Below are 57,671 nucleotides of genomic sequence, written 5' to 3' on the forward strand. Positions count from 1 at the left end.
TGAACGCTTCTCATCCTGAGCGCCAGGCGATCTCGATGGCGTGAACGGCGGCGACCGTGCGACCGATGCGGTTGGTGCTGCACCGGGCCTTGCGGAGGATCCGCCATTGCTTGAGGCGGGCGAAGGCGCGTTCGCCCGGGGCGCGCAGCCGGGCGTGGTCGCGGTTGTACTGCTGGTAGTGCTCGGGCAGGTCGCGATGACCGTAGTAGGGGGTGCGGACGGTCGCGCCGGCGCCCTGGTAGGCGCGGTCGGCCAGGACGAGGAGCTGACGGGACAGGCAGGCTTGGATCACACCGTGGGCGCGGGCTGCGGTCAGGTCGTGCGTGCGGCCCGGTGTCGCGCGGGAGAACCAGAGCGGGGTGCCGTCCGGGCGGGCGATGACCTGCACGTTCATCCCGTGGCGGCGGTGCTTCTGCGAGTAGTACGGCTCGTCCGCCGCGATGCGGTTGGTAGTGATCAAAGTGCCGTCGAGGATGACGAACCCCTCCGGCGGCAGCTCGCGCAGGGCCTCGTGCAGGCTCGGGGCGCGCTCGGCGAGGAGGTCGACCGTTTCGCTCACGTACCGGCCGGCGGTGGCGGTGGAGATGCCGAACCCCGCTGCGGCCTGGGCCAGGGTCTCGTTCTTGCGCAGGTGCACCAGGACCAGCAGGGCCTGGCGGAAGCAGCCCAGCTTCCGCCAGCGGGAGTTCAGCTCACGCCTTCGGGCGTAGATGAGCCAGGAAACGTGCTCCACGACTTCGTGGGGGACGTCGAGCATGGCACGATACGGGACCAACAGGGCTCCTGTGTCGAGACGTTGGCGAGTGAGATCACCAGCCGCAACGACCAGGAGCCCTGCCGCGTTACGGCCCCCCGACCACCAGCCGCCATCACCCACGAACCACAGGATGAGAAGCGTTCAGTGGTGCAAGGTGTCTGGTTCATGGCGTACGCGGCGTTCATGGGAGCTGTAACGCTGAAGCCTGCGGCCAGTAACGCCACGGCGAACAGGCTCCGGGCGGTCTTCCTGATGGTGGGCACGATGCGATATCTCCTTGAGGATTGGGTCCACGCTGCGTGAGCCGGGTTGCTTCCGAACGATGAGGAAACTGCCAGGTCGGGCGTGACGGTCGACCCTTCTGCGTTTCAACCCCGGTGCGGCGCCGTGTCGGCCGGGAACAGCGCGCGGGGTCTGGTGCCTTCCCGTTGCACGGCCGGTTCTGCCGCGGCTGCCGCACCTACGGCCAACTGCACGCCGTCGGCGAGTGAGTCGGCTGCCGAAGGCAGGTCCCCGTCGATGATAAGCACAGATGAAGCACAGATACCGAGCTCTTTCCGTGCGCCAGCGGAACAGGAGGTGACGCCGCTACGTCACGATGTCACCTCCTGTTCTGCTTGGCGCATGAAACAGGCCCAGTTGCCGCGTGGTCGAGGGCCTTCACGGCGAACGCCTCGGGCGGCGTGTTGCCCAAGAGCACTTCGCTGAGCCACAACCGGCTGCCCTGTGCCCGTGCCGCCGCGCTCCTGTCCGTGTACGCGGGTGAGCGCGTGGCTCTGTGCACTGCCGTCATGCCCGACGATGACGGGGTCCTACGGGCCCGCTGGCGCACCGAGCCGACGCCGGGCGACCGCGACTGGGCACTTCGCCGACCCCAGGGGTGAACGCTTCGGCCGCCCGTCCCGCAGCGGTGGCCGACCGGCCGTCGAGTGGCCGTTGGCCGTGAGATCCGGCCACGCGATCCGAGACCCCGCGCCAAGGGGTACACCTCGTCGTCGGCGGGGGAGCGGTCCGGGATGCGGTGTTGCCGGGGGCGTGCGGGGCGAGGTGGGGGCGCGCGAGGGGCGTGAACGAGTGCGGGACCGCGTACGCGGGGTGAGCGTACGAGCACTTCGGTGGACGGCGCGGGAGGTGTTCCGTCACGCTGAGTGGTGGCCGCGAGTGCTTTCGGTAGTCGTCGCGGTCCGGGTACTCAGCACGGAGCAAGCGGAGAGGGCGGCGGATGGACAACGTCGACAGGGCCGGGGTCGGGGTCGAGGTCGAGGGCGAAGTCGGGGCCGGGGACGAGGCCGACGACGAGGCCAGGATCGGGACCGGGGCCGGTGACGGGGACGAGGCCGCGCGGGAGGCCGCGGACGACGAGGAGCGCTCGGGCCCGGAACGGGAGTGGGACCGGGAGCCGCACCCCTCGGACAGCATGCGCACCTTCGGTGCGGTCGTCCAGGCGCTGCGCGAGCACACGGGCCTCAGCCGCGCCGAACTCGGCACCTGGGTGCGGTACTCCAAGCACACGGTGGCCTCGGTGGAGCTGGGCCGCCGGATGCCGGACCGCGCGTTCGTGGAACGCGCGGAACTCGCCCTCGGCAACACCGGCGCCCTGCGCAAGGCCGCCCGCCACCTCACGCGCGGCGAGGTGGGCCTCGCCGCCTGGTTCCGCCAGTGGGCGAGGCTGGAACGGAAGGCGGCGAGCCTGTCGACCTACGAGTGCCGGCTGGTGCCTGGGCTGTTGCAGTCCGAGGCTTACGCGCGGGCGGTGTTCGACAACAGCATCCCGCTGCTGACCGATGAGCAGGCGGAAGCCCAGGTCGCCGCACGACTGGACCGACAGCGGATGATGCGGGAGCGGCCGACCGTGCCGTTCAGCTTCATCGTGGAGGAGGCGGTCCTCCGGCGAGGGCTGGGCGGACCGCAGGTGCAGGCGAGCATGCTGGACCACGTGCTCGAACTCACCGCACCGCGCAACGTGACGTTCCAGGTCGTGCCGCTGTGGCTGGAGTTCCACGGTTGCCTGGACGGACCTCTGCAGATCCTGGAGACACCGGAGGGGCGGTGGCTCGGGTACTCCGAGGGGCAGCAGAACGGACGGCTGATCTCGGACCGAAAAGAGATGCGGCTGCTCTGCCAGCGCTATGAAACACTGCGCTCGCAGGCCCTCAACCCCATGGAATCCCGGGACCTGCTGGAGCGACTCCGAGGAGAGCTATGAGCAGCGGTACGACGGAACTCGCCTGGTTCAAGTCCAGCTACAGCGGCACCCAGGGCGACAGCTGCGTGGAGGTCGCGATCGCCGAACAGGCCGTCCACGTGCGGGACTCCAAGGACCTGGCCCGCCCCGCCTTCAAGATCGGCCGCGAGGGCTGGACCCGGTTCGTGCGCTTCGCATCGGAGCGCTGAACGACTTCGGGTGTGCTGTCCCCGCCGGGCGTCCCCGGTGGGGACAGCACACCATCTGAGCGGGAAGGCGTCAGGTAAGGGTGTTGCGCAGGTGTGGGCCGAGGTAGCCGACGTACACCTTTCCGGAGCGGGAGCAGTCGTCGTAGAAGTGGAGACGCGGGGCGATGGTGTTGCCCCCGCCGATCTTCAGGTGGGCCTGCATGAAGACTCGGCCATCAGGGTCCACAGCCTTCGGTACGGGGAGCATGCGCTCACCACGCAGTTTCGGCTTGCGGGCGACAGTGTCCGACTCGCGCATGGCCACCTTGGCCGCTGGGAAGGGAAAGACGCTGGAAGCGTCAGATTTGCACCAGTTCAGGAAATCGCCGGAGGTCGCACCGTCAGCGGAGGAACGGGCGAAGTGGTCCAGGGCCAATAGCCCGTCCCAAGCGACGTACAGCCAGTTGTCCACCGACTGGCTGTCGAGGGACCGTGTGATTTTTGGGTTGCCGGTGAACGAGATGCCCGGCAGCTCGTTCAGGCGTTTCAAAAGCTCGGAGAAGGTCGTTGGGTAGGTGATGTCCGCTGCGACAGCCGGGGTGTGGGCTATAGCGAACTGCCCCGCTTCTTGGAGCTGTTCACGCAGGAAGCGTATGAGCCGCTGGGATTCCTGGACCTTGTCGTACAGTTCCTCGTTCTCACCGCGTAGCTCGTTGCTGGCCTGGTCCGCCTTCGCAAGCTCTGCGTACAGGTCGTTGATTTCATTGACCCGGATGGATTCCGCGCGCTCCGCCTCGTCCAACAGCGCTGTCAGTGCCGTGTTTTCAGATCGGAGTTGAACGACATCCGTGCCGTCCGGGGTCGAGCGGGGACGAGTGCGCTGACGCGGAATGGTGAGCAGCGCGGCGGGCAGCGGCTGTCGGGAGGACAGCCGCTGTGGAAGCGCGGCGAGTATGGAGGCGGCGCGGCCGGGGTTGGCCTCGATGGTGCGACGCGACATCACGGGATGGCGTTGTGCGTCCGGTTTCCAGGCCGGGTCTATGCCCGGCAGGTATGTGCGGACGCCGCCCCCGAACACGGGGTGGTACTCCAGCGCGTTGTTGAACTCGATCTGCGCTTCCGGCGTGAGCACGTACAGCACGGCCAGTCCGTGCAGGTAGCGAAAGAGTGGTTCCACGACCGATCGCGACCACTCGTCGGAGTCCTTCCCGTACGGTGCCGTGGCGATGACGACGGGCATGCGACGGTTGCTGTCGCACAACTCCTCGATGACGTCGTCCACGTCATCGGCCTCGATGAAAGCGGGCGCGGCGGCGACGTAGGCGAGTGCGTCTCGTGCCTCCAGCGCTTCAAGGAGGGAGCGGACGATGTTCGGTGTGTTGGCACGCTTGGGAACTTCCCCTTGGCGGGCCGGCTGGTGCTCGATGTCGACCTGCACCCATGTACGGCCCTCGTCCTCCTCAAAACCGGAGCGCACAACGAGCGTGGACTGCCAAGTCCCAGAGGACGAGGAGGGCGTTTCGCGCATACGCCACCTGCTGTACGCGCCCTTCCGGCCGGATTCCGAATCACGGTCGAGGGTGGCGTGAGAGGCTATCTCGGTCCGCCCTTCGTCCAGCCCGGAAGGGTCGTAGCCCTTGCCGCGGATCCAGTCGATCAGTTGCCGCTCTGCGATGCCGCACGCCTGGACATAGTTGAGTTCGGTCGAGACCACCATGCGGTAGCCGCGTGGTTCCATGAGGGCTCCTCACTATTGGTTAGGAGGGGGGTGGCTTCGGCGGGTCCAGCCTTATGAGTCTGGGATACGTCACCAGCAGTGCCGGAAGTGCGGAACGCAGGGCGCGGAAGCATCGGGGCACCGCTACGTGCTCCCACGCGCCTCTTGTCGGAGCGGGGGAAGGCCATCTGATGGAAGCAGTTCATGCTGAACGGTCTTTGCCGCTGTCTCGTTTCCGGTCAACCGGCACGTAGCCGAGTTTCGTGCGGTCTATGAAACGATCGCCGAGGTCGCGAACGGGCGCGGGCTTCGGAACCTGTGCGGCCTTCGCCGCGGACTTCTTCGCAGTGGTCTTCGCGGCCGACTTCTTGCCACCCGCACGTGCGGTGGGCTTCGGCTGCGGCTTCTTGCCGTTCCTCGCGGCCGGCGTGTCACGCGCTGCGTACTTCTTGCGGAGCTGCGAGAGCTGTTCGCGTTCCTGAGTGACCAGGTTGGCGGGAAGAGCGTTGAGGAGGGCCCGCGCCCGGCTGAGCGCGTAACGTGCCTGAGGCCAGCGCTTCTTGTTGATCGCCGTGCGGGCCACCTCGATGGTCTGCTGCAAGGCTTTGATCTTCGCGGGCTGCCGACGGGGCATGGGGGACTCGGCTCCGCTGCTGCGCCGCTGGGACGCGGCGCGGGCACCCCAGTCCGCGCCCGAGGTCAGGACGACGGCTGAGCGCGGGTTGCTGGTCTGGCTTCTGCGTACCACGTGGTGCTGTTCCTTGCGTGAGGTCCGGCCGTTCCCGGGTGGCCGCACCTGCGGCCACCCAGAGACGGCGGATCAACCGTGCCGGGGCCCCTGGCCCGGGGGCGGAGTGAGGGTGGAGCGGTAGGTACCGGACTCGCCCTCGGTGAGCGGGTTCTCCAGCGTCAGGCCGGCGGCGGCCATCCGGTCGTACTCGGCAAGGACCAGCCGTTTGGTGCGGTACCCGCCGAACTTGGCGATCTCGTTGTTCTTCAGGCCGCCCGACTCCGATTGGAAAGACTCCAGGCGGTGCGGGGAGTCCGGGGCGGCGTCGAGGTCCTCGGCCCGGCGCACCTCGCCCATGTTCCCGCGCCCCACGGCCCCCGTGATCCGGAACCGCCCGCCGATCGTCTCCAGGCCCACCGGCCCTCCCCGCCTCACCCGTCGCATGCGTGCTGGGCCGCACCCCGTGGGGAGCGTATCCCTTTGCCCACCGAAGAGGGTCACATACTAACGTTTACTCAGTCAATGCATGGTCGCAGACTTGACTGACTCAGTTGTGTACCGGTGCCGTCGGCGCCGGTGGGTGCTGTGCGGCCCGGCGGCCCGGCGGCCCGGCGGGCCGGTGATCCGGCCCGCCGGGCCGCCGGCCGGAAGCGGGCGCTACGCGGCGGCGCGGCACCGTTCGTCGAGGATGCGCGCCACTGCTTCGGGGTGGGTGAGCTGGGGGTAGTGCCCGGCGCCGGGGACGGTGAGGACCGGGTGGGGCGACGGGTGCGCCAGGGGGTCGGCCTCGCCCGCCACCAGAGTGACGGGTACGGGCATGTCCCGCAGCTCGTGGCACAGCGAGGTCCGGTCGGTTTCGGCGGTGCGCAGCGCCGCGAGGACGCGGGCGGCCCCGCGCGGCCGGTGGAGAGCGGCCGCCGCGCTGTCGATCGCGGGGCCGGGCGGCACGTCCAGGGCCCTGGCGAGGTCCGCGGCCGCGATGCGGCGCAGGGCGAAGGTCCTGAGCCAGAGGTGACTTCGGCGGTCGGACGGTTCCCGCAGGAAGGCCGGCGCGATCAGCACCAGGCCGCGGACGCGGTCGGGGTGGCGCCGGACGTAGCGCAGTGCGGGGCCGCAGGCCAGGGAGTGCGCGGTCAGCAGCGGCCGGGTGGCAAGGGGCCGTATGAGCTCGGCCAGCCAGGCGTCCGTCGCTCCGTCGCTCGCGCTGGAACGACCCAGGCCGGGCAGGTCGGCCGCCAGCGCCGGTCCGCCGAGGCGCCCGGCGACCTCGGTCCAGGAGTCGGCGTCCAGGGGCAGCCCGTGCAGCAGTACGTGGTCCGGCCGGTGGCGCTCCCCCACGAGCCAGGTGCGGCTGTCGGCGACCTGGTGGAAGCCGTGCGGCCGCGCCGGCGCGCCGGTGGCGCCGAAGCGGGTGGCGACCAGGTGGTCGGCCCAGCTCCGCAGCGCCTCGTCCACGGGTGGCATGCGCAGTCCGTGGGCGCGTGCGAACGAGGTGGCGGACCGGGTCGGGTAGCGGTCCGCCGACAGGAACGACAGGGTCTCGGGGTCCGCGCGGGTGATGCGGCGGGGCAGGACCCGCAGCAGGGGAACCGGCACACGGCCCCGGGGCGGCCGTGTGCCGGTGTGCCGGGCCAGGAGCGCGACGAGTTCAGGCAGCTCGGGGGTGTCGTCGTCGAGCACCCAGTAGTCCTGCCCCGCGGCTTCGGGGTCCTCGGGGACGGTGGCGAGGAAACGGGTCAGGTGATCGAGGGCCACCACGGGCAGGAAGGTGCGGGCGTTGCCGGGGACGGCTCGCAGGCTCCCGCGCCACAGGTCGCCGACCATCGAGGCGAGGCCGATGAACTGGCCCGGCCCGATGACGGTGGCGGGGTTGGCGATGGTCAGGGGCACGCCGAGTTCGGCGGCCCGGCCGCGCACGGCGGTGTCGCCCTCGCGCTTGGAGGACTCGTAGGCGCCGAGCCGGCCGGGGCTGTCGGTGTTCTTTCCGGCGCCGTCCTTTCCGGCGTTGTCCTTCCCGGCGCTGACGCGGTAGCCGCTCAGGTGGACGAGGCGGCGCACGGAGTCCCTCGACGCGGTCCAGTCCAGGACGTTCAGCGCTCCGGTGACGTTGACGGCCCGCGCCTCGTCCGGGTCGAGCCCGAAGGCGAAGCGGGCCGCGCAGTTGTAGACGTCCCGGACATCGCGCAGACCGTCCGGGGGCAGGCCGAGACCGGGGCGGGTGATGTCGGCGGTCACGACGGTCAGCCGGCCGGTGTCGGTACCCGAGGCGCGCAGCCACGACAGCAGAGGGCCCGCGGAGCCCCGTACCGCCGCGGCCACATGGCGGCCCCGGCCGAGCAGTTCGGCCACGAGCGCCCGCCCGATGAAGCCGGCGGCGCCGAAGACGATGGAATCGGTCAACGCAACTCCCTTAATAGACTGGTCTACATATTTTTTGCGCAGCGGAGGCCGCCGGCCCGCACCCGTGCGGGCCGGCGGGGAAGTGGTGTTCTTCTGCGGTCCTTCCGCTCAGGTCACAGCAGGGACGCGATCGAGTGCGCCGCCCGGTCCAGGGGCTCGCGGCTGCGGTGCGCCTTGGCGAGTACCAGCGCGCCCTCGATCAGGCACAGCACGGTGGTCGCGGCCCGGCCGGGCGCCGGATGGCCGTCCGCGGCCAGGTGCTCGGCCAGGGCCGCCTCCCAGGAGCGGTACACCTCCGAACACGCCTTCTGCAGCTCCGGACTGGTGGCGGCCATCTCCAGGGCGACCGTGGCGACCGGGCACCCCTTGCGCCAGCCGGACTCCTCCAGCCTGTCGGCCAGGAGCCCGAGGAGGGCGGTGAGCATCTCGGCCGGACGGCGGTGGGCGGCGTCCTCGCCGAGGTCCGCCATCAACCGCGCGATCTCCCGGCCGCCCTGCCGTACGGACTCCTCGACGAGCTGCTCCTTGCCGCCCGGGAAGTGGAAGTACAGCGATCCCTTCGGGGCGCCGCTCGCGGCCACCACCTGGTTGAGGCCCGCACTGAAGTAACCGCCCGACTCGATGAGCCGCTGCGTCGCGTCCAGAAGCCGGCCGCGCGTCTCCTCGCCCTTCTGACCCATGCGGAGAAAGTAGACCGGTCTTCTTATTTTTTCAAGCGGTGGCCGGGGTGTCCGGCCGCAGGGGCGGCCCGCACCCGCGTACCGCACGCCCGCGCCCGCGCCCGCGCATCGAGACGATCGCGTATGAACGTGAGCCCGGCAGCCATGGAGCGTCCGCCGGGCGCGGACTTCAATGAAGCCATGAGCACCCAAGTAAGCGACACCGCACCCATCCTCGTCGTCGGAGGCACCGGCAAGACCGGGCGGCGGGTGGCCGACCGCCTCCGGGCGCTCGGCCACCCCGTACGTCCCGTCTCCCGCAGCAGTGAGATCCCCTTCGTCTGGGAGGACGAGAGCACCTGGCCGGCCGCGCTGGACGGGGCCCGCGCCGCCTATGTGACCTACTACCCCGACCTCGCCTTCCCCGGGGCGAAGGAGACCGTCGGTCGGTTCGCGGCCTTCGCCGTCGAGCGGGGAGTACGCCGCCTGGTGCTGCTCTCCGGCCGGGGCGAGGAGGGCGCGGTCGCCGGTGAGGAGGCGCTCAAGGCCTCCGGCTGCGACTGGACCGTCGTGCGGGCCGACTGGTTCAACCAGAACTTCAGCGAGGACTTCTTCCTCGACCCGGTCCGCTCGGGCGAACTGGTACTGCCCGCCGGGGACGCCGTCGAGCCGTTCGTCGACGCCGACGACATCGCCGACGTCGTGGTCGCCGCCCTCACCGACGACCGGCACATCGGCGAGACCTACGAACTGTCCGGCCCCCGCCTGCTGAGCTTCCACGACGTGGCCCGCGAACTGTCGGCGGCCACCGGCCGCACCATCACCTACACCCCGGTCGGCGCCGACGACTACCGTGCGATGCTGCGGGAGGCGGGCGCGCCGGAGGAGTTCGCGGACCTCTTCACGCTCATCACCGACGGCCGCAACGCCAGTGTGGTGCACGGCGTCCGCGAGGTGCTCGGGCGGGAGCCCAGGGACTTCTCGCAGTACGTCGAGGAGACCGCGGCCACCGGGGTCTGGGACGTCTGACCGAGCGGGGGAGACGAGCGCTGTGGGCACGATCGGCGGACTGCTGGGCAGCCCCCGGGCCAGAGGCGCCTTCCTGCTGAAGTCGGTGTTCAACCCGCCGTGGGGGCTGCGCGTCGAGGACCGCGCGCCCCTGTCGCTGGTCACCGTGCTGCACGGCTCGGCGTGGGTGCTGCGCGAGGGCGGCGGGCCGGCGCGGCTGGCGGCCGGGGACGTGGCGGTCCTGCGCGGGCCCGAGCCGTACACGCTCGCCGACGACCCCGCGACGCCGCCGGGCATCACGGTCGGCCCCGGGCAGCGCTGCGGCACCACGGCGGGGGAGGACCTCACCGAGGCGATGTCCCTGGGGGTGCGCACCTGGGGCCAGCCGCACCGCCCGGGGTCGACCGTGATGCTCAGCGGCACCTACCAGGCGCCCGGCGAGGTCGGGCGCCGGCTGCTCGACGGCCTGCCCGCCCTGCTGCTGCGGCCCGCCTCGGCCGTTCGCACCCCGCTGATCGACATGCTGGCCGCCGAGGTGGACAAGGAGGAGATCGGCCAGGAGGTGGTCCTGGACCGGCTGCTCGACCTGCTGCTCATCGACGTCCTGCGCTCCTGGCTCGCGGAGCCCGGCACCGGCGCGCCGCCCTGGTTCCGGGCCCAGGGCGACCCGGTGGTGGGGCAGGCCCTGAAACTGCTGCACGAGCGGCCCGGCCGGCCGTGGACGGTCGCCTCGCTCGCCTCCTCCGTCGGGGTCTCCCGGGCGGCGCTGGCCCGCCGCTTCACCGAACTCGTCGGCGAGCCGCCGATGTCCTACCTGACCGGGTGGCGGCTGACGCTCGCCGCCGAACTGCTGCGCGACCCCGAACTGTCGGTGGCCGGCATCGCCCGGCGGGTGGGGTACTCGGGCCCGTTCGCGCTGAGCGCCGCGTTCAAGCGGGAACGCGGCGTCAGCCCGCGTGAGTTCCGCCGGGGGGAGCGGCCCGGCGAGAGCGCGGACACCTGCTCCGACGAACGGACCGTCGTCCTCGGAAGCCACTCCCCGACGTGACCTCGCCCCCCGCCGGCCGACCGGTGGGACGCCGGGCGCCGCGGCCTGCCGAGCCGGCCGGGCCGCCTGCACGGAAAGAGGAACACGGCGCCTCTCGCCGCGAGGGCCCTGTCCGCGTCGAGCACGCCTTCGCCCGTATGCCCGTATGCCCGTATGAAGGCCCGGGGGATCCTCTGTGAATTTCACCTGAAAAGCGATGTCGTCGACCATGTCGTGCTCGGCTTCACGGCTTCACGGCTTCGCTCCCGCCGGGTGAGTGGAGAAACAAAACGCCCAAAAGGTGAGTGACAGGGAAATATGCCCGCGATAGCGAAATGGCCTGACTTTCCAAAAACGGCATCAGGATGCGCGGTGCTAAGATCGACGCGCTTGCTCACCAGCACCTTGATCGCCGGACCCAGGCCGCCAAGTGGGCCGTGGGAGGAAGTTCCTGACGGTGCGGAACGACAGCGTCCGCAGCGGCTACGCTTGGCGACGCCGAGCACGCAGCGGGCGCGGCGGGGGGATCGCGGCGTGCCGGTGCGCTTCTGCTTTTCCTGCGGCACAAGCGAAGTGCGGTCTTATTCATGACCCCTCGTTAAACAGAGAGAGCTCATGGCACATTACTTCACGGACCCAGTCTTCTGGGGTCTGGCTGCTGTGGCGCTTGTCGCCACAGCCGTACTCCTCCTGAGCAGACGGCGCGCCCGGCAGTTGGTCAGCGATTTAACGCTGAAGAACAACCGTATTGGAGAACTGGAGAGGGACCTGGCGGAAACCCGGAAACGACTGGCCGGGGCCGAGGAGAACGCCGAGGAGGCCGCCAGGGAGGTCAGGGAGATCACCGACGGAAAGATCTCCGCGGTCCTCAAGTCCGCCATGCAGACCCTCCGTCTCCTCGCCGGCGAGCAGCAGCTCATGCTGGACCGGCTGGAACAGGAGTACGGCGGCCACAAGATCCTGCAGTCACTGCTGGAGGTGGACCGTGCCAACGCCCAGTTCGCCCGTCGCGCCCTGGGCATCACGATCCTGTGCGGCGGGTTCCCCGGGCGGCGCAGGGAGCCCGCGTCGGTCCATGACGTGATCCGCAGCGCCCAGGGCCAGATCGGTCCCTTCGACCGGGTCCAGATCCGCTCCCAGAGCAACTTCGCCATCGTCCCCGCCGCGGTGGACGGTGTCGCCCTGGCCGTCGCCGAGCTGCTCGCCAACGCCGCGAGCTACTCGCGCCCCGAGAGCACGATCGAGGTGAACCTCCAGCCCGTCCACCAGGGGCTGTGCATCGTCATCGACGACGCCGGCCCGGGCCTGAGCCCGGAGAGGAAGCAGAAGGCCGCGGAACTCTTCTCGGGCGAATACCGGCCCGGTCTGTCCGAACTCGGCAACCCTCCGCAGTTCGGGTTCCCCGTGGTGGCCGAACTGGCGCGCCGCTTCGGCTTCGCCGTGGACGTCAGCACCACCTCACCCTTCGGCGGTGCACGGGCGATCGTGCGCGTTCCCGAGGGGCTCCTGACGACGGAGTACACCGAGCGGAGGAGCGCACCCGCCATGGCAGCCACCCCGCAGAACGCCCCTGCCCCGCAGAACGCCCCTGCCCCGCAGAACCCCTCCGGCGACCGCACCGCCAACGGCCTGCCCAAGCGGGGCGAACGCAAGGCTCCCATCGCCCTGGTGCACACCACCTCCGCGGAGGGCGGCAGGCAGCCCGGGCAGAACGTGGAGTCCGCCGCCGCCAGGATGGCGGCGCTGCAGAGAGGCACGCGGACGGGCCGACAGCTCCCCGTGACGAATCAGGAAGGGCAGGAGTCTTGATGCAGGAAGACCTGTCATGGATGCTCGCGAACATCCTGAAGGTGCCCGGCGCGCGGCACGCGCTGCTCGTCTCGGCCGACGGACTCAAGCGAGGCATGACCGAGGCCCTTCACCCCGATCTGGCCGACAGGACGGCCGCGGCGATGAGCGCCCTGCAGTCGATCAGCCGCTCCACGGCGGGCTTCGTGGGTTCCGAGGGGGAGTCGCAGTGGCGCCAGACGGTGGTCGAGTTCGACCACGGATGGCTTTTCCTCGTGGCGGCCGGCAGCGGGGCGTACCTGGCCGTCTCGGCCTCGACGGACGTCGACATGGAAGGGATCACCTTCCGCATGCACCAGCTCGTGCAGAGCCTCGGTGAAGAGATGACCGCCCCGCCTCGCGAGATGGCTGATGGAACGTGAGCACTGAAGACCCGGCCTTCGAGCTGACCGGAAGATTAGTACGTCCCTATGTCATCACGGGCGGCCGTGAGATTCCCTCCGAACGGGAGTTCTCGGTGACGACACTGATCACGGCCGCCGATGACGCCTCCGACAGATGGGTGATATCCCCGGAGAGCCGCCGAGTGCTGGAACTGTGCATGGGCGGCTACCTCTCGGTCGTCGAGATCGCCGGGTACCTCGGCCTCCCCCTGGGGATCGTCCGCGGGCTGCTCGCCGAACTGGCCGAAAAGGGAATGATCCTGACCCGTGCTCCGGTGCCGAGCGCCGAGCGTGTCCCCAGACAACTTCTCGAGGATGTACTGCATGGCCTCCGTGCTCGATTCGCCTGACCGTGGGCCGGTCCACCTGGGCCGGTCCGTCCGGACGACGGTGAAGATCCTGGTCGTCGGTCACTTCGGTGTCGGCAAGACCACCTTCGTCGGCAGCATCTCCGAGATCGAGCCGCTGCGCACCGAGGAACTGATCACGGAGGCCAGCGCCGGCGTGGACGACCTCGCCGGCACGCCGGACAAGACGACGACCACGGTCGCCCTGGACTTCGGCCGCCTCACCCTCAGTGAGGAACTGGTCCTGTACCTGTTCGGGACCCCCGGACAGCAGCGCTTCCAGCAACTGTGGGAGGACCTCTCGATCGGGGCCCTGGGCGCGCTGCTGCTGGTCGACCCGGAGCGGCTGGGCGAGTCCTTCCCCGTCCTGGACCTCGTGGAGCAGTACGGACTCCCGTGCGCGGTCGGGGTGAACCGCTTCGACGGATCCCCCTCCTACGCCGCCGAAGAGGTCCGCGAGGCGCTCAACCTGCCCGACGACGTGCCCGTGGTCTCCTGCGACGTCCGGGACCAGGCATCCTCGGCCAACACTCTGATCACCTTCGTGGAGTATCTCCTCTCCCGCACCGACTAGGAGCACCCCGTGCAGCACCAATCGGACTACCGGCAGCCCCCGCCCGGCTGCCCCGCCCACGGCAGAGTCCCCCTGTACACACCCGAGTTCGGGGCCGACCCCGACAGCTACTACAACCATCTGAGGCAGTTCGGGGCCAGCGCGCCCGTGGAGATGGCGCCCGGCGTCGAAGCGGAACTGGTGACGAGTTACGCTGCCGCGCTGCACATCCTGCAGCACCCCGACACGTTCGTCCGGGACGCACGCCGCTGGCGTGCCCTCAACGAGGGCCGCATACCGGCCGACAGCCCGGCCCTGCCCATGATGGGTTACCGGCCCAACGCCCTGTTCTCCGACGGAGCCGACCACGCGCGGCTGCGGCAGGTGGCGACCGACGGCCTGGACACCGTGGACCCCCATCAGCTGGGGCGCCACGTGGAACAGGTCGCCGACTACCTCATCGACCAGATCAGCAGCCGCGGCCGCAGGGCCGACCTCGTGACCGACTACGCCCAGCAGCTGCCCCTGCTGGTCTTCAGCGAACTCTTCGGGTGTCCGCCCGACATCGGCGACGACATCGTCTTCGGCGTCTCCGGCATCTTCGAGGGCGGATCCGACGCCGAGCAGGCCAATCAGATCCTCGGGCAGGCCCTGCACCGGCTCGTCACCCTCAAGCGGCGGTCACCGGGCGCCGACGTGACCTCCCAGATGCTCAAGCACCCCGCGGGCCTCAACGACGACGAGATGGTCAACCAGCTCGTCACGCTGCTGTCGGGAGGCACCGCACCGCTGACCTCCCTCATCAGCACGGGCATCGCCCTGATGCTCGGCGACGACCGATACACGGGCACCCAGGTGCTGGTCGAGGACGCCGTCAACGAAGTGCTGTGGAAGTACGCCCCCATCGCCAACTACGCCGTGCACTACCCCGTACAGGACGTGGAACTCGACGGCAGGGTCCTGCGGGCCGACGATCCCGTGGTGATCAGCTTCGCGGCCGCCAACACCGACCCCGCCGTGACCGAGAGCCGCTACGCCCTCAGGGGGCGGGCCTACCTCGCGTTCGGCGCGGGCCCCCACGTGTGCCCCGCCAAGGACCCCGCCAACCTGATCGGGACCAGGGCGATCGAGAGGGTGCTCACCCGTCTGCCCGACATCTCCCTGGGCATCGACTTCGACCGCCTGACCTGGCAGCCGACACCCTGGAGCAGGACACTCACCACCCTGCCCGTCCACTTCACCCCCGCCCCGCCGTCGGCCCGGCAGTCCCAGACCCATGCGCGGCAGGCCTCGGCGTCGGCCGCGGAGCCCGCCCACCACGCCGCGCCCCCCGTGTCGCAGTCCCATGCGAAGGCCACGCGGTGGAGTTCCTTCCTCAAGTGGCTCACTGGAGCGTGATCTACATAACAGCATGTGACGGAGGGATATTCGCATAGTCATCACGCCGCACGGGTAGGGACGGCAGGTCATTCCGACCGCTTGTCCCGAAGGAGCCCTCAGCGTGGAACCCGCGATAGCCCCATCCGTCGACCGGCGTTCCGCCGCAGCCCTCATATCCCGCCTGCGGACCGCCGTCGGCCAGCGGAACCCCTACCCCTACTACGCGGAACTCCGGGCGATGGGGGACATCGTCCCGGCCCCGTGGGGAGGGCACCTGATCACCTCTTTCGGCCTGGCCGACCAGGTACTGCGCAGCAGAGACTGGCACGTCCCCGACGCCCGGTGGCGTGCCAGTCAGGGGGAAGCGACACGGTGGAGCGCGGTGTCCTCCCAGGAGATGAGCAAGACCCTGCCCGCGCTCAACCCGCCCGACCACACCCGGGTACGCCGGGTGACCAGCAGCAGGCTCGACCGCAGATCGCTGGAGGAACTGCGGCACCCGGTCGCCGGGATCACCGATGGTCTCCTCGACCGGTTCGCCGAACATCTCACCGGCGGAGAGGCGGACTTCGTGCCCCTGGTCGCCGAGGAACTGCCCGTCATGACCATCGGCCGGTGGCTCGGCCTGCCGGCCGCGGACTACCCGCTGCTGCGCGACCTCACCCACGATCAGGTCTTCGCCCAGGAGCTCCTCCCCTCCGCCAGCCAGCTCGCGCTGTCCGACGCGGCGACGGCGCAGCTGCGCGGCTACTTCACCGCCCTGGTCCGCGAGCGCCGCTCCAGACCCGGCTCCGACCCGGTCTCGGCCTGGATCCGGGCCTGGGACGAGATCGAGCCCGACCGGGAGGCCGCCGACGAAGCCGTCTACCACACCACTTTGTTCGTCCTCCTGGCCGCACTCGAGACGACCTCCACCCTGCTGGCCACCACCGTCCAGCTCCTCCTGGGGCACCCCAGGCAGTGGGGATGGCTGCGCGGTCACCCCGAACAGGTTCCCGCGGCGGTCGAGGAGGCGCTGCGGTACGACGCGCCCACCCACGTCGCCAGCCGCATCGCGCGCAAGGACCTCACCATCGCCGGCGTCGACGTCCGCGCGGACCAGATGGTGCACATCATGATCGGCGTCGCCAACCGTGACCCCGCCCACCACCCCGACCCCGACACCTTCGACGTCCGCCGCAAAGCGGCCCACCTGAGTTTCAGCGGGGGCATCCACTACTGCCTCGGCGCGCCCCTGGCCCGCCTGGAGGCCACGACCCTGCTGACCGCCCTGCTCGAACGTTTCCCCTCCCTCGTCCTCGCCCGCGAGCCCCAGTGGGCCCCGCGGGTCGCCTTCCGCCGCATGCTCACCCTGCCCGTCGCCCTGCCATGAGGTGCCCGTGACCACCCCGACAGACAACCGGTACAAGACGCTCCACGTCAGCCAGGACGGACCCGTTCTGCACGTCCGCCTGGACAGCCCGGAGACCGGCAACACCCTCACCGCCGCCACCCTCGACGAACTCCTCGCCGTCCTCGGCGCGGTCGGCGACCGCCCCGAGATCCGGGTCCTGGTGCTCTCCGGGGCGGGGGAGCACTTCTGCCTGGGCGCCGACCGGGAGGAGTTCGCCACCTCCCTGAAGGCGGACCCCACCGGGGGCGGACTCCGTGTGATCGCCGACAAGGCCCGGCGCGTCTGCGAAGCCCTGGACACCACCACCGCGATCACCATCGCCCAAGTCCACGGCAAGGTCATCGGCGCCGGCCTCGCCCTCACCGTCTTCTGCGACCTGCGGGCCGGGGCGGACACCACCCGGTTCCGGCTGCCCGAGGTCGCCCTGGGCGTGGCACCGGTGTGGGGCGGTGTCCTGCCCCGGCTGCTCAGCGAGGCCGGAACCGCCAGGATCCGCGAACTCCTCCTCACCTGCGCCCCGTTCGGGGCCGAGGAGGCACAGGAGATGTCCATCCTCCACAAGGCGGTGCCGGCCGGTGAGCTCGACGCGGCCGTCGAGGCCTGGGTCAAACCGCTGCTCCGCCGCCCGCCCGAGGCGCTTCCGCTGGCCAAGGCCGTCCTCGGGGCGTACTCCAGGGGCACCCGGCTCGCGGACGCCGGCCTGCTCGACGCCCAGCTGCTGTCCGCGGCCTGCGCCGTCTCCGCCTCCCAGCCCGGCTGAGCCCGGCCGGTCCTGCCGCCGCAGCCCCCTCCGGCCCGCCGCATCACAGCGCATCGCGGGCCGGAGGGGGCGCGGCGGCATTTCGGCCTTCAGATGTCGCGGAAGATGTCGATGCGCGCGCCCACCGAGTTCAGCCGCTCGGCCAGGTCCTCGTAGCCGCGGTTGATGACGTAGACGTTGCGCAGCACCGAGGTGCCCTCGGCCGCCATCATCGCCAGCAGCACGACCACGGCCGGGCGCAGGGCGGGCGGGCACATCATCTCGGCGGCCCGCCAGCGGGTGGGGCCCTCGACCAGGACGCGGTGGGGGTCCAGGAGCTGGAGGCGGCCGCCGAGCCGGTTGAGGTCGGTCAGGTAGATGGCGCGGTTGTCGTAGACCCAGTCGTGGATGAGGGTCTTGCCCTGGGCGCTGGCGGCGATGGCCGCGAAGAAGGGCACGTTGTCGATGTTGATGCCGGGGAACGGCATCGGGTGGATCTTGTCGATCGGCGCCTCCAGCTTGGAGGGCCGCACGGTGAGGTCGACCAGGCGGGTACGGCCGTTGTCGGCGTGGTACTCCGCGCCGCGGTCGTGGTCCAGGCCCATCTCCTCCAGCACGGCCAGCTCGATCTCCAGGAACTCGATCGGCACCCGCCGCACCGTCAGCTCCGACTCGGTGACCACGGCGGCGGCCAGCAGGCTCATCGCCTCCACCGGGTCCTCGGAGGGGGAGTAGTCCACGTCGCGGTCGATGTGGGGGACGCCGTGGACGGTGAGCGTGGTGGTGCCCACCCCCTCCACCCGCACGCCCAGCTGCTCCAGGAAGAAGCACAGGTCCTGGACCATGTAGTTGGAGGAGGCGTTGCGGATGACGGTGGTGCCGTCGTGCCGGGCGGCGGCCAGCAGGGCGTTCTCGGTGACGGTGTCCCCGCGCTCGGTCAGCACGATGGGGCGGGTGGGGCGCACCGAGCGGTCCACCACCGAGTGGTAGGTGCCCTCGGTCGCGGTGACCTCCAGTCCGAAGTGCCGCAGCGCGCTCATGTGCGGCTGCACGGTGCGGGTGCCCAGGTCGCAGCCGCCGGCATACGGGATGCGGAAGTGGTCCATGCGGTGCAGCAGGGGGCCGAGGAACATGATGATGCTGCGGGTGCGGCGGGCGGCGTCGGCGTCGATGCCGTCCAGGTCCAGCTCGGCCGGCGGGACGATCTCCAGGTCGGCGCCGTCGTTGATCCAGCGGGTGCGCACTCCGATGGAGCCGAGCACCTCCAGGATCCGGTAGACCTCCTCGATCCGGGCGACCCGGCGCAGCACGGTGCGGCCGGAGTTCAGCAGGGAGGCGCACAGCAGGGCGACGCAGGCGTTCTTGCTGGTCTTGACGTCGATGGCGCCGGACAGGCGGCGGCCTCCGACGACCCGCAGATGCATCGGGCCGGAGTAGCCCAGTGAGACGATCTCACTGTCCAGGGCTTCACCGATACGGGCGATCATCTCAAGACTGATGTTTTGATTGCCTCGTTCGATGCGGTTGACCGCGCTCTGGCTGGTGGCCAGTGCCTCCGCCAGCTGGGCCTGGGTCCAGCCACGGTGCTGACGGGCGTCACGGATGAGCTTGCCGATGCGCATGAGGTAGTCGTCGGTCATGTGGTGGATGTTATCTCAGATATGAGATGTCAACATCCGGGGCTTGGGTGAGTTTCTGTTTTTCTTCTTACTTTCACCCTTTTATCGGGCAAGCGCATGTTCGCCCTATGCCCGCGCCGGTGCTTGGGCGAGGGTGTGCGGGTACCCGCAGCGAGGCGGGGCATGACCGTGGAGCGGCCATGTACTAGAGTTATCTCGACATCGAGATATCTACCGAGAGACGTACCGCCGCCGCGTCCACCGAGGCTTCGCCGGGCGACCCTCCACTTAGGTCAGCCTGAGCGAAGCGGTCGGGGCCCGGGGCGGCAGGATCGCGGTGGTACGCGCGAACCCATGCACTTGAAGGAGACTGTCGTGTCGGCGAACAGCTTCGACGCCCGCAGCACGCTGCAGGTGGGCGACGAGTCGTACGAGATCTTCCGGCTGGACAAGGTCGAGGGCTCCGCCCGGCTGCCGTACAGCCTGAAGGTCCTCCTGGAGAACCTCCTGCGCACCGAGGACGGCGCGAACATCACCGCCGACCACATCCGGGCGCTGGGCGGCTGGGACGCCAGCGCCCAGCCCAGCCAGGAGATCCAGTTCACCCCGGCCCGCGTGATCATGCAGGACTTCACCGGCGTGCCCTGCGTGGTGGACCTGGCCACCATGCGCGAGGCCGTCAAGGAGCTCGGCGGCGACCCGGCGAAGATCAACCCGCTGGCCCCGGCCGAGCTGGTCATCGACCACTCCGTCATCGCCGACAAGTTCGGCACCCCGGAGTCCTTCGCGCAGAACGTCGAGCTGGAGTACGGCCGCAACCGCGAGCGCTACCAGTTCCTGCGCTGGGGCCAGACCGCCTTCGACGAGTTCAAGGTCGTGCCCCCCGGCACCGGCATCGTCCACCAGGTGAACATCGAGCACCTGGCCCGCACCGTCATGGTCCGGGGCGGCCAGGCCTACCCCGACACCCTGGTCGGCACCGACTCGCACACCACCATGGTCAACGGCCTGGGCGTGCTGGGCTGGGGCGTCGGCGGCATCGAGGCCGAGGCCGCGATGCTCGGCCAGCCGGTCTCCATGCTCATCCCGCGGGTGGTCGGCTTCAAGCTGACCGGCGAGCTGCCCACCGGCACCACCGCCACCGACCTGGTGCTGACCATCACCGAGATGCTGCGCAAGCACGGCGTGGTCGGCAAGTTCGTCGAGTTCTACGGCGAGGGCGTCTCGGCGGTGCCGCTGGCCAACCGCGCCACGATCGGCAACATGTCGCCGGAGTTCGGCTCCACCGCGGCGATGTTCCCCATCGACGGCGAGACCATCAGCTACCTGCGTCTGACCGGCCGCTCCGAGCAGCAGCTCGCGCTGGTCGAGGCGTACGCCAAGGAGCAGGGCCTGTGGCTGGACCCGGCCGCCGAGCCGGACTTCTCCGAGAAGCTGGAGCTCGACCTCTCCACCGTCGTGCCCTCCATCGCCGGCCCCAAGCGCCCGCAGGACCGCATCGTCCTGGCCGACGCCAAGAACCAGTTCCTGCAGGACGTGCGGAACTACGTCAAGGACGGCGGCGACGTCGACGAGGCCAGCAAGGAGTCCTTCCCGGCCTCCGACGCCCCGGCCATCTCCAACGGCGCCCCGGCCCAGAAGGTGAAGGTCACCGCCCCCGACGGCACCGAGTACGAGCTGGACCACGGGGCCGTCACCGTCGCCGCCATCACCTCCTGCACCAACACCTCCAACCCCTACGTCATGGTCGCCGCCGCCCTGGTGGCCAAGAAGGCCGTGGAGAAGGGCCTGACCCGCAAGCCGTGGGTCAAGACCACCCTGGCCCCGGGCTCCAAGGTCGTCATGGACTACTACGACCGCGCCGGCCTGACCCCGTACCTCGACAAGATGGGCTTCAACCTCGTCGGCTACGGCTGCACCACCTGCATCGGCAACTCCGGCCCGCTGCCGGAGGAGGTCTCCAAGGCGGTCAACGAGCACGACCTCGCGGTGGTCTCGGTGCTCTCCGGCAACCGCAACTTCGAGGGCCGGATCAACCCCGACGTCAAGATGAACTACCTGGCGTCCCCGCCGCTGGTCGTCGCGTACGCCATCGCCGGCTCGATGAAGACCGACATCACCACCGAGGCGCTGGGCACCGACTCCGACGGCCACCCGGTCTTCCTCAAGGACATCTGGCCCTCCGAGCAGGAGGTCGAGGAGGTCGTCGCCTCCGCGATCGGCCAGGAGATGTTCGGCTCCAGCTACGCGGACGTCTTCGCGGGCGACGCCCAGTGGCAGGCGCTGCCGGTGCCCACCGGCGACACCTTCGAGTGGGACCCGCAGTCCACCTACGTGCGCAAGCCCCCGTACTTCGAGGGCATGGGCATGGACCCGGAGCCGGTGCAGGACATCTCCGGCGCCCGCGTCCTGGCCAAGCTGGGCGACTCGGTCACCACCGACCACATCTCCCCGGCCGGAGCCATCAAGGCCGACACCCCGGCCGGCAAGTACCTCACCGAGCACGGTGTGGAGCGCCGCGACTTCAACTCCTACGGCTCGCGCCGCGGCAACCACGAGGTCATGATCCGCGGCACCTTCGCCAACATCCGCCTGCGCAACCAGATCGCGCCGGGCACCGAGGGCGGCTACACCCGCGACTTCACGGTCGACGGCGGGCCGGTCTCCTTCATCTACGACGCCTCCCAGAACTACCAGGCCGCCGGCATCCCGCTGGTCGTCCTGGCGGGCAAGGAGTACGGTTCGGGCTCCTCGCGCGACTGGGCGGCCAAGGGCACCGCGCTGCTGGGCGTCAAGGCCGTCATCGCCGAGAGCTACGAGCGCATCCACCGCTCGAACCTGATCGGCATGGGCGTGCTGCCGCTGCAGTTCCCCGAGGGGCAGTCGGCCGAGTCGCTGGGCCTGACGGGCGAGGAGACCTTCTCCGTCAGCGGCATCACCGCGCTGAACGAGGGCGGCATCCCCGGCACGGTGAAGGTGACCACCGACACCGGAGTGGAGTTCGACGCCACGGTGCGCATCGACACCCCCGGCGAGGCGGACTACTACCGCAACGGCGGCATCATGCAGTACGTGCTGCGCTCGCTGATCCGCGGGTGACCTGCGGATGATCCGCGGATGACCCGCGAGTGAGGTGCCGCCGTCCGCCGCCCGGGTGACCGGGCGGCGGACAGCGGCCCGGACGGCGGCGTTCAAGCGGTGACGGCGGGGCCGTACCTCCCATGGTGGGAGGTACGGCCCCGCCGCGTTTCCCGGAGGTCTCAACTCGGGAAAGACTGGCACCCGAACGCGCACCGATCTTGCCCCCCGGAAGGAGAGTGGACTATACCTGTCGGCGTCCGAGCGGTCATATGAGAAGACGAAGGCTCGAAAGTCATGGCCCCGGAGGAGGACGGGTCCGGCCAGGGCCCGGCACGGCTTCGCACAACCGGCGTTACATCCCGCACAACTCAGCTTCAACTCACAAGCGGTGTGGGGGAGTTCCGGCATGACGCCGGAGTCCTCCACAGAAGGCGAGGACTTGAGCATGGGATCCACCGATGTCAACCGTCGTGATCTGATCAAGCGGGCCACCGCGGCCGGCCTGATCGCCGTCCCCGCCATGAGCGCGCTCTCCGCCTGTGCCAGCGGTGGTGGCGGCGGCGACACCGAGGTCGCCAAGGGCCAGAAGACCAAGGACAACCCGCTGGGCGTCAACAAGGACGCCGGCCTGGACTTCGTCCTCTTCGACGGCGGCTTCGGCACCCAGTACGGCAAGGACGCCGCGAAGATCTACGAGGAGAGCTACGGCAAGGTCAAGCTCACCGCCACCCAGAAGATCCGCTCGGTCCTCCAGCCCAGAATGGTCGGCGGCAACCCGCCCGACCTCATCGACAACTCCGGCGCCGAGCAGATGGACGCGGCCACCCTGGTCGCCAAGGACCAGCTCGCCGAGCTGAGCCCCCTGCTGGACGCGCCTTCCGTCGACGACCCGGACACCAAGGTCCGCGACACCCTCCTGCCGGGCACCGTCGAGATGGGCCAGTACGGCGACGAGAAGGTCTGGCGCCTGAACTACGCCTACACCGTCTACGGCCAGTGGTACTCGAAGAAGCTGCTGGCCGACAACGACTGGGAGTACCCCAGGACCTGGGACGAGATGCTCGCCCTGTGCGCCAAGGCCAAGAAGAAGGGCATCGCGGGCTGGACGTACGCCGGCCAGCACCCGTACTACATCCCCTTCACCCTCTACCCGTTCATCGGGAAGATCGGCGGCCGGGAGGTCCTGGACGCCATCGACAACCTGGAGCCGGGCGCCTGGAAGCACGGCGCGGTCAAGAGCGCCTTCGAGGCCTACCACGAGCTGTCCGCCAAGGGCTACGTCCTGCGGGGCACCCCCGGCCTGGACCACATCCAGTCCCAGACCCAGTGGACCAAGGGCAAGTGCATCTTCATCCCCAACGGCTCCTGGGTGGAGAACGAGGCCGCCGACACCACGCCCGCCGACTTCGACATGGCCTGCGGCGCGGTCACCGGACTGGACGACTCCGACAAGATGCCCTTCGGCACCCTGTGGGCGCAGGCCGGCGAGCCGTTCATAGTGCCCGCCCAGGCCAAGAACCCGGCCGGCGGCATGGAACTGCTGCGGATCATGCTGAGCAAGAAGTCGGCGCAGAACTTCTCCAAGCTGGTGAAGTCGCTGACCTGCGTGGCCGGCGCCACCGACGGCATGGAGATGTCCCCCGGACTGGCCTCCTCCAGCCAGGCGCTCAAGGACGCCGGGGACAACGTGGTCAACCCGCGCATCTTCGACTGGTACCAGACCCTCCACAAGGAGCAGATCGGCTCGGTGCTCGCCGAACTGCTGGCCGGCCGGATGAAGCCCGCCGAGGCCATGAACAAGTGCCAGGAGTACGCCGACCGGACGGCCAGGGACGACTCCGTCAGGAAGTACAAGCACGCGTGAGCCGGAGCCCCGCCGGGGCCCGGAAGAACCGGAACAGCCGAAGCAGCCGGAGGACGCAGATGGGACGAGGGCGGCATGGCCAGTGACGGTCCGGCGGTTGCCGAGGCCACCGAGGAAGCGGCATCCCCGCCGGGAGGACCCGGCGGGGGCCGCGGGGAGCGGCGCGTCTCCCCCCACTACCGGACCTATCTGAAGTACCGGTTCGTCGCCGGCTTCCTCGCGGTGCCCCTGGTGCTCTACGGAGTGCTGGTCGTGTCGCCCTTCTTCCAGACGTTCTACTACTCGCTGACCGACTGGACGGGCCTGAGCAGCGACTTCGCCTTCGTCGGGCTGGACAACTTCAGCCGTCTGATGGAGGACGAGATCTTCCGCAAGGCGCTGTGGCACAACGTCCTGCTGCTGCTGGTCCTGCCCGTCATCACCCTCGGACTGGGCCTGTTCTTCGCCTTCATGCTCAACGTCGGCGGCCGGCACCGGCGGGGCGAGGCCGTGGCGGGAGTGCGCGGCTCGCACTTCTACAAGATCGTCTACTTCTTCCCGCAGGCGCTGTCGATCGCGATCGTGGTGGTGCTGTGGAAGTACATCTTCAACCCCGCCGGCGGCCTGCTCAACGGCGTACTGTCGGCCGTCGGCCTGGGGGAGTGGCAGCAGAGCTGGCTCGGCGACCCCCGGCTGGCCTTCTGGTGCGTCGTGGTCGTGATGGTGTGGGCGAACGTCGGCTTCTACGTCGTCCTCTTCTCCGCGGCGATGGGCTCCATCCCCCGCGAGATCTACGAGGCGACGCTACTGGACGGCGCCGGCCGGACGACCACGTTCTTCCGCGTCACCCTGCCGCTGATGCGCGACACCGTGCAGACCGGCTGGGTGTACATGGGCATCATGGCGCTCGACGCCTTCGCCGTGGTGCACATCCTGACGGTGAACGCGGGCGGTCCCGCCTACTCGACCATCGTCGCGCCGGTCTACCTGTACAACAAGGCGTTCCAGGACGGACAGGCCGGCTACGCCACCGCCGTCGCCGTCGCCCTGCTGATCGTCACCATGGTCTTCTCCGTGGCGGCGATGGCGTTCGGGCGGAGCAAGGACCGGATCGAGTTCTGACAGGCCAGCGGGAGAACCAGCCATGACCACTGCCGAACCGTCGCCCTCCCTCAGGCCGGGGGACCCCGAGGAGACCGCCGCGGCCCTCACCAAGGGCACAGGCGGCCCGCGGCGGCCCGCGAACGCGCCGGACAAGGACGCCGGGCGGAGTGGGGGCGGCACGGAGGGACGCACCCTCAACGCCTTCTCGCACGCCTTCCTGGTGCTGTGGGCCGTGATGGCCGCCGGGCCCCTGCTGTGGGCGGTGATGAACTCCCTCAAGTCCTCCGGCGCCATCCTGGAGGACCCCTGGTCGCTTCCGACGAGGCTGAACTGGGAGAACTGGTCCTTCGCCTGGAACGAGGCGAACATCGGCCAGTACACGATCAACTCGGTGATCGTGGTGGGCGGTTCGGTGGTCGGCACCATGCTGCTGGGCTCGATGGTGGCCTACGTCCTGGCCCGCTACGACTTCCCCGGCAACCGGCTGGTCTACTTCCTGTTCGTCGGCGGCATGGCCTTCCCGATCATCGTCGCCCTGGTGCCGCTGTTCTTCGTGATGAAGAACTTCGCGCTGCTGGACACCTACCACGGCCTGATCCTGGTCTACATCGCCTACTCGCTGCCGTTCACCGTCTTCTTCATGTCAGCCTTCTTCCGCACCCTGCCCTCCTCCATCGCCGAGGCCGCCGAGATCGACGGCGCCTCGCACAGCCGGATCTTCTTCCAGGTCATGCTGCCGATGGCCAAGCCCGGCCTGATAAGCGTGGGGATCTTCAACTTCCTGGGCCAGTGGAACCAGTACCTCATCCCCCAGGTGGTGCACGTGGGCGACGCCGACAAGTACGTGCTCACCCAGGGCCTGGCCAACCTGGCGGCCCAGACCGGCTACCGCGGCAACTGGGGCGGGCTCTTCGCCGGACTGACCCTGGCCGTGCTGCCCATCCTCGTCGTCTACGTCGTCTTCCAGCGCCAGGTGCAGGCGGGGCTGACCGCGGGCGCGCTGAAGTAGGCCCGGCACGCCCCCCCGGCACCCCGGCACGCTCCGGCACCCCCGTCTTCCCCGCCGCACCCGAGGCGGCCACCGCACACCGGTGGCCGCCTCTTCGCGTCCTCCCTCCGCTCCTCCCTCCGCTCCTCTCTCCGCTCCTCCCAGCGCCCCCTCGCACCCCCTCGCACCCGGGTCGTCACTCTCCGTGCGCGGATAACATCTGAGCGCCCACCCCGCTCAAGGTCTTGACGGGAGAGAACGCTTCAGGCTGTCCTTATGGTTCACGTGTTGGAGACAAGCCGCACCGCGTCGGCGTGGTGCGGCCCACGGGCAGGCCGTCGAGCCGCCCGTCGAGGCGGGAGTGGATGAGTCGTGGAGACTCCGGGGTCGCAGTCCTCTCTGCACCGGGCCAATCTGGAGCGGGTGGTCCGAGCCGTGCGCATCGCGGGCTCGCTCACCCAGGCGGAGATCGCCCGGACCACGGGGCTGTCGGCCGCGACGGTCTCCAACATCGTCCGGGAGCTGAAGGACAACGGCACGGTCGAGGTCACCCCGACCTCCGCCGGAGGGCGCCGGGCCCGCAGCGTCTCGCTGTCGGGGGACGCCGGGATCGTCGTCGGTGTCGACTTCGGCCACTCCCACCTGCGCGTGGCCGTCGGCAACCTGGCCCACCAGGTGCTCGCCGAGGAGTCCGAGCCCATCGACGTGGACGCCTCCGCCTCCCAGGGCTTCGACCGGGCCGAGCGGCTGGTGGAGCGGCTGATCGAGGTGACCGGCTTCCGCCGAGAGAAGGTCATCGGGATGGGCCTGGGCGTCCCCGGCCCGATCGACGTCGAGACCGGTGTGCTGGGTTCCAGCACCATCCTGCCGGGCTGGGCCGGGACCAACCCGCGCGAGGAGCTGGCCTCCCGGCTCGGCGTGGAGGTCCACGTCGACAACGACGCCAACCTCGGCGCGCTGGGCGAACTGGTGTGGGGCAGCGGGCGCGGCGCGCGGGACCTGGCGTACATCAAGGTCGCCAGCGGCGTCGGCGCGGGTCTGGTGATCGACGGCCGGATCTACCGCGGACCGGGCGGCACCGCGGGTGAGATCGGCCACATCACGCTGGACGAGTCCGGTCCGGTGTGCCGGTGCGGCAACCGCGGCTGCCTGGAGACGTTCACCGCGGCCCGCTACGTCCTGCCGCTGCTGCACTCCAGCCACGGACCCGACCTGACCATGCCCGAGATGGTCAGGCTCGCCCGCTCCGGCGATCCGGGCTGCCGCCGGGTGGTGGCCGACGTCGGGCGTCATGTGGGAAGCGGCGTCGCCAACCTGTGCAACCTGCTCAACCCCAGCCGGGTCGTGCTCGGCGGCGATCTGGCCGAGGCCGGCGAGCTGGTGCTCGGCCCGATCCGCGACTCGGTCTCCCGGTACGCCATCCCCAGCGCGGCCCGGCAGCTGACGGTGGTGCCCGGCGCCCTGGGCGGCCGCGCGGAGGTGCTGGGCGCGCTGGCTCTGGTGCTGAGCGAGATGGGCGACTCCACGCTGCTGGACGGTTCGCTGAACGGCTCGGTGAACGGTTCGCCGGACGGGACCGCCGGGCGCGTGCCGGCCGTCGCCGCCTCCGCCGGGGCCTGACGGGTTCCGGGTCCGGCGCCGGGCCTGGGCGCGCGGAAAACAAGCGAAGAGAAGGACGGGGCGAACGGGGACCAAAGGTGCCTTCGTGTCCGCGCCGCGACGGCGAGAGCGCTCTCGCCGCCACTCTGCGTTCACCTTGTTCACACATGGCATCGTTGCTGTCTCGTTAAGAATTTACTTCTTGACGGCAGGTGTTACTACGAGTTGACTTCCTGCCACCTCGGCCGCAGTGACGCGGCCTCGTCAGGGAGGTTCTGTATGAACACGCAACTGCGCCGCACCGCCGTGGCCGTGGCCGCAACCGCCATGGCCGTCTCGCTCGCCGCCTGCGGGAGCGCCAAGGAAGCCGGAGGCAACGGCTCCGGCGGCGACGACAAGAAGAAGGACGGCCCGCTGACCATCGGCCTGCTGCTGCCGGAGGACCAGACGGCCCGCTACGAGAACTTCGACAAGCCCCTCATAGAGAAGAGAATCAAGGAGCTCTGCTCCGACTGCGAGATCAGCTACGTCAACGCCAAGGAGGACGCGTCGACGCAGCAGCAGCAGATGAACTCGATGATCACCAAGAAGGTGGACGCGATCATCCTGGACGCGGTGGACGCCAAGTCCATCGCCGGATCGGTCAACAAGGCGGACCAGGCCGGCATCCCGGTCGTCGCCTACGACCGCCTCGCCGAGGGCCCGATCTCCGCCTACACCTCCTTCGACAACGAGCAGGTCGGCAAGGTCCAGGGCACCGCGCTGCTGGAGGAGCTCGGCGACAAGGCCGGGGACGGCCAGATCGTCATGATGAACGGCTCGCCGACCGACCCCAACGCGGCCATGTTCAAGAAGGGCGCCAAGTCCGTCCTGGACGGCAAGGTCAAGGTGGGCAAGTCCTACGACACCACCGGCTGGAAGCCCGAAGAGGCCAACAAGAACATGAGCGGCGCCATCGCCTCCCTGGGCAAGGAGAACATCGTCGGCGTCTACTCCGCCAACGACGGCATGGCCGGCGGCATCATCACCGCCCTCAAGAGCGCCGGCGTCGACCCGCTGCCCCCGGTCACCGGCCAGGACGCCGAACTGGCGGGCGTTCAGCGCATCATCTCCGGCGACCAGTTCATGACGGTCTACAAGCCCTTCCAGCCCGAGGCCTACGCCGCCGCCGAGATGGCCGTCGCCCTGGCCCGCGGCGAGAAGCCGGAGACCGAGACCACCGTCGACAGCGCGACCACCAAGGACGTGCCCGCGACCCTGATCGAGCCGATCGCGGTGACCGTCGACAACCTCAAGGACACCGTCGTCAAGGACGGCCTCTACACGGTGGAGGAGATCTGCACGGCCAAGTACGCCAAGGCGTGCGAGAAGGCCGGTCTGAAGTAACGGTCCGGCACTTCGCCGGCCCACCGGTGCCCGCGCCCCCCTTCCACCCCGTCGGGCGCGGGCACCGGGCGGTCCCCGCCCCCCGTCCTGTCCTGTTCTAGGAGTTGGTTCACGTGTCCGCTACGCCTGTACTGGCGTTGCGCGGAATCTCCAAGCGCTTCGGTGCCGTTCAGGCGCTCACCGACGTCGAGCTGGAGGTCCACGCCGGCGAGGTGGTCGCCCTGGTGGGCGACAACGGCGCCGGAAAGTCCACGCTCGTGAAGACGATCGCCGGCGTCGGCCCCGCCGACGAGGGCGTCTTCGAGTGGCAGGGCAGAGCCGTCGAGGTCAACCGGCCGCACGACGCCCAGGACCTGGGCATCGCGACCGTCTACCAGGACCTCGCGCTCTGCGACAACCTCGACGTGGTCGGCAACCTGTTCCTCGGGCGCGAGATCCTGCGCTCCGGCGTCCTCGACGAGATCGAGATGGAGCGCCGCGCCCGGGAGCTGCTCGACACCCTGTCGATCCGCATCCCCAGCGTCCGCATCCCCGTCGCCTCCCTCTCCGGCGGCCAGCGGCAGGTCGTCGCCATCGCCCGCTCGATGCTGGGCGAGCCGAAACTCGTCATCCTCGACGAGCCCACCGCCGCCCTCGGCGTCGAGCAGACCGCCCAGGTCCTCGACCTGGTCGAGAGGCTGCGCGAACGCGGCCTGGCCGTCATCCTCATCAGCCACAACATGGCGGACGTCAAGGCGGTCGCCGACAAGGTGGCGGTGCTCCGGCTCGGCCGCAACAACGGCGTCTTCGACGTCGCGAGCACATCCCAGGAAGAGATCATCTCCGCCATCACCGGCGCCACGGAGAACGCCGTGACCCGCCGCAAGGCGCGTACCGCGGGGAGCCGACCGTGAGTGAGACCAAGCTTTCCAAGAACTCCGGGAACTCCGGGAACCCCGGGAAGACAGCCCCCGGCAACGGCGCGGCCGCCCCGGGCGCCGCGCCCGCCGTCGACCCCCGGCTGCTCGTGCGAGAGGAGGGCCTGGCGGGCTACCTGACCGACTTCGCGCGGAAGATGCGCACCGGCGAACTGGGCTCCGTCCCCGTCGTCGTCGGCCTGATCCTCATCTGGGCGATCTTCCAGATCCAGGACTCGGCCTTCCTCTCGGCCGAGAACCTCTCCAACCTGTCGGTCTACATCGTCGGCACCGGCCTGATCTCCGTCGGCATCGTCTTCGTGCTGCTGCTGGGCGAGATCGACCTGTCGGTCGGCTCGGTCAGCGGCCTGGCCTCCGCCGTCTTCGCCGTACTCGCCGTCAACAACGGGATGAACGAGTGGCTGGCGGTCGTCCTGGCGCTGCTCACCGGCGCCGCGGTCGGAGCCTTCCACGGCTACTTCTTCGCGAAGATCGGCGTCCCCGCCTTCGTCGTCACCCTGGCGGGCCTGCTGGCCTGGAACGGCCTGATGCTGAAGGTGCTGGGCACCGACGGCACCATCAACCTGGACCGCGACGGCCTGGTCGGCACCCTGTCCAACCACTACTTCACCGACATCGCCGTCGCCTACGGCACCGCGGCGGTCGCGGTCGGCGTCTTCTTCGCCGTCCAGTTCGCCGGCGCCCGGCGCCGCGCCGCGGCCGGCATCCCCGCCCGCCCGCTCAGCGAGATCATCGTGCGCACCTGGGTGCTGGCCCTGCTGGCCTTCGGCGCCGCCTACATGCTCAACCAGTACCGGGGCATGCCGCTGGCGCTGCTGATCTTCCTGGCCGTGCTGGTGGCGCTGGACTTCGTCCTCAAGCGCACCTCCTACGGCCGCAAGGTCTTCGCGCTCGGCGGCAACACCGAGGCGGCGCGCCGCGCCGGCATCAACGTCGAGCTGGTGCGCATCTCGGTCTTCTCCGTCGCGGGCACCATGGCCGCCTTCGGCGGACTGATGATCGCCTCCCGCATCCTGGCCGCCAACCAGGGCGCGGGCAGCGGCAACCTGCTGATGGAGGCCATCGCCGCGGCCGTCATCGGCGGCACCAGCCTCTTCGGCGGGCGCGGCTCGGTGTGGTCCGCGCTGCTGGGCATGCTGGTGATCGGCTCGATCGCCAACGGCATGGCCCTGCTGGGCATCGCCGCCGCCATCCAGTACATGATCACGGGCGCGGTGCTGCTGGCCGCGGTCGTCATCGACTCGGTCTCCCGGCGCACCCAGCGCTCGGCGGGCCGGAGCTGACCACCCGGCCGCCCGGCCGTCCTCCCGCTCCGCCCGGTGCCGGGCCCCTCACTCAGAGGGGCCCGGCACCGGGCGTGTGCGCGACCGCCCGCAAGGGCCGGGGCCGTCCCGCGACCGTCCCGCGACACACCACGACACACCCGGACGGCCGCAACGCGGTGGCCGCCGCACGGTCGGGCGGCCGGAACATTAGACTCATCGGATCGGCACAAGCCCGTACGGCTCGACCAGCAAGGAGGCACGGGTGGCTCTGCTGACCCGCATCACGGGACCGCGCGATCTCGACCGGCTCAGCCCCGAAGAGCTCGACCAGCTCGCCCGGGAGATCCGGACCTTCCTCGTCGAGGCGGTCTCCAAGACCGGCGGCCACCTCGGACCCAACCTGGGCGTGGTCGAGCTGACCATCGCCCTGCACCGGGTCTTCGAGTCGCCCAGGGACAAGGTCCTCTTCGACACCGGACACCAGAGCTACGTCCACAAGCTGCTCACCGGGCGGCAGGACTTCTCCAGGCTGCGGGCCAGGGGCGGCATCTCCGGCTACCCCTCGCGGGCCGAGTCCGAGCACGACGTCATCGAGAACTCCCACGCCTCCACCGTGCTGGGCTGGGCCGACGGACTGGCCAAGGCCAACCAGGTGCTGGGCCGCGAGGACCACCACGTGGCCGCGGTCATCGGCGACGGCGCGCTCACCGGCGGCATGGCCTGGGAGGCGCTCAACAACATCGCCGCTGCCAAGGACCGCCCCCTGGTCATCGTCGTCAACGACAACGAGCGCTCCTACGCGCCCACCATCGGCGGCCTGGCCGACCACCTGGCCACCCTGCGCACCACCGACGGCTACGAGCGTTTCCTGGCCCGCAGCAAGGACCTGCTCAACCGCACCCCGGTCGTCGGCAGGCCGCTGTACGAGACCCTGCACGGCGCCAAGAAGGGCATCAAGGACGTCATCGCCCCGCAGGGCATGTTCGAGGACCTGGGCCTGAAGTACCTCGGCCCCATCGACGGCCACGACATAGCGGCCCTGGAGTCCGCCCTGACCCGCGCCAAGCGCTTCGGCGGCCCGGTCATCGTCCACTGCCTGACCGAGAAGGGCCGCGGCTACCAGCCCGCCGTCCAGCACGAGGCCGACCGCTTCCACGCCGTCGGCGTCATCCACCCCGACACCGGCCTGCCGGTGGCCGCCTCCGGCGCCGACTGGACCTCGGTCTTCGGCGACGAGATGGTCGAGCTCGGCCGCGAGCGCGCGGACATCGTGGCCATCACCGCCGCGATGCTCCAGCCGGTCGGCCTGCGGAAGTTCGCCGAGACCTTCCCCGACCGCGTCTACGACGTGGGTATCGCCGAGCAGCACGGCGCCGTCTCGGCGGCCGGGCTGGCCACCGGCGGACTGCACCCGGTCTTCGCCGTCTACGCCACCTTCCTCAACCGCGCCTTCGACCAGGTGCTGATGGACGTCGCCCTGCACAGGTGCGGGGTCACCTTCGTCCTGGACCGGGCCGGGGTCACCGGCACCGACGGCGCCTCCCACAACGGCATGTGGGACATGTCGATCCTCCAGGTCGTCCCCGGACTGCGGATCGCCGCCCCGCGCGACGCCGACCAGCTGCGCGCCCAGCTGCGCGAGGCCGTCGAGGTGAAGGACGCCCCGACGGTGGTGCGCTTCTCCAAGGGCGCCGTCGGCCCTTCCGTGCCCGCCGTCTCCGCGATCGGCGGCATGGACGTGCTGCGCGAGGCGCGGACGGAGGAGGGCGAGCGGCCGGACGTGCTGCTGGTCTCGGTCGGCGCGCTGGCCCCGATGTGCCTGGAGGTCGCCGACCTGCTGGAGAAGCAGGGCATCTCCTCCACCGTGGTGGACCCGCGCTGGGTCAAGCCGGTCGACGAGGCGCTGCCGCCGCTGGCGGACCGCCACCGCGTCGTCGTCACCGTGGAGGACAACAGCCGGGCGGGCGGCGTCGGTTCGGCGATCGCGCAGGCGCTGCGCGACGCGGGTGTGGACGTGCCGCTGCGCGACTTCGGCATCCCCGCGAAGTTCCTGGACCACGCCTCCCGCGGCGAGGTGCTCGCCGAGATCGGCCTGACCGCGCCGGACATCGCCCGCCAGGTCACCGGTCTGGTCGCCAAGCTCGGCGGCCGCTACGGCACCGGTGACACCGAGGGCGCCGAGGACACCGAGCGTGCGGAGGCCTCCCGGGACTGACCGCGACCCGGGACTGACCGCGCCCCCTTACCCCGACCGGCCCGTCCGGCACCCCGGACGGGCCGGCGAGCCCGGCTCCCGAGCCCGCCCCGAAGGCGTTCCCGCAGCGCCCCGGCACGCCGCACGGCACGCCGCACCGGTGTGCCCGCCGGGGCGGCGGGGACGGCGGCGGGGACGGATAGGTTGTAGCCCATGCCGACCGCCTCCGACCCACCCCGGTCCGTCCGGCTGCCGAGCGCCCGCACGGCACCGGCCGAGGCCGCACGGGTGCGGGAGCCCGGTGCCCGCCGGCCGTCCGGCGACCCCGCCCCCCGGCCTCAGCCCACACCCGCCGGCCTCCCGCGCCCGCTGTGGCCCCGGCTGCTGCCCGTGCTGGTGCTGCTGGCCGCGCTCACCCGCGTCCCGTCCTTCCTGCGCCCGCTGTGGAACCCCGACGAGGGCTTCCTCGCCACCCAGGCCCGGATGCTCGCGGACGGCGGGACGCTCTACGACACCGTCGTGGACCGCAAACCGCCCCTGGTGCCCTGGCTCTACCAGGGAGCCTTCGCCGTCTTCGGCGACGCCTCGCTGTGGCCGGTCAAGGCCGCGGCGGTGGCGGCGGTGGCGGCCACCGCCGCGCTGCTGGCCTCCCTGGCCCGCCGCCGCTGGGGCGAGCGGGCCGCATGGGCCGCCGGCGTGCTGTTCGTCCTCGCCTCGGTGGGCCTGAACCCCGAGGACGCCCAGGCGGCGAACTTCGAGGTCTTCATGCTGCCGTTCACCGCGGCGGCCGTCTGGTGCGCCGACCGGCGGCACTGGACGGCAGCGGGCCTCGCGGTCGCCGGCGCCTTCCTGGTCAAGCAGACGGGCGGCGCGACCCTGCTGCCGGTGCTGTTCCTGCTGTGGCGTACGGCGCCGCCCGGCGACCCGCGGCGGGCCGCGCTGCTCCGGCTGGGCGCGGGCTGCGTACTGCCGGTGGCGGTGGTGGCGGCTGCCTGCGGCTGGTCCCGCTTCCTGTTCTGGACGGTCACCGGCTCGGGCGCGTACGCCTCCTTCACCGGTTCGGAGCTGCACGTGCTCGGCCGGGGCCTGGGCAACACCGCCATCGCGGCGGCGGGCTTCGCGGGGCTGCTGGTACCGCTGACGGCGGCGCTGCGGCGGCGCCCGCCGCTGCGGCGGCGGATTCTGACCGCGGACCTGTGGATCTGGCTGGCGGCCTCCGCGGTCGCCGTGGTCTCCGGCTTCCACTTCTTCGGCCACTACTACCTGCAGCTGCTGCCGCCGCTGGCCCTGCTGGGGGCGGGCGCCCTGCGTCTGCTGGGCGACGGGTGGACGCGCCGGACCGCGCTGTGCGCGGTGCTGTCGTGCGCGCTGTTCCTGGGCTGGAGCACGGTCGCGGGCAGCGCGGAGCTGGACCACGCCCGGAAGGTGGCCGACGCCGCGCGGCGGCACGCCGGACCGCAGGAGAAGGTGCTGCTGTGGGGCATGCACCCGGAGGGCTACTGGCTGGCCGACCGCCGCCCCGCCAGCCGCTATCTCACCGCCGGCCTGCTCACCAACTTCAGCGGCGGACGGGACGGGCCACGGGTGGGCCAGCGGTACGGCGTCGAGGGCGGCTGGCACACCTTCCGCACCGAGCTGTCCGAGGACCTGCCGAAGGTGATCGTCGACGACTCGCGCGGCAAGCCGTACGCACCCTCCCGGATGCCGACGCTGCGCTATCTGCTCGCGGCGTACTACGAGCGCGCGGAGCGGGTGGACGGTGCGGTGGTGTACGTGCTGCGGCCGGAGCGCGGGGAACGGCGCGGGCAGGGGGAGCGCGAAGAGCCCGAGGAGCGCGGGGGCCGCGGGGGTCGTGAGGGCCGCGAGGGTCGTGAGGGTCGCGGGGGTCGCGGGGAGAGGGGCGCGGCCGGCGCCCGCTGAGCCGGGGGGACGGGGGCGGTGGAGCGGGGATCAGCGCACCGAGCGCGGCCCGGCCGCCCGGGCGCCCAGCGCCGCCACCCGTTCGCGCAGCCCGCGGTCGGCGGTGACCACCGTGCAGGGCCGGCCGCGGCCCTCGGCCGCCACCAGTTCCACGATCCGGTCGTCCCCGCTGCCGGGCGCGTCCACCACCCGTACCCCGGGCACGGAGGTCACTCCGCGTGCGGCGCCCTCCACGACGAGCACGATCTCCTCGCCGTCCTCGCCGTCCTCGCCGTCCTCGCCGTCCGTACAGTCTCCGTCCGCCCGCGCCGCGAGGCGGTCCCGCAGCCGCTCGGCGGCGCCGCGCCGGTCCCGCCACCAGCCGTCCGGCACCGAGCCGACGACGTTGGCGGCGTCCACGACGAGCAGGGGGCGAAGGCGTTCGGACATGGCCCAAGGGTGCCACGGCCACCGCTCAGCCACTGCTCAGCTCAGCCGCCGCTCAGCCACCGCTCCCCGAAGCCCCGCGCACGCGACGGCGCCCGTCCGCACTCGGGGTGCGGACGGGCGCCGTGGACGGGAAGCGGCGGCGGGCCGCCCCGGTGCGTCAGTTCGGGACGCTCGCCACGCCCGGTTCCAGGAACCGCTTGCCGGCCACGCGCTCGGAGACGCCCTCGCGGTCCAGGTACGGCGTGATGCCGCCCAGGTGGAAGGGCCAGCCCGCGCCGGTGATCAGGCACAGGTCGATGTCCTGGGCCTCGGCGACGACGCCCTCGTCGAGCATCAGGCGGATCTCCCCGGCGATCGCGTTCAGCGCGCGCTCGCGGACCTGCTCCTCGGTCAGCACCGTGCCGCCGGTCTCGAACAGGGCGGCGACCTCCGGGTCCAGCTCCGGCTTGCCGGAGTCGTAGACGTAGAGGCCGCGCTTGCCCGCCTTGACGATGCGGCCCAGGTTCTCCGAGACGGCGAAGCGGTCGGGGAACGCGGCGTTCAGGGTGCCGGCCACATGGTGGGCGACGGCCGGGCCGACCAGCTCCAGCAGCACGATCGGCGACATGGGCAGGCCCAGCGGAGCCAGCGCCCGGTCGGCGACCTCCACGGGGGTGCCCTCGTCGATGGAGCGCAGCACCTCGCCCAGGAAACGGGTCAGGATGCGGTTGACGACGAACGCCGGGGCGTCCTTGACCAGCACGGCCGTCTTCTTCAGCGACTTGGCGACCGCGAAGGCCGTCGCCAGCGAGGCGTCGTCGGTCCGCTCGGCGCGGACGATCTCCAGCAGCGGCAGCACGGCGACGGGGTTGAAGAAGTGGAAGCCCACGACCCGCTCGGGGTGCTTGAGCTTGCCCGCCATCTCGGTGACCGACAGCGAGGAGGTGTTGGTGGCCAGGATGGCGTGCTCGGGCACGACCGCCTCGACCTCGGCGAACACCTGCTGCTTGACGCCCATCTCCTCGAAGACGGCCTCGATGACGAAGTCCGCGTCGCCGAAGGCGGCGGCCTTGTCCAGCGAGCCGGTGACCAGGGCCTTGAGGCGGTTGGCCTTGTCCTGGCCCACACGCCCCTTGAGCAGGAGCTTGTCGATCTCCTCGTGGACGTAGCCCACGCCCTTGTCGATGCGCTCCTGGTCGATGTCGGTCAGCACGACCGGCACCTCCAGGCGGCGGGCGAACAGCAGCGCCAGCTGCGAGGCCATCAGACCGGCGCCGACGACGCCGACCTTGGTGACCGGGCGGGCCAGCTTCTTGTCCGGGGCGCCGGCCGGGCGCTTGGCGCGCTTGTTGACCAGGTTGAAGGCGTACAGGCCGCTGCGCAGCTCGTCGCCCATGATCAGGTCGGCCAGGGCGCGGTCCTCGGCGTCGAAGCCCTGCCGCAGATCGCCGTTCTTGGCCGCCGCGATGATGTCCAGCGCGCGGTAGGCGGCCGGGGCCGCGCCGTGCACCTTGGAGTCGGCGACGGAGCGCCCGCGGGCGACGGCCTGGTCCCAGGCCTCGCCGCGGTCGACGTCCGGGCGCTCGACCTCGAGCTCGCCGCGGAGCACCGAGGCGGTCCAGATCAGGGACTGCTCCAGGAAGTCGGCGCCGTCGAAGATCGCGTCGGCGATGCCGAGCTCGAAGACCTGCTGGCCCTTGAGCTGCTTGTTCTGGTTGAGCGAGTTCTCGATGATCACCGAGACCGCGCGGTCGGCGCCGATCAGGTTCGGCAGCAGGGTGCAGCCGCCCCAGCCGGGGACCAGCCCGAGGAAGACCTCGGGGAGGGAGAAGGCCGGGATGGCCCGCGAGACGGTCCGGTAGGAGCAGTGCAGACCCACCTCGACACCGCCGCCCATCGAGGCGCCGTTGTAGTAGGCGAAGGTCGGCACGGCCAGGGAGGACAGTCGCTTGAAGACGTCGTGGCCGCCCTTGCCGATGGCCAGCGCGTCCTCGTGGCGCTTGATGACCTCCACGCCCTTGAGGTCGGCGCCCACGGCGAAGATGAACGGCTTGCCGGTCACGCCGACGCCGGTGATCTCGCCCCTGGCGGCCTCGGCCTCGACCTGGTCGATCGCCTTGTCGAGGTTGACCAGCGACTGCGGGCCGAGCGTGGTGGGCTTGGTGTGGTCCAGGCCGTTGTCCAGGGTGATGAGCGCGAAGCGCCCCGCGCCCTGGGGGAGGTCGAGGTGACGTACGTGGGCGGTGGTGACGACCTCGTCGGGGAAGAGCTCGGCTGCGCCCTTCAGCAGTTCGGCGGTGTTACTCACTTGCCCTCCCAGTGGGGGTTCTCCCAGATCACGGTGCCGCCCATGCCGAAGCCGACGCACATGGTGGTCAGGCCGTAGCGGACGTGCGGCTGCTCCTCGAACTGCCGCGCGAGCTGCGTCATCAGACGCACACCCGAGGAGGCCAGCGGGTGGCCGAACGCGATGGCGCCGCCGTACTGGTTGACGCGCGGGTCGTCGTCGGCGATGCCGTAGTGGTCCAGCAGGGCCAGCACCTGGACGGCGAAGGCCTCGTTGATCTCGAACAGGCCGATGTCGCCGATCGACAGACCGGCCTTGGCCAGCGCCTTCTCGGTGGAGGGGATCGGGCCGACGCCCATGACCTCCGGCTCCACACCGGCGAAGGCGTAGGAGACCAGGCGCATCTTGACCGGCAGTTCCAGCTCGCGGGCCACGTCCTCGGCGGCGAGCAGGGAGGCGGTGGCGCCGTCGTTGAGGCCGGCGGCGTTGCCCGCGGTGACCCGGCCGTGCGCGCGGAAGGGGGTCTTCAGGCCCGCGAGCTGCTCCAGGGTGGTGCCCGGGCGCATCGGCTCGTCGGCGGTGGCCAGGCCCCAGCCGGTTTCCCCCGCCTCCTCGTTGGAGCGGCGCACGGAGATCGGCACCAGGTCGGCCTGGATCCTGCCGTCGGCGTACGCCTTGGCGGCCTTCTCCTGGCTGCGCACGGCGTACTCGTCGGCGCGCTGCTTGGTGATGTGCGGGTAGCGGTCGTGGAGGTTCTCCGCCGTCATGCCCATGAACATGGCGGACTGGTCGACCAGCTTCTCGGAGACGAGGCGCGGGTTGGGGTCCACGCCCTCGCCCATCGGGTGGCGGCCCATGTGCTCGACACCGCCCGCGACCACGACGTCGTACGCGCCGAAGGCGATCGACCCGGAGGTCGTCGTCACGGCGGTCATGGCGCCGGCGCACATGCGGTCGATGGAGTAGCCGGGCACCGTCGTCGGCAGCCCGGCCAGGATGCCGGCGGTGCGGCCCAGGGTCAGGCCCTGGTCGCCGATCTGGGTCGTCGCGGCGATGGCGACCTCGTCGATGCGCTCCGGGGGCAGATCCGGGTTGCGGCGCAGCAGCTCACGGATGCACTTGACGACCAGGTCGTCGGCGCGCGTCTCGTGGTAGATGCCCTTCGGGCCCGCCTTGCCGAACGGGGTCCGGACGCCGTCGACGAAGACGACGTCCCTAGCGGTACGAGGCACGTTGGCTCTCCTCCAGGGGTGCGGTGGTACGCCGTACGGCGCGCTTCCCGGAGCTTATGCTACTTGCCGGTAACCCTCAGGGGGGAAGCCCCCTTCCGAGGGAGTCGCACGTCACACTCCCGTGTGCCCCGGCCGCTCCGCACGGCGGCAGGGCATCGGGCCCGCCCCCCGTGAGGGAACGGGCCCGGAAAGCGGTGCGCGGCCGGCCTCGACCGCCGTACGCGGCCGGGGGGACGTCAGATGCCCTGCATTCCCTGGAAGACGACGAAGCCGAGGATCATGCCGACGACCAGGCCCGCGATGGAGACTCCGAGGGCGGTCTTGCCCAGCCGCTCGCCCTTGGAGGTGGCGATGGCGCCGCAGATGATCCCCGCGATGCCGAAGAGCGGCGGGCAGAAGAGGAAGGCGACGCAGCCGAGCACGATGCCGACGATGCTGAGCGTGTTCGACGGGTTCGGCTGCGGCTGCGGCTGGTACGGCTGGTTCGGGTAGTTCGGATAGGACATTCTCATCCCCCCTGGGTTTGTCAATGCGCGATCACCCTATGGGGGAACCGCGCGCGAGCGAAAGCCCGGTCCCCCCGCCCGCGGCGGGGGAGGGGGGACCGAAGGGCCGGGGCGTGTTCCGGGCGGCCCGTCAGACCTCGGAGTCAGACCTCGGAGTCAGACCTCGGAGCCAGATCTCGGAGCCAGATCTCGGAGTCAGGCCTCGGACGGGGCGGCCGACAGGGCGGCCGTCAGCAGCGGCGCCGTCTGCTCGACCTGCCACTGCCGGGCGCCGAGGTCGCTCAGCGCCTGCGCGACCGCGGACTCGGACGCCTCGCCCGGGGGCTCCCAGCACAGCCGCCGCACCGTGTCGGGGGTGAGCAGGTTCTCCTGGGGCAGGTTCAGCTCCTCCGCGCGCGCCGTCACCGCCGCCCGCGCCGCGGTCAGCCGGGCCGCGGCGGCCGGGTCCTTGTCGGCCCAGGCGCGCGGGGGCGGCGGTCCGGCCGGCGTCAGGGCCGGCTGCGGCAGCTCCGCATCGGGCAGGGCGCGGGCGCGCTCGACCGCGGCCAGCCACTGCTCGAGCTGCCTGCGCCCCATCCGGTGCCCGTACCCCGGCAGCGCGGCCAGCGCCTGCACGGTGGCGGGCATCGCCAGCGCGGCCTCCACGATGGCCGCGTCGGTGAGCACCTTGCCCGGCGAGACGTCGCGGCGCCGCGCCACCTGGTCGCGGGCCGTCCACAGCTCCCGAACGGCCGCCATCTGCCGCCGCCTGCGCACCTTGTGCATGCCCGAGGTGCGGCGCCAGGGGTCCTTGCGGGGGGCGGCCGGCGGGGCCGCCGCTATGGCGGCGAACTCCTGGCGCGCCCACTCCAGCTTGCCCTGGCGCTCCAGCTCCTCCTCCAGGGCGTCGCGCAGGTCGACCAGCAGCTCCACGTCCAGCGCCGCGTACCGCAGCCAGGGCTCGGGCAGCGGGCGGGTGGACCAGTCCACGGCGGAGTGGCCCTTCTCCAGGGAGTAGCCCAGGACGTTCTCGACCATCGCGCCGAGGCCGACGCGGGCGAAGCCCGCGAGCCGTCCGGCCAGCTCGGTGTCGAACAGCCGCGCGGGACGCATGCCCGTCTCGCGCAGGCAGGGCAGATCCTGGGTGGCGGCGTGCAGCACCCACTCGGCGTCCGCGATCGCCTCGCCGAGGGCGGTCAGATCAGGGCAGCCGACCGGGTCGACCAGTGCGGTCCCCGCGCCCGCGCGGCGCAGCTGGACGAGATAGGCGCTCTGCCCGTATCGGTATCCGGACGCCCGCTCGGCGTCGACGGCCACGGGGCCGCGCCCCGCGGCGAAGGCCTCCACGACCTCGGCGAGCGCCTCGGGCGCGGCGGTCACGGGCGGGATGCCCTCACGCGGTTCCAGCAAGGGGACCGGCGCCGGACCTTCCTCCCGTACGGGAGGCCGAGCTGCGTTGCTTATGGAGGTCTCTTGGGCGTCGGTCACGCGACAAGGGTATCCATGCGCACGTGGTGTGCGGCGTCCGCCGACGGAACGTCACGCCGGGGGACGCCGCACACCCGCCCGCACACCCGCCCGCACACCCGCCCGCCCGGCCGGGGAGCCGGCCGGGCGGGCGGGTGGTGTCGGGGCGGTACGGGGGTCGTGGGGGCGGGGGAGTGGGGGAGTGAGTGGAGTGAGGGGAGCGTCGGGGGAACGGGGTCAGTGGATGATGCCGGTGCGCAGGGCGACCGCGACCATGCCCGCGCGGTCGCCGGTGCCCAGCTTGCGGGCGATCCGGGCGAGGTGGCTCTTGACGGTCAGGGCCGACAGGCCCATGGAGACGCCGATCGCCTTGTTGGACTGGCCCTCCGCCACCAGCCGCAGCACCTCGATCTCCCGGCCGGAGAGCTCGCGGTAGCCACCGGAGTGGCCGGGAGCGCCCGGCGGGCGGCGGTGCATACGGGCGGCGGCGGCGCCGATGGGTGCGGTGCCGGGACGCCCGGGGTGGCCGGGGCCGCCGCGGGTGCCGGTGACGACATAGCCCTTGACGCCGCCCGCGAGGGCGTTGCGCACGGCGCCGATGTCGTCGGCGGCGGAGAGGGCGAGGCCGTTGGGCCAGCCCGCCGCCCGGGTCTCGGACAGCAGGGTCAGGCCGGAGCCGTCGGGCAGGTGGACCTCGGCTACGCAGATGTCGCGCGGATTGGCGACACGGGGGCGGGCCTCCGCGATCGAAGACGCCTCGATCACGTCCCGGACACCGAGCGCCCACAGGTGGCGGGTGACGGTGGAACGGACCCGGGGGTCGGCGACGACGACCATGGCCGTCGGCTTGTTCGGGCGGTAGGCGACCAGGCTTGTGGGGTGCTCAAGAAGAACGGACACCGGGCCTCCTGGGGAGTGGAGAGCGGACGGAAGCCGACTATGGGGGAAGTCGGGATGGGATGAGCCCCGTGAGGGGTCACAGAATCCTTCGGCACTCCGCCGGTCCGTCTTTAGGGAATGATCACGAATGAGTGAGTGAAAAATTCCGGCAAATCGGACAGGGGCTCGATCCGGGGAACCATCAGAGTGGCTGCGGGCCACGGCGCTGCGGCAGTGGTACGACGGCCGCCCCCTCGCCCCCCTCCGGCGGCAGCCCGGCGCACTGGCACAGCAGATCGCACCAGGCCGCCAGATGTCCGGCCGCCGCCTCTCCCGGGTCCTCCCGCGGGGTCCACGAGGCGCGGATCTCCAGCTCCGACCGCACCGCCCGGTCCGCCAGCTCCCCGAAGGAGTGGGAGTCCGCCCGCGTCACCGTGCCGCCCTCCGCGGCGTACCCGGCAGACCGCGCGTCCAGCGCGCCCGTCAGCCACGACCAGCTGACCTCCGGAAGCAGTGGATCCCCCGCCATCTCCGGCTCCAGCTGGGCACGGGCCAGGGTCACCACACGGAACGAGCCCCGCCACGCCTCCTGCCCCGCGGGATCGTGCAGCAGCACGAACCGCCCGTCGGCCAGCTCCTCGCCCCCGGCCTCGACCGACGCCTCCACCGCGTGCGCGAACGGCGCCAGCCTCCTGGGCGGCGGCAGCGGGCCGAGCCGCACCTCCGGGCGCGGCCGCACCCCCGCCAGTGCCGCCACGGCCTGCCGGAAGGCCCGCGGCGCCTCCTCACCGCCGGGACCCGCCGTACCGTCCGCCTGGTGTGCTCGCGCCGCTGCCATGGGCGGCAGCGTAGGCGGAGCGGGTGCTCCGGACGGGTAAGGACACGTGCGAGACTTCTGGTTGTGACCGCCGACGACCGAACCGCAGCCCAGCCCCCCTCCGCAGCGGGGCCCGCCGCCCCCGCGGCCGCCGACCCCGCAGTCGCCGACTCCGCCTTCCTGCGGGCGTGCCGCCGCGAGCCCGTGCCGCACACCCCGGTGTGGTTCATGCGGCAGGCCGGACGCTCCCTGCCGGAGTACCGGAAGGTGCGCGAGGGCATCGGGATGCTCGACTCCTGCATGCGCCCCGATCTCGTCACCGAGATCACCCTCCAGCCCGTCCGCCGCCACGGGGTGGACGCGGCCATCTACTTCAGCGACATCGTCGTGCCCCTCAAGGCCATCGGCCTCGACCTCGACATCAGGCCGGGGGTGGGCCCCGTCGTCGAGCGGCCCGTCCGCTCCCGCGCCGACCTGGAGCGGCTGCGCCCGCTGGAGCCGGGCGACGTGGAGTACGTCACCGAGGCCGTCCGGATGCTCACCGCCGAACTGGGCGCCACCCCGCTCATCGGCTTCGCCGGCGCACCCTTCACCCTCGCCAGCTACCTCGTGGAGGGCGGGCCGTCCCGCAACCACGAGCACACCAAGGCGATGATGTACGGCGACCCGGAGCTGTGGGCCGACCTGCTGGACCGGCTCGCGGACATCACCACCGCCTTCCTGAAGGTGCAGATCGAGGCGGGCGCGAGCGCCGTCCAGCTCTTCGACTCCTGGGCCGGGGCCCTGGCCCCCGCCGACTACCGCGCCTCGGTGCTGCCCGCCTCCGCCAAGGTCTTCGACGCCGTCGCCCACTACGGCGTCCCCCGCATCCACTTCGGCGTCGGCACCGGAGAGCTGCTGGGCGCGATGTCCGAGGCGGGCCCGGACGTCGTCGGCGCGGACTGGAGGGTGCCACTGGACGAGGCCGCCCGCCGGATCGGCCCGGGCAAGGCAGTCCAGGGCAACCTCGACCCGGCGGTGCTCTTCGCGCCGCGCGAGGCCGTCGAGACCCAGGCGCGGCGCGTGCTGGACGCCGCCCGCGGCCTGCCGGGGCACATCTTCAACCTCGGCCACGGAGTGCTGCCCGACACCGACCCCGAGGCGCTCACCCGCCTGGTGGAGTACGTGCACGAGCGGACCGCGCGCTGAGGCGGAGCGGGCTCCCGCGGAACGCCGGTGGGCCGGGCCTCCTTCCGGGGAGACCCGGCCCACCGGCGTTCACTCACTCCTTCTCCGGGGCCTTCGGCTCCTCCGCGCGGCCGCCGTCCTCCCGCACCGCGCCCGCGTCCGGCGCCGCGTCCCGTGCCGGGTCCCGTGCCGCACCCGGCGCCGTCACGGGCTCCGGAACCGTCACCGGAGGCGGCGGAACGGCGGGCCCGGAGCGCCACGCCGGCGCCCCCTGCGGACGCCGCGGCAGCCAGGGGCGTACCAGCCGCCACACCAGCGCCACCAGCAGCGCCGCCGCCGCGAAGGGCAGCAGCACGCCCAGGACGACCGTGATCCAGCGGACCGTCGAGACGAAGGCATGCCACCCGCCCGCCAGGGCGTCGAGGAAGGACGGCGTGTCGTCCTCCCTCCGCTCGGCCGGCTCCGCGTCCGGCTCGCGCAGCACCAGCGTGATCGTGGCCATCCCGGTGCGGCTCTCCAGGGACTTCAACCGCGACTGGAGCGCCTCCAGATCCGCCTGCCGACTGCTCAGCTCGGCCTCCAGGGTCACCACGTCGGACAGCGCCCCGGCCTCGTCCATCAGCTTGCGCACCCGCTCCACGCTGGCCTTCTGCGTCCTGATCCGGCTCTCGACGTCGACCACCTGATCGGTGACGTCCTTGGCCGAGACCTTCCGCTCGACCTGCTTGCCGAGCCCGGCCAGCTCGTCCAGCACCCCCTGGTACTCCTCGGGCGGGACCCGCAGCGTCATACGGGAGCGGTCGTGCCCCTCGGAGTCGCTGTCGGTGTCCTCGCCGGCCACATAGCCGCCCGCGGTCTCCACCACCGCGCGGGCCCGGGCCAGCTTCTCCGGCACGTCCTCGGCCGTGACGGTGAGCGAGGCCGTACGGATGACATGGGTCGCGGCCAGGTCGGGCGCGTCGTCGGCCGCCCTCTCGCCGTCGGCGGCCTCGCGGTCGGCCTGCGAGGCGCCCTGCTCGTAGGCCCCCGCCTCCTGCCCGGCCTGCTGCCCCGCATCCTGGCGGGCCGCCTCGGGCGCCTCGGGCGCCGCGACGCCCCGGTCCGCCTTGGCGCCGGCGCCGCCGTCGCCGTCCCCCGCCACGCCGCAGCCGGTGACCGCCAGAGCCGCGGCCAGCAGCAGCGCGGCCGACGCCCCGCGCCGCGCGGGCGCGCCGCCGCCGACCGTGGACGTGAATCCGCGTGTGAACATCAATGCCCCCCAACACATCGGTGGATGTCGGGAGTTGGACGGGCGGGCGCGCGGGCCGGTTGCCGTTCCCCGATAGCGAAGCGGTCACGTTCGGGACTCGGAAAAGCCACCACTGCCCACCGCCGTACCCGATGCCGCGCCGCTCCCCTCCCGGCCGGGGCGGCGCACGGGATCCGGCGGCGGTCTGGGAGAGTGGAGCCATGCACGTCATCGTCATCGGCGGCGGCGTCTCCGGGCTCGCCGCCGCCCACCGCCTGCTGGAGGGCGGCGCGCGCGTGACCGTCCTGGAGTCCTCCTCCCGCCTCGGCGGCAAGCTGTACGCCGGCCGGATCGCGGACGCCGCCGTCGACCTGGGCGCCGAGTCGATGCTCGCCCGCCGCCCCGAGGGCCTCGACCTCGCCCGCGCCGCCGGCCTCGGCGACGCCCTCCAGCCGCCCGCCACGGGCACCGCGGCGATCTGGACCCGCGGCGAGATCCGCCCGATGCCCACCGGCCACGTCATGGGCGTACCCGCCGACCCGGCCGTCCTCGCCGGGATCGTCTCGCCCGACGGCCTGGCCCGCGCCGCCGAGGACGCCGAACTGCCGCGCACCGAGGTCGGGCAGGACGTGGCCGTCGGCGAGTACGTCGCCGCCCGCCTCGGCCGCGAGGTCGTGGACCGGCTCGTGGAGCCGCTGCTGGGAGGGGTGTACGCCGGAGACGCCTACCGGATCTCGATGCGCGCCTCCGTACCCGCCCTGTTCGAGGCCGCCCGCAAGGAGCGCTCGCTGCTGGCCGCCGTACGCGGCGTCCAGGAGCGGGCCGCGGCCGGCCGGCGGGACGGGCCCGTCTTCACGGGCATCGAGGGCGGCATGGGACGGCTGCCCGACGCCGTCGCCGACACCTGCCGCGCCGCGGGCGCCGACATCCGCACCGACGCCCCCGTGACCGGGCTGCGCCGCACCGGCGACGGCTGGACGGTCATCGCCGCGGGCCGCCCGCTGGAGGCGGACGCGGTGGTCCTGGCCGCCCCCGCCCCCGCCGCCGCACGGCTGCTGGCCGGCCACTCCCCGTCCGCCGCGGCCGAGCTGGAGCGGATCGAGTACGCCTCCATGGCCCTGGTCACCATGGCCTTCCGCCGCCACGACCTGGCCCGCGTGCCCGAGGGCCGGGGCTTCCTCGTCCCCGCCACCGACGGGCGGGCGATCAAGGCATCCACCTTCTCCACCAACAAGTGGCACTGGAACGCCGCCCAGGACCCCGGCCTGTTCGTCCTGCGCACCTCCCTGGGCCGCCACGGCGAGGAGGAGGTCCTCGACCGCGACGACGCCGACCTGGTGGAGCTGTCCCTGCGCGATCTGGAGACCGCGATCGGGCTCACCGCCCGCCCCGCCGCCTCCACCGTCACCCGCTGGGACGGCGGACTGCCGCAGTACCCCGTCGGCCACCTCGACCGCGTCGCCCGCGTACGCCGCGACCTCGCCAACCTGCCCGGCCTGGCCGTCTGCGGCGCGGCGTACGACGGGGTCGGCATCCCGGCGTGCATCGCCAGCGCCCGTACCGCCGCCGATGCGGTTCTCCAGCCGGGATCGAGGGCCCGGCCACCGGCCGCCCCGCGGACAGGGGGAGAATGAACCCATGACTGCTGAACCCCGCAAGACGCCCAACGCGGGCAAGAAGGCCAAGGACCTCAACGAGGTCATCCGCTACACCCTGTGGTCCGTCTTCCGCCTGCGCGAGGCGCTGCCGGAGGACCGCGCCGGCCACGCCGACGAGGTCCGCGAGCTGTTCGACCAGCTCGCGGCCAAGGACGTCACCGTGCGCGGCACCTACGACGTCTCCGGACTGCGCGCCGACGCCGACGTGATGATCTGGTGGCACGCGGAGACCGCCGACGCGCTCCAGGAGGCGTACAACCTCTTCCGGCGCACCAAGCTGGGCCGCGCGATGGAGCCGGTGTGGTCCAACATGGCGCTGCACCGCCCCGCCGAGTTCAACCGCTCGCACGTCCCGGCCTTCCTCGCCGACGAGGAGCCGCGCGCGTACGTGTGCGTCTACCCGTTCGTCCGCTCCTACGACTGGTACGTCCTCCCCGACGAGGAGCGCCGCGAGATGCTGGCCGAGCACGGGAAGATGGCGCGCGGCTACCCGGACGTGCGGGCCAACACCGTCGCCTCCTTCGCGCTGGGCGACTACGAGTGGCTGCTGGCCTTCGAGGCCGACGAGCTGCACCGCATCGTCGACCTGATGCGCCACCTGCGCGCCTCCCGCGCCCGCCTCCACGTCCGCGAGGAGGTCCCCTTCTACACCGGCCGCCGCAAGGACCTGGCCGAGCTGGTGGCGGGGCTGGCGTAGCCGTCTTCGGCGTGCGTTAGGGCACCTGCCCCGCCTCGCGCCCGCCCCCTCACCGGGCGGGACGCGAGGCGGGACGGTCAGGAGCGGAGGGGCCTGAGCACGCCCATGCGCTGCAACTCCACGATGTGCTCCGCCGCCCGCCGCGGCGCGTCACCGCCTCTCACCAGCACCCCCGCCTCGATGTTGCGCCGCGCCGCGGACTCGGTCAGATTGGCGCTGCCCAGGAAGAGTGTGCGGCGGTCGGCGACCGCGAGTTTGGCGTGCTGGCGTGAGCGGTTCCGCCCGGCCGGATCGCGCACCCAGTGCCACAGGCGCACACCGGGCACGGACGCGAACGCGTCGGCCGGCTCCCGGCCCGTCAGGAGACCGCGTGCGCCGGCCAGCGTCTCGACCACGACGTGCGTCTCCACGCCCCTCTCCGAGGCGCTCGTCAGAGCCCGCGTCAGGGCCGGGTACGGCCGGGCCGCGTACGTCATGGCCAGTAACTCCTCCCGGGCACCCTCGATGACCTCGACGAGCACCTGGGCGGTTGCCCGCACCGGCACGGCTGGCGTCGAGGGGCCGCTCCACACGGTGCGGACCCGGACCGCGTCGCGGGCGCGCGCCGTGGCGGCGACATAGCCCCGCAGGTAGGCGGCCGCCTCGGTGTGGGGGACCGACTCCGCCTCCATCGCGTCGTACAGCCGCGCGACGGCCTCGCCGACTCCCGGCGTCGCCAACTCGGTCAGTGCCCGCTCCTTGGCGCGCCGTCGTGCCAGCAGGCCGACGAGGTCCTTGGCGCGGGAGAGGCCGAGGGCGGCGACGGCGGCCTCGGCCGCCGCCTCGAACCCGGGGCGGCTCACGGCAGCAGGCCGGCCGGTGTCAGCACCTGCTCCCCCTCCCCGGAGAGCGGTACAAGGAAGCGGCGGTCCAGGAACCGGTTGGCACGCTCGCACGTGGTCTCGGAAACGAAGAGGCACACATGGCAGGCGGCCCCGTGGAGGTAGTCGTCCGGATCGTGCGGCAGGCGCTCGGAGCAGAGCGGGTCGGCTGAGCAGTGTCCGGCGTCGGCCAGGGCGCGGCGGACGATCCGGCCGAACTCGCGCTCCTCGGCCAGGGAGACCAGGCCGCCGAGGGTGCCCTCGGAGTCCGGGACGGCTGTGTAGATGAGGATGCCCGTCCTCGGATGCTGCTCGTCCCCCGCGTAGATCCGCTCGGCCAGCGAGGCCGAGTTGTAGCCGCACTCCAGGGCGATGGTACGGATCAGCAGGTGGGAAAGGGTGTGCAGGGCGATGTACCGGGCCCCGGGCCAGCCCTGGTAGGGGTCGAAGTCGCTCGTCATGCGGTCGGACTTCCGGTTCCGGCGGAACCGGGCGTACGCCTCCCGGTGGGCCTCCATCTGCGGTGACTTCTCCATGCGCGCCGTCCACCGGGCCATGAGGTCGTCCCGCACCCGCAGGAAGACCCCCTCGCCGCGCACCTCACTGGCCGGAACCCAGTTCTGCGCGCCGCGGGAGAGGCTCACGCGGCTGGCGATCTCCGGTGACTCGGGGTCGGGTGCGTCGAGCCGGGTGAACCCGATCATGGCGCGCGCCTCGCGCAGTCGCTCGACCTGGCGGACGTCGCGGAAGAGTTCTCCCAGGGGCGGCGGGACCGGGACCTGCCGCAGGGCGAAGTCGTCGCCGGGCGGGGGGACGGGGCCGGAGAGCGCGTCCCATTCGGGGCCGAAGAGATCGGCCTGGACGTCGGGCGCGGAGGGGGCCGGTCCGTCGGCTCCCCGCTTGCGGGCCGTGATCGCCGCGAGGACGGCGTCGGCGTCGAACTCCTTGAGGAAACCGAACTGGGGGAGGTTCGCCATGAAGTCGAGCTGCCCCCGGTTCTCGACGGTTCGCAGCTCGGGCCAGTGGTCGTCGAGGAGCTTGTCGATGTCCCCGCCCCGTGCCCGGGGGAGGGCCAGGGCGCTGAGGGTGAGGGGGAACCACTGGTTGGAGGCGCCCGCCACCATCAGGACGGAGTCCTTGTCGCAGCCGTTCTCCTCGTACATGCCCAGGTGCGGGTGGCGCCCGCGACACCGGGGCAGGTGGCGGCGGCCGCGCTCGCCCATCGCCTCCCGGATGTTGCGCTTGGCGCCGCAGGCGACGCACTCGATGGTGACGTTGGCGGCCTGGTTGCCGCCGTGGTCCTTCATCCGCAGCTTCGGGCGTGGGACCTTGCCGCAGGCCTGCCCGTGGTGGACGTACGGGGCGTACGGGAACTCGTCGAGGTGCCCGTCCGTGCACACGAGGGTGAAGCGGGCGGCCACGGCGAGGGGTTTCTTGCTCTTGCAGCCGTGTACGAACTTCGCCTCGTGGGGCGTGCGCGGGTTGGAGTTGACGAAGGCGAACTCGCCGGAGTCGATGGCGGCCAGCACGTTGCAGGCGGTGCAGCGCAGCCACTGGGGGAACGGGGTGACGGGCACTCCGACGCCCTGGGCCGCCCAGCCCCTGGGGTCGGTGTCCGCGCCCTCCAGCCAGGGGGCGGCGCGCAACTGCTCGATCCGGCCGCGCCCGTAGCGCTGGAGGGACCGGTTGACGGCGGCGCGCAGTCGGGGCTCGTCGATGTCGTAGTCGGTGGCGGCGCCGGCGTGGCTCCAGAAGTCGGTCCCCTTGATGAGGACGGAGAAGTTCGGCAGGTCGACGAGGGAGCCGATGCCGGCGGTGAACATCAGGTGGCTGGGGCGGACGGCGCCGACCCTGCGGTTGAAGTGGGAGCTCATCGCTGCGCCTTCCCTGCCGTGCCGGCCGCGGTGGGGCCGTACTCGTCGCTGTCCACGGTCGCTGTCGTCTCCCGGCCGGCACCCGGTTCGGCTTCGGTGCCGGGCGCGCCGAAGTTCCAGTCGGGGCCGTCCGACGAGGGCTCCTCCAGGAAGGCCCCGCCGCCGGGCAGCAGGAGGTTGATCTCGTTCTCCGTCTCGCGCATCGACATGCCGACGGTCAGCTCGGTCCACCGGGAGCCGTCCGCGCGTTTCAGCAGACCTTTCACGGTGGTCGTCTTCCGCTTCTCCTTGCGGTAGCCGAGGGCCGCGCCGCTCCCGTCGCGCGTGCCGCGCCACTCGTCCTTCAGCCGGTCCAGGCGTTCGCCCAGGTACTCGCGGGCCTGTTCGCCCCCCACCCGCTCGGCCCGCTCCAGGAGCCGGCGCTCGACGTCTTGGGCCAGGGGTCCGTCGAGGTCGATGTCGTGGGCGTCCAGGTTGCGGGAGGTCTCGTACGCCGCGTGCCGCAGCGCGGCGACGTAGGTGGCGGCGGTGCCCCGGTCGAGCGCGCGACGGGTGAACGGGGTGACGGACAGGGCCTCGACCTGCCGGTAGAACGTGGCGTGGTAGTGCTCGAAGTCCTCGTAGTGGGCCAGGTCCCGGGGGCGGGACCAGTTGTACAGGGTCACCACCAGGCCCGGGCGCCGGGCATCGCGGCCGACGCGCGAGGACGCCTGGATGTACTCGGCGGTGTTCTTGGGCTGGCCGACGACCAGCATCAGGCCGAACCGGGAGACGTCGACACCGACCTGGAGCATGGAGGTGGCCAGCACGACGTCGACCGCCTGCCGGGCCGTGGGCGTCATGGCGGCGCGGGGTTCGCGCTTCTCCCGCATCGCGGCCCGGTACTCGTCCAGGAAGGCGCGGCGCCTCCCGGAGGTGTCGCGCTCGGGGTCGAACTCGATCTCCAGGCGCTTCAGGGTCGCGCCGATGTCGGCCGAGGAGATACGGGAGGTGAGCTCCTCGATGTTCAGCATGCCGGTCCTGCTCACGATGCGGTCGGACAGGGTGTCCCGGCCCCTGCGGCTGCCGTTGGAGCGCACGCGGGTGGTGATGTCGTCGTCCATGTACCGCCGCATGCCGGCGAGTTCGCGGGTGGCGTTGAAGTAGCCGACGAGCGTCATGTAGGGGTCCGCGGGCCTGCCGTGGTCGTCGAAGAGCTGCTGCCCGGCCAGCAGCAGGATCTCGGCGACCCGGATCTCGGCGGCCTTCAGCCGGGTGCCGTGGGCGCACACGCCCAGGTAGCGGCGGCCGGGGTGCTCGCGGCTCAGCCCGACCTGCCGGGAGAAGAACGTGTCGCCGGCGTCGAGTACCTGCGGCGGGAAGACGGCGACCTTGCGGCCGAAGACACCCCGCACCTGGTCGGCGGCCCGCTTGGTGGTCGCCGTGGAGGCGACGATCTTGGGGCCGGTCTCGTGGCGCCGCCCCCGCTCGTCGGTGACGCTCCAGGTGCACAGCTGGTCGACGGCCGCCTCGAAGAGGCCGACGGTGGTGCCGAGCGCGCCGGAGATCAGGTGCAGCTCGTCCTGGATGATCAGGTCCGGGGGCCGCAGCCGGGTGACGGGCTGCGCGGTGACGCCGGGCAGGCCGCCTCTGGCGTTGTGGCGGCTTCCGCAGCCGGTCCTGGCGTCGAGGTCGTCGTGGCGGTAGCCGTGGCGGGGGCAGATCTCGGTGACCCTGCCGAACAGCAGGCCCGCGTACCCGTTCCACGGGAGCTGGGCGAACTTGTCCACCGTGGCGATCAGCAGGGACGGGGCGAGCCGGTAGATCTCCTCGTCGACGGTGAGCACGGGGATGCCCTCCCCGGGGGACTCGCGCCGCGAGAAGGGGCAGCGGTCCTCGCCCTCCCCGCGCGGACAGTACAGCAGGACACGGCGCCGCGCCTCGTCGTACTCCATATGGGAGCGGGCCTTCAGCGCACTGCCGCACCAGGGGCAGGTGAGGACCTGCAGGACCCGAGCGTGCTTGTCACTCGCGCTCTCCCTGGCGTCGGCGATCTGCTCCTTGGCCTCGTCGAACCAGTTGGGCGAGACGGAGGTCCCCACCCACAGGCCGATGCGGAACGGGGTGGCCCCCCAGCGGGCGTCCCGGGCGAACTCCTCGCGGCGTAGCACCTCGCAGGCGCTGACCAGGGCGGCGGCGCGCTGGAACTGCTGGGCGGTCAGCAGACGCAGGGTGTAGCGCATCAGTACCCCGACGCCCGCCTCGCCACTGCGAGCCTCCGCTCCCGCGCCGATCGTCCCCTGCAGGCGCCGCAGCGCGAAGGTGTAGGCGGCCAGGCCCAGGTACGCCTCGGTCTTGCCGCCGCCGGTCGGGAAGAACAGCAGATCGACGAGGGCTTCCCGGCCGGTGCCGCGGTGCGGGTGCCCGATCCGGGTCAGGGAATCGAGGTTCAGCAGGACGAAGGCGAGCTGGAACGGCCGCCAGCTGGCGGCCTCCTTGCCCCTGGCGCCCACCTCGTCGTACGCCTCCCGCCAGGAGCGGTGGTCCGCCTCGCGGCCGGCGCGGGCGGCGGCGACGGCGGTGTTGCGGCGCTGGAGCGCCATGGCGCGGTTGGCGAAGCGGAAGGCCGCGAGGGCTGTTTCGTCGGCCACGAGCCTGTCGATGCCGAGCGTTATGCGGTCGCAGATGTCCAGCGCCTGCTCGACGGCGACCTCGGCCGAGGCGCGCAGGTCCTCGGGCAGGGAGCGGGCCCTGGCGCGCTGCTGTTCGAGCCAGGCGCCGTAGCCGTCGGCCAGCGGGGCGAGCGCGGCGGCGAGTTCGGTGCGGCGGGCGGGCACCGCGAGAGCGGCGAGTTCGTCCATACCGAGTTCGAGCCCGCGCAGGAGCGTCTGCTCCTCGACGGTCGGGGCGGTGGTGGCCCGGACGTCGTACTCCGGGAGCCAGTCGGTCGTCAGGCGGTGCGCGTTGCGCTCGCCGTCGCGCACGTGCGCGTGCACGGCGACGTTGCGGCCCTTGGCGTGGCTGAGGCTGTCGCGGTAGAGGAGGCGCAGCCGCCGGTCCTCGGGGTCCTCGGGGGCGTTGCCGCGGTTCGCCGGGTCGAGGGGATCGTCGACCGGGAGGAAGACCGCCGCCTGGTCGTCGGGGAAGGCGGTGACCTCGATGCCGGTCTGGAAGAGCCAGTTGGCGTCGCGGGCCTCGCGGCTGTCCTCCAGCCTGTTGACCAGGGCCAGTTCGACGACGCGCAGCTCCTCGGCGTCCGCCCGCGCCGTGCCCCGTGCCACCCGCCGCACCTGCACGTCGAGGACCACGGCGTCGCCCTCCAGCGGGACGGCCCGGTCGGTGGCGCCGGTCACGTCGATGTCCACCGGGTGCTCGATCTGCTCGCGGGACCAGACCCTGCGGGTGGTGCCCCGGTCGGTGGCCTCCTCCGACTGCGTGTAGCGGCCCCAGCGGACGGTGGCGCTGAGCGTGCCGACGGAGGCGGGAACGGTGAAGGCCAGCCCCATGGACGACGCCCGGATGTGGCCCGCGGCCTGCGGGGTCAGCCGGTCCTGGAGCTCGCCGTCGTCGCCCTCCTGCTCGTCCCCCGACTCGCCGTCCGCGCTCTGGGCGGCCGCGATCTTGATCCGGTCGGTGGTGGTGTCCAGGGGCCGCGGCCCGAGCATGCCGACCAGGTACCGGTCGCGCGGCCCGGAGGAGCCGGCCGGAAGGGTCTCCGTCCTGCCGTCCCAGGGGCCCAGGAGATCACGGCGGATGTAGGCGACCAGCCCGTCCCGCACCGTGTACGAGTCCGCGTCGCGGAAGGTCTGGGGCACCTCGTCGAGCGGGTGCGGGACAGCGGCCTGGGCGGGCTGGGCCGGCATGCGGTGGGTCCTTTCGGACGGGGCCGTGGGGCGAGGAGCGGGCCGGGTGCGGACCGGCCGGGGACGACACGGAGAAGACTCCTGATTGACAGAGTTCACATATTAATCTGATGGAGTTCCGGTACTCAAGGCCGGACGGCTCTCTAGGCTGGCCCCGGCCACCGCCCGACCGCGACCCGAGGACGCCCATGCCCCGACTCGCCCTCTCCGACGACTTCGTCGCGGACCTCATCTCACTGCCGAGGCCCGTCCAGAAGGAGGCCAACGACGCGATCCAGATGTTCCGGAGCATGACCGTCCCCCAGCTCCACGCCAGCAAGGGCATGCACCTGGAGAAGCTGGAACGGGCGCGCGACCCCCGGATCCGCACGATACGCGTCACCAGGGCCTACCGGGGCGTCCTCCTGGCCCCCGACGACGGAAGCGAACTGTTCACCCTCCTGAGGGTCGCCCACCACGACGAGGCGATCGACTGGGCCTGCAAGCGCGTCTACTCGGTCAACGGCGCCACCAAAGGCCTGGAGGTGCGCAACGTCGACGCCCTGGAACAGATGGAGACGTACTTCGGGGCGAAGGCGGACGACACCCCCGTCCGCCTCTTCGAGGAGCACTCCGACACGGTGCTGCGCGACCTCGGCGTCGACGACCAGGTCCTGCGCCTGGCCCGCGTCTGCGTCACGGCCGACGACCTGGCGGTCATGGCACCGCCCATGATGCCCGCCGACCAGTACGAGGTGCTGGAGTACCTGGCGCACGGCTACTCCCCCGAGGAGGTCTGGGAGCAGCTGATCGTCCCGCGCGGGCAGACGGTGCGGACCGCCGGGGAGCGGTCCGGGGTCACCCTCGCCGAGGCGATCCTCAACACCCCCGACCGCATCGTGGAGGTCACCGGCCCCGGTGAGCTGGAACGCATCCTGACCGAGGACTTCTCCCGCTGGCGGGTCTTCCTCCACCCCGCCCAGCGCCGCCACGCCTACCACCCCGGCTTCAACGGACCCGCCCAGGTCACCGGCGGACCCGGCACCGGCAAGACCGTCGTCGCCCTCCACCGGGTGCGGCACCTGCTGCGCGAGGGACGCGAGAGCGACCGGATCCTGCTCACCACCTTCACCAACGCCATGGCGGCCTCCCTGCGCGACAGCCTGGCGCTCCTGCTCGGCGACGCCGACGCCCGTCTGCTGGAGCGCGTCGACGTCACGACGGTGGACGCGCTCGCCGCCCGGATCGTCCGGGAGGCGCGCGGCAGCTCGCCCAGGCCGCTGACGGCCGCCGCGGAGAAGAGCGCCTGGACCCGCGCCGCCGCCCGCGAGGACCTGCCGTGGACGGAGCGGTTCCTGTCCCAGGAGTACCGCAACGTCGTCCTGGCGCAGGGACTGCGCACACCCGAGGAGTACCTGCGCTGCAACCGCAGGGGGCGCGGCACCCCGGTGGGGCGGGTGCAGCGGGCCCGGCTGTGGCGCGTCATGGAGCGGTTCGCGGCGGACATCGCCTCGCGCGACGCGGCCACGTACACGCAGCTGTGCGACCGGGCCGCCCGGATCCTGGCCGAGACCGGACCGCGCTACCGCCACGTCGTCGTGGACGAGGCCCAGGACCTCCACCCGGCCCAGTGGCGGGTGCTGCGTGCCTGCGCGGCCCCCGGCGCCGACGACATGTTCCTCGTCGGAGACCCCCACCAGCGCATCTACGACTCCCGCGTCTCGCTGCGCTCGCTGGGCATCGACGTGCGGGGGCGTGCGTCGAGGCTGCGCGTCAACTACCGCAGCACGGAGGAGATCCTGCGCTGGTCCGCGTCCCTGCTCGACGGGCAGCCCGTGGGCCGGCTGGGCGAGGACGACGACGATGACGGCGGCCGCGACTCGCTGCGGGGCTACCGCTCCCAGTTGCACGGCCGCGTCCCGACCGCACGCGGATACGCCGACCAGGACGGGGAACTGCGGGCCCTGGTCGAGCAGATCCGGACCTGGACCGGCTCCGACGGCGTCAAGCCGTCCGAGATCGCGGTGTGCGCCCGGTTCAACACCACGGTCGACGCGATCGTCGCGCGGCTGCGGCGGGAGCGCGTCCCGGCGGTCGCGGTCAGGGACGACCCCGGACCGCAGGTGTCCGGTGTGCGCGTGGCCACCATGCACGCCATGAAGGGCCTGGAGTTCCGGTGCGTGGCCGTCGTGGGCGTGACGGCGAGCGTACTGCCCTTCGCGCCGCAGGTGACGCCCGCGGAGGTGGACCCCGTCCAGCACCGGTCCGACCTGCTGGCCGAGCACTGCCTGCTGTTCGTGGCCTGCACCAGGGCCCGGGACGCGCTGGCGATCTCCTGGAGCGGCGAGCGCAGCCGGCTGCTGGACCCGGTCGCCGGGTGAGACGCGGCGGTCCCCGCCGTCCGGGCCCCTGGGCGGGCCCGGACGGCGGGGACCGGTCCGGTGCCCCCCGAGCCCCTCAGACCCGGATCTCCCGGACGACGACCGTGCGCGTCCTCTCCCGGGAGACGTCGTAGGAGATCTCACGGCCCGTCGGCTGCCACATCAGCGCGTGCCCCAGCGGGGACGAGGGGGAGACGATGTCCGCCTCGCCGGTGGACAGTTCGGCGACCGTGTACAGGGTGTCCGCGTCGGTCTGCCCGTCGAACTCCAGGACCAGCAGCGCGCCGGGGACCACGACCTCGGGCGGCCCCGCCTCCCGCTCGACGCGGACGGCGTCGAGGAACGTCCGCAGGAAGCCGAGGCGCTTCGTACGCCGGTCGCGCTGGTCGGCCTGTGTCTTCCGGAGGAAGGCGAGGTTCGCCGCGTCCACCCCCTCGGGTGTCTCGTCCGGGGCGTCGACGGCGGCCTGGAGCTCTCGCATCTCGCGCACCAGCCGCTGGAAGGCGGCGGCCGGGATCTCCCGGACCGGCAGCTGACCGCGCCCGGCCGGGGACGGGGCCTGCGCCCGCGGGGCCGGGACCGGCTCCGCGCTCCGCGCGGGCCCGTGCCCGGCTGCGGCCGGCCGGGGAGGCGCCGCCGAACCCCTCTCCTCCACGGCCACGCCGTCCCGGGGCCCGCCTTCCGCTCCGTCCCCGTCGGTCACGCCGTCCCCGTCCGCGGCGCTTTCCCCCACGCCGTCCCCGTCCACACCGTCTCCGCCCGGGGTGCCGGCGGCGGGCGCGTCCCCGGCGGGAGCGGGGGCGACGGGGGTGACGAGGGTGACGGCGGGCTCCTCCGGTTCCTCACCGGCCGGCTCGATCCCCAGCCGCTCCAGCTCTGCCCACAGCGGCGCGAGCGCCTGCTCGCGGTCCAGGTGGAACCGGCTCCCCCGGATACGGACGAAGGTCCAGTCGACACGCTCCAGATCACGCTGCCGGGCGGCCGCGGTGGACGCGTCCTCACCGTCCGCGAAGGCGTCACCGTCGCAGGCGACCGCCAGCCTGCGCGTCCCGCCCTCGACGACCAGGTCGATCGTGTGACGGCCGACGCGGTACCCCGGCCGCACGCGGTAGCCGCGCGAGACCAGCTCCAGGTACACCTTCTGCTGGAACAGGCTGTCGAACGCCTCGTGCCGCACGTC

General features: G+C 71.8%; 43 protein-coding genes and 1 pseudogene (1 of these 44 running past the window's edge). 25 read left to right on the forward strand and 19 right to left on the reverse strand.

Annotated features, from left to right (window positions below; genetic code table 11):
* Positions 1-10 precede the first annotated feature (10 nt).
* Entirely contained in the window at positions 11-757 is a 747-nt protein-coding gene (locus CUT83_RS09115; RefSeq protein ID WP_101254054.1) for a transposase family protein, read from the reverse strand.
* A gap of 1,222 nt (positions 758-1,979) precedes the next feature.
* Here CUT83_RS09115 and CUT83_RS09130 point away from each other — a divergent pair.
* The gene (locus CUT83_RS09130; RefSeq protein WP_101255362.1) at positions 1,980-2,963 is read left to right on the forward strand and encodes a helix-turn-helix domain-containing protein; all 984 of its coding nucleotides are present in this window, start codon (positions 1,980-1,982) and stop codon (positions 2,961-2,963) included.
* On the forward strand, positions 2,960-3,151 hold the full coding sequence (locus CUT83_RS09135; RefSeq protein ID WP_101255363.1) for a DUF397 domain-containing protein: 192 nt from the start codon (positions 2,960-2,962) through the stop codon (positions 3,149-3,151). The genes CUT83_RS09130 and CUT83_RS09135 overlap by 4 nt, the downstream gene beginning before the upstream one ends.
* Positions 3,152-3,221: 70 nt before the next feature.
* On the opposite strand, the gene CUT83_RS09140 is transcribed toward CUT83_RS09135, so the two are convergent.
* From CUT83_RS09140 to CUT83_RS09160, 5 genes and pseudogenes are all read right to left on the reverse strand, one after another.
* Entirely contained in the window at positions 3,222-4,868 is a 1,647-nt protein-coding gene (locus CUT83_RS09140) for a hypothetical protein (RefSeq protein WP_101255364.1), read from the reverse strand.
* A 181-nt stretch (positions 4,869-5,049) separates the two neighbouring features.
* Positions 5,050-5,448, reverse strand: a complete 399-nt coding sequence (locus CUT83_RS09145) for a hypothetical protein (RefSeq protein WP_240958330.1) — start codon at positions 5,446-5,448, stop codon at positions 5,050-5,052.
* A 219-nt stretch (positions 5,449-5,667) separates the two neighbouring features.
* A pseudogene (locus CUT83_RS31700) lies at positions 5,668-5,877 on the reverse strand (hypothetical protein); the annotation flags it as partial.
* A 357-nt stretch (positions 5,878-6,234) separates the two neighbouring features.
* A complete protein-coding gene (locus CUT83_RS09155) occupies positions 6,235-7,977 on the reverse strand; it encodes an alpha/beta fold hydrolase (RefSeq protein ID WP_101255366.1) in 1,743 nt (580 codons plus the stop codon).
* Positions 7,978-8,090: 113 nt separating this feature from the next.
* Entirely contained in the window at positions 8,091-8,657 is a 567-nt protein-coding gene (locus CUT83_RS09160; protein ID WP_101255367.1) for a TetR/AcrR family transcriptional regulator, read from the reverse strand.
* Between the two features lie 180 nt (positions 8,658-8,837).
* Here CUT83_RS09160 and CUT83_RS09165 point away from each other — a divergent pair, with 180 nt between their 5' ends.
* The 9 genes from CUT83_RS09165 (at position 8,838) to CUT83_RS09205 (ending at position 17,335) form a co-directional block, all read left to right on the forward strand.
* Positions 8,838-9,665 (forward strand): NmrA family NAD(P)-binding protein, encoded by an 828-nt coding sequence (locus CUT83_RS09165; protein WP_101255368.1) that lies wholly within the window; start codon positions 8,838-8,840, stop codon positions 9,663-9,665.
* A 22-nt stretch (positions 9,666-9,687) separates the two neighbouring features.
* The gene (locus tag CUT83_RS09170) at positions 9,688-10,692 is read left to right on the forward strand and encodes an AraC family transcriptional regulator (protein WP_101255369.1); all 1,005 of its coding nucleotides are present in this window, start codon (positions 9,688-9,690) and stop codon (positions 10,690-10,692) included.
* 594 nt (positions 10,693-11,286) lie between these two features.
* Positions 11,287-12,480 carry an ATP-binding protein gene (locus CUT83_RS09175; RefSeq protein ID WP_240958332.1) on the forward strand — a complete coding sequence of 398 codons (1,194 nt, stop codon included), beginning with the start codon at positions 11,287-11,289 and terminating at the stop codon, positions 12,478-12,480.
* Entirely contained in the window at positions 12,480-12,881 is a 402-nt protein-coding gene (locus CUT83_RS09180; RefSeq protein WP_101255370.1) for a roadblock/LC7 domain-containing protein, read from the forward strand. The genes CUT83_RS09175 and CUT83_RS09180 overlap by 1 nt, the downstream gene beginning before the upstream one ends.
* Complete coding sequence (locus CUT83_RS09185) at positions 12,878-13,252, forward strand: DUF742 domain-containing protein (protein ID WP_101255371.1); 375 nt, start codon at positions 12,878-12,880, stop codon at positions 13,250-13,252. Before CUT83_RS09180 ends, CUT83_RS09185 begins: the two co-directional genes overlap by 4 nt.
* Positions 13,236-13,823, forward strand: coding sequence for a GTP-binding protein (locus tag CUT83_RS09190; protein WP_372445182.1), 588 nt, complete (start codon positions 13,236-13,238; stop codon positions 13,821-13,823). The genes CUT83_RS09185 and CUT83_RS09190 overlap by 17 nt, the downstream gene beginning before the upstream one ends.
* A gap of 9 nt (positions 13,824-13,832) precedes the next feature.
* Complete coding sequence (locus tag CUT83_RS09195; protein ID WP_101255373.1) at positions 13,833-15,200, forward strand: cytochrome P450; 1,368 nt, start codon at positions 13,833-13,835, stop codon at positions 15,198-15,200.
* Between the two features lie 103 nt (positions 15,201-15,303).
* A complete protein-coding gene (locus CUT83_RS09200; protein ID WP_101255374.1) occupies positions 15,304-16,554 on the forward strand; it encodes a cytochrome P450 in 1,251 nt (416 codons plus the stop codon).
* A 1-nt stretch (position 16,555) separates the two neighbouring features.
* On the forward strand, positions 16,556-17,335 hold the full coding sequence (locus CUT83_RS09205; RefSeq protein WP_101255375.1) for an enoyl-CoA hydratase/isomerase family protein: 780 nt from the start codon (positions 16,556-16,558) through the stop codon (positions 17,333-17,335).
* Between the two features lie 89 nt (positions 17,336-17,424).
* Here CUT83_RS09205 and CUT83_RS09210 read toward each other — a convergent pair whose 3' ends face one another.
* Positions 17,425-18,954 carry a helix-turn-helix domain-containing protein gene (locus CUT83_RS09210; RefSeq protein ID WP_101255376.1) on the reverse strand — a complete coding sequence of 510 codons (1,530 nt, stop codon included), beginning with the start codon at positions 18,952-18,954 and terminating at the stop codon, positions 17,425-17,427.
* 354 nt (positions 18,955-19,308) lie between these two features.
* On the opposite strand from CUT83_RS09210, the gene acnA reads away from it, so the two are divergent.
* From acnA to CUT83_RS09260, 10 genes are all read left to right on the forward strand, one after another.
* Positions 19,309-22,032 carry an aconitate hydratase AcnA gene (gene acnA, locus CUT83_RS09215; protein ID WP_101255377.1) on the forward strand — a complete coding sequence of 908 codons (2,724 nt, stop codon included), beginning with the start codon at positions 19,309-19,311 and terminating at the stop codon, positions 22,030-22,032.
* A gap of 427 nt (positions 22,033-22,459) precedes the next feature.
* The gene (gene ngcE / locus CUT83_RS09220) at positions 22,460-23,878 is read left to right on the forward strand and encodes an N-acetylglucosamine/diacetylchitobiose ABC transporter substrate-binding protein (RefSeq protein WP_101255378.1); all 1,419 of its coding nucleotides are present in this window, start codon (positions 22,460-22,462) and stop codon (positions 23,876-23,878) included.
* 75 nt (positions 23,879-23,953) lie between these two features.
* Entirely contained in the window at positions 23,954-24,979 is a 1,026-nt protein-coding gene (locus CUT83_RS09225; RefSeq protein ID WP_101255379.1) for a carbohydrate ABC transporter permease, read from the forward strand.
* A gap of 22 nt (positions 24,980-25,001) precedes the next feature.
* Positions 25,002-25,970 carry a carbohydrate ABC transporter permease gene (locus CUT83_RS09230; RefSeq protein ID WP_101255380.1) on the forward strand — a complete coding sequence of 323 codons (969 nt, stop codon included), beginning with the start codon at positions 25,002-25,004 and terminating at the stop codon, positions 25,968-25,970.
* A 351-nt stretch (positions 25,971-26,321) separates the two neighbouring features.
* Positions 26,322-27,569: an ROK family transcriptional regulator gene (locus CUT83_RS09235; protein ID WP_101255381.1), complete on the forward strand. Its 1,248-nt coding sequence runs from the start codon at positions 26,322-26,324 to the stop codon at positions 27,567-27,569.
* Between the two features lie 258 nt (positions 27,570-27,827).
* Positions 27,828-28,934, forward strand: a complete 1,107-nt coding sequence (locus CUT83_RS09240; RefSeq protein ID WP_101255382.1) for an ABC transporter substrate-binding protein — start codon at positions 27,828-27,830, stop codon at positions 28,932-28,934.
* A gap of 104 nt (positions 28,935-29,038) precedes the next feature.
* Positions 29,039-29,827 carry an ATP-binding cassette domain-containing protein gene (locus CUT83_RS09245; protein WP_165869611.1) on the forward strand — a complete coding sequence of 263 codons (789 nt, stop codon included), beginning with the start codon at positions 29,039-29,041 and terminating at the stop codon, positions 29,825-29,827.
* Entirely contained in the window at positions 29,824-31,134 is a 1,311-nt protein-coding gene (locus CUT83_RS09250; RefSeq protein WP_240958335.1) for a sugar ABC transporter permease, read from the forward strand. Before CUT83_RS09245 ends, CUT83_RS09250 begins: the two co-directional genes overlap by 4 nt.
* A 244-nt stretch (positions 31,135-31,378) precedes the next feature.
* Entirely contained in the window at positions 31,379-33,331 is a 1,953-nt protein-coding gene (dxs, locus tag CUT83_RS09255; RefSeq protein ID WP_101255383.1) for a 1-deoxy-D-xylulose-5-phosphate synthase, read from the forward strand.
* Between the two features lie 192 nt (positions 33,332-33,523).
* Positions 33,524-35,230 carry an ArnT family glycosyltransferase gene (locus tag CUT83_RS09260; RefSeq protein WP_101255384.1) on the forward strand — a complete coding sequence of 569 codons (1,707 nt, stop codon included), beginning with the start codon at positions 33,524-33,526 and terminating at the stop codon, positions 35,228-35,230.
* Positions 35,231-35,260: 30 nt separating this feature from the next.
* Here CUT83_RS09260 and CUT83_RS09265 read toward each other — a convergent pair whose 3' ends face one another.
* The 7 genes from CUT83_RS09265 to CUT83_RS09295 form a co-directional block, all read right to left on the reverse strand.
* Positions 35,261-35,659, reverse strand: a complete 399-nt coding sequence (locus tag CUT83_RS09265) for a PIN domain-containing protein (RefSeq protein ID WP_101255385.1) — start codon at positions 35,657-35,659, stop codon at positions 35,261-35,263.
* A 157-nt stretch (positions 35,660-35,816) separates the two neighbouring features.
* Positions 35,817-37,946, reverse strand: a complete 2,130-nt coding sequence (locus tag CUT83_RS09270; protein WP_101255386.1) for a 3-hydroxyacyl-CoA dehydrogenase NAD-binding domain-containing protein — start codon at positions 37,944-37,946, stop codon at positions 35,817-35,819.
* On the reverse strand, positions 37,943-39,157 hold the full coding sequence (locus CUT83_RS09275) for a thiolase family protein (protein WP_101255387.1): 1,215 nt from the start codon (positions 39,155-39,157) through the stop codon (positions 37,943-37,945). The genes CUT83_RS09270 and CUT83_RS09275 overlap by 4 nt, the downstream gene beginning before the upstream one ends.
* Positions 39,158-39,393: 236 nt before the next feature.
* A complete protein-coding gene (locus CUT83_RS09280; RefSeq protein WP_101255388.1) occupies positions 39,394-39,663 on the reverse strand; it encodes a hypothetical protein in 270 nt (89 codons plus the stop codon).
* Positions 39,664-39,858: 195 nt separating this feature from the next.
* Positions 39,859-41,130 (reverse strand): HRDC domain-containing protein, encoded by a 1,272-nt coding sequence (locus CUT83_RS09285; protein WP_101255389.1) that lies wholly within the window; start codon positions 41,128-41,130, stop codon positions 39,859-39,861.
* Between the two features lie 216 nt (positions 41,131-41,346).
* Positions 41,347-42,009, reverse strand: coding sequence for a helix-turn-helix transcriptional regulator (locus tag CUT83_RS09290; protein ID WP_101255390.1), 663 nt, complete (start codon positions 42,007-42,009; stop codon positions 41,347-41,349).
* 181 nt (positions 42,010-42,190) lie between these two features.
* Positions 42,191-42,826 (reverse strand): DUF3000 domain-containing protein, encoded by a 636-nt coding sequence (locus tag CUT83_RS09295; protein WP_101255391.1) that lies wholly within the window; start codon positions 42,824-42,826, stop codon positions 42,191-42,193.
* A gap of 159 nt (positions 42,827-42,985) precedes the next feature.
* Here CUT83_RS09295 and hemE point away from each other — a divergent pair, with 159 nt between their 5' ends.
* Positions 42,986-43,993 carry a uroporphyrinogen decarboxylase gene (gene hemE, locus CUT83_RS09300; protein WP_240958344.1) on the forward strand — a complete coding sequence of 336 codons (1,008 nt, stop codon included), beginning with the start codon at positions 42,986-42,988 and terminating at the stop codon, positions 43,991-43,993.
* Between the two features lie 73 nt (positions 43,994-44,066).
* Here the strand turns inward: hemE and CUT83_RS09305 are convergent, their stop codons facing one another.
* A complete protein-coding gene (locus CUT83_RS09305; protein WP_101255393.1) occupies positions 44,067-45,221 on the reverse strand; it encodes a DUF4349 domain-containing protein in 1,155 nt (384 codons plus the stop codon).
* Positions 45,222-45,421: 200 nt separating this feature from the next.
* Between CUT83_RS09305 and hemG the strand changes: the two genes are divergently transcribed.
* Together hemG and hemQ are read left to right on the forward strand one after the other, a co-directional pair.
* Entirely contained in the window at positions 45,422-46,834 is a 1,413-nt protein-coding gene (hemG, locus tag CUT83_RS09310; protein ID WP_101255394.1) for a protoporphyrinogen oxidase, read from the forward strand.
* Between the two features lie 4 nt (positions 46,835-46,838).
* Positions 46,839-47,555, forward strand: coding sequence for a hydrogen peroxide-dependent heme synthase (gene hemQ / locus CUT83_RS09315; RefSeq protein WP_101255395.1), 717 nt, complete (start codon positions 46,839-46,841; stop codon positions 47,553-47,555).
* A 77-nt stretch (positions 47,556-47,632) separates the two neighbouring features.
* Here hemQ and drmC read toward each other — a convergent pair whose 3' ends face one another.
* From drmC to drmA, 3 genes are read right to left on the reverse strand one after another with little or no spacing between them, the layout of a single operon-like run.
* A complete protein-coding gene (gene drmC, locus CUT83_RS09320) occupies positions 47,633-48,397 on the reverse strand; it encodes a DISARM system phospholipase D-like protein DrmC (protein ID WP_101255396.1) in 765 nt (254 codons plus the stop codon).
* Complete coding sequence (gene drmB / locus CUT83_RS09325) at positions 48,394-50,289, reverse strand: DUF1998 domain-containing protein (protein ID WP_101255397.1); 1,896 nt, start codon at positions 50,287-50,289, stop codon at positions 48,394-48,396. The genes drmC and drmB overlap by 4 nt, the downstream gene beginning before the upstream one ends.
* A complete protein-coding gene (gene drmA, locus CUT83_RS09330) occupies positions 50,286-54,131 on the reverse strand; it encodes a DISARM system helicase DrmA (protein ID WP_101255398.1) in 3,846 nt (1,281 codons plus the stop codon). The genes drmB and drmA overlap by 4 nt, the downstream gene beginning before the upstream one ends.
* 188 nt (positions 54,132-54,319) lie before the next feature.
* On the opposite strand from drmA, the gene CUT83_RS09335 reads away from it, so the two are divergent.
* A complete protein-coding gene (locus CUT83_RS09335) occupies positions 54,320-56,491 on the forward strand; it encodes a UvrD-helicase domain-containing protein (protein WP_101255399.1) in 2,172 nt (723 codons plus the stop codon).
* A gap of 76 nt (positions 56,492-56,567) precedes the next feature.
* Here the strand turns inward: CUT83_RS09335 and CUT83_RS09340 are convergent, their stop codons facing one another.
* Positions 56,568-57,671, reverse strand: the end of a protein-coding gene (locus CUT83_RS09340; protein WP_240958338.1) for a PDDEXK-like endonuclease domain-containing protein. The gene runs 4,848 nt beyond the window's last position; only the last 1,104 of its 5,952 coding nucleotides appear in the window; its start codon lies off the right edge, out of view; it ends in the stop codon at positions 56,568-56,570.

The organism is Streptomyces barkulensis, from assembly GCF_002843305.1.
GTDB classification, from domain to species: domain Bacteria; phylum Actinomycetota; class Actinomycetes; order Streptomycetales; family Streptomycetaceae; genus Streptomyces; species Streptomyces barkulensis.

Bases quoted from the DNA above. Each gene is read 5' to 3' on its own strand.
- CUT83_RS09180 (WP_101255370.1), top strand. From the start codon at position 12,480: ATGCAGGAAGACCTGTCATGGATGCTCGCGAACATCCTGAAGGTGCCC.
- CUT83_RS09135 (WP_101255363.1), top strand. From the start codon at position 2,960: ATGAGCAGCGGTACGACGGAACTCGCCTGGTTCAAGTCCAGCTACAGC.
- ngcE (WP_101255378.1), top strand. From the start codon at position 22,460: ATGGGATCCACCGATGTCAACCGTCGTGATCTGATCAAGCGGGCCACC.
- CUT83_RS09210 (WP_101255376.1), bottom strand. From the start codon at position 18,954: ATGACCGACGACTACCTCATGCGCATCGGCAAGCTCATCCGTGACGCC.
- CUT83_RS09260 (WP_101255384.1), top strand. From the start codon at position 33,524: ATGCCGACCGCCTCCGACCCACCCCGGTCCGTCCGGCTGCCGAGCGCC.
- drmB (WP_101255397.1), bottom strand. From the start codon at position 50,289: ATGAGCTCCCACTTCAACCGCAGGGTCGGCGCCGTCCGCCCCAGCCAC.
- CUT83_RS09115 (WP_101254054.1), bottom strand. From the start codon at position 757: ATGCTCGACGTCCCCCACGAAGTCGTGGAGCACGTTTCCTGGCTCATC.
- hemG (WP_101255394.1), top strand. From the start codon at position 45,422: ATGCACGTCATCGTCATCGGCGGCGGCGTCTCCGGGCTCGCCGCCGCC.
- CUT83_RS09160 (WP_101255367.1), bottom strand. From the start codon at position 8,657: ATGGGTCAGAAGGGCGAGGAGACGCGCGGCCGGCTTCTGGACGCGACG.
- CUT83_RS09225 (WP_101255379.1), top strand. From the start codon at position 23,954: ATGGCCAGTGACGGTCCGGCGGTTGCCGAGGCCACCGAGGAAGCGGCA.
- CUT83_RS09335 (WP_101255399.1), top strand. From the start codon at position 54,320: ATGCCCCGACTCGCCCTCTCCGACGACTTCGTCGCGGACCTCATCTCA.
- CUT83_RS09230 (WP_101255380.1), top strand. From the start codon at position 25,002: ATGACCACTGCCGAACCGTCGCCCTCCCTCAGGCCGGGGGACCCCGAG.
- drmA (WP_101255398.1), bottom strand. From the start codon at position 54,131: ATGCCGGCCCAGCCCGCCCAGGCCGCTGTCCCGCACCCGCTCGACGAG.
- CUT83_RS09280 (WP_101255388.1), bottom strand. From the start codon at position 39,663: ATGTCCTATCCGAACTACCCGAACCAGCCGTACCAGCCGCAGCCGCAG.
- CUT83_RS09130 (WP_101255362.1), top strand. From the start codon at position 1,980: ATGGACAACGTCGACAGGGCCGGGGTCGGGGTCGAGGTCGAGGGCGAA.
- CUT83_RS09295 (WP_101255391.1), bottom strand. From the start codon at position 42,826: ATGGCAGCGGCGCGAGCACACCAGGCGGACGGTACGGCGGGTCCCGGC.
- CUT83_RS09305 (WP_101255393.1), bottom strand. From the start codon at position 45,221: ATGTTCACACGCGGATTCACGTCCACGGTCGGCGGCGGCGCGCCCGCG.
- CUT83_RS09240 (WP_101255382.1), top strand. From the start codon at position 27,828: ATGAACACGCAACTGCGCCGCACCGCCGTGGCCGTGGCCGCAACCGCC.
- CUT83_RS09140 (WP_101255364.1), bottom strand. From the start codon at position 4,868: ATGGAACCACGCGGCTACCGCATGGTGGTCTCGACCGAACTCAACTAT.
- CUT83_RS09165 (WP_101255368.1), top strand. From the start codon at position 8,838: ATGAGCACCCAAGTAAGCGACACCGCACCCATCCTCGTCGTCGGAGGC.
- CUT83_RS09175 (WP_240958332.1), top strand. From the start codon at position 11,287: ATGGCACATTACTTCACGGACCCAGTCTTCTGGGGTCTGGCTGCTGTG.
- CUT83_RS09265 (WP_101255385.1), bottom strand. From the start codon at position 35,659: ATGTCCGAACGCCTTCGCCCCCTGCTCGTCGTGGACGCCGCCAACGTC.
- hemQ (WP_101255395.1), top strand. From the start codon at position 46,839: ATGACTGCTGAACCCCGCAAGACGCCCAACGCGGGCAAGAAGGCCAAG.